Annotated in this window: 46 protein-coding genes and 2 pseudogenes (1 of these 48 running past the window's edge); 15 read left to right on the forward strand and 33 right to left on the reverse strand. The window is 71.1% G+C overall.

Translation table 11 applies throughout. The annotated features are described in order from the left end of the window. Positions 1–210 (reverse strand): Zn-ribbon domain-containing OB-fold protein (locus CC117_RS19410; protein WP_241830245.1); only part of this gene is annotated, 210 nt, incomplete at its 3' end. Between the two features lie 473 nt (positions 211–683). Here CC117_RS19410 and CC117_RS19415 point away from each other — a divergent pair. The 4 genes from CC117_RS19415 (at position 684) to CC117_RS19430 (ending at position 4,838) form a co-directional block, all read left to right on the forward strand. Continuing rightward, positions 684–1,106, forward strand: a complete 423-nt coding sequence (locus CC117_RS19415) for a TOBE domain-containing protein (RefSeq protein WP_071086333.1) — start codon at positions 684–686, stop codon at positions 1,104–1,106. Between the two features lie 150 nt (positions 1,107–1,256). Beyond that, positions 1,257–1,829, forward strand: coding sequence for a heme-binding beta-barrel domain-containing protein (locus CC117_RS19420; RefSeq protein ID WP_071086194.1), 573 nt, complete (start codon positions 1,257–1,259; stop codon positions 1,827–1,829). Positions 1,830–2,398: 569 nt separating this feature from the next. After that, positions 2,399–4,045 carry a GMC oxidoreductase gene (locus tag CC117_RS19425; RefSeq protein ID WP_071086196.1) on the forward strand — a complete coding sequence of 549 codons (1,647 nt, stop codon included), beginning with the start codon at positions 2,399–2,401 and terminating at the stop codon, positions 4,043–4,045. 229 nt (positions 4,046–4,274) lie between these two features. Further along, positions 4,275–4,838, forward strand: a complete 564-nt coding sequence (locus CC117_RS19430) for a mycothiol transferase (RefSeq protein ID WP_071086198.1) — start codon at positions 4,275–4,277, stop codon at positions 4,836–4,838. A gap of 43 nt (positions 4,839–4,881) precedes the next feature. Here the strand turns inward: CC117_RS19430 and CC117_RS19435 are convergent, their stop codons facing one another. From CC117_RS19435 to CC117_RS19450, 4 genes are all read right to left on the reverse strand, one after another. Continuing rightward, complete coding sequence (locus CC117_RS19435) at positions 4,882–6,273, reverse strand: LmeA family phospholipid-binding protein (RefSeq protein WP_241830246.1); 1,392 nt, start codon at positions 6,271–6,273, stop codon at positions 4,882–4,884. A 258-nt stretch (positions 6,274–6,531) separates the two neighbouring features. Further along, positions 6,532–7,203, reverse strand: a complete 672-nt coding sequence (locus CC117_RS19440) for a TetR/AcrR family transcriptional regulator (protein WP_071086200.1) — start codon at positions 7,201–7,203, stop codon at positions 6,532–6,534. 84 nt (positions 7,204–7,287) lie between these two features. Next, positions 7,288–8,127 carry an SAM-dependent methyltransferase gene (locus tag CC117_RS19445; RefSeq protein ID WP_071086202.1) on the reverse strand — a complete coding sequence of 280 codons (840 nt, stop codon included), beginning with the start codon at positions 8,125–8,127 and terminating at the stop codon, positions 7,288–7,290. Positions 8,128–8,234: 107 nt separating this feature from the next. Continuing rightward, positions 8,235–9,395, reverse strand: a complete 1,161-nt coding sequence (locus CC117_RS19450; protein ID WP_071086204.1) for a substrate-binding domain-containing protein — start codon at positions 9,393–9,395, stop codon at positions 8,235–8,237. A 578-nt stretch (positions 9,396–9,973) separates the two neighbouring features. On the opposite strand from CC117_RS19450, the pseudogene CC117_RS40600 reads away from it, so the two are divergent. Then, positions 9,974–10,402, forward strand: a pseudogene (locus tag CC117_RS40600) (ABC transporter permease); the annotation flags it as partial. Here CC117_RS40600 and CC117_RS19460 read toward each other — a convergent pair. After that, the gene (locus CC117_RS19460; protein ID WP_084132420.1) at positions 10,363–12,504 is read right to left on the reverse strand and encodes an anthranilate synthase family protein; all 2,142 of its coding nucleotides are present in this window, start codon (positions 12,502–12,504) and stop codon (positions 10,363–10,365) included. The pseudogene CC117_RS40600 and the gene CC117_RS19460 sit on opposite strands and share 40 nt — an antisense overlap. A gap of 335 nt (positions 12,505–12,839) precedes the next feature. Here CC117_RS19460 and CC117_RS19465 point away from each other — a divergent pair, with 335 nt between their 5' ends. Then, on the forward strand, positions 12,840–13,229 hold the full coding sequence (locus CC117_RS19465) for a BlaI/MecI/CopY family transcriptional regulator (protein ID WP_071086339.1): 390 nt from the start codon (positions 12,840–12,842) through the stop codon (positions 13,227–13,229). Positions 13,230–13,310: 81 nt separating this feature from the next. Here CC117_RS19465 and CC117_RS19470 read toward each other — a convergent pair whose 3' ends face one another. The 6 genes from CC117_RS19470 to CC117_RS19495 form a co-directional block, all read right to left on the reverse strand. Then, complete coding sequence (locus CC117_RS19470) at positions 13,311–13,844, reverse strand: M48 family metalloprotease (RefSeq protein ID WP_256385397.1); 534 nt, start codon at positions 13,842–13,844, stop codon at positions 13,311–13,313. A 134-nt stretch (positions 13,845–13,978) separates the two neighbouring features. Then, on the reverse strand, positions 13,979–14,449 hold the full coding sequence (locus CC117_RS19475) for a hypothetical protein (protein ID WP_071086207.1): 471 nt from the start codon (positions 14,447–14,449) through the stop codon (positions 13,979–13,981). After that, complete coding sequence (locus tag CC117_RS19480; RefSeq protein WP_071086209.1) at positions 14,446–15,153, reverse strand: ABC transporter ATP-binding protein; 708 nt, start codon at positions 15,151–15,153, stop codon at positions 14,446–14,448. The genes CC117_RS19475 and CC117_RS19480 overlap by 4 nt, the downstream gene beginning before the upstream one ends. Continuing rightward, positions 15,150–15,839, reverse strand: coding sequence for an ABC transporter ATP-binding protein (locus tag CC117_RS19485; RefSeq protein WP_407673557.1), 690 nt, complete (start codon positions 15,837–15,839; stop codon positions 15,150–15,152). Before CC117_RS19485 ends, CC117_RS19480 begins: the two co-directional genes overlap by 4 nt. 4 nt (positions 15,840–15,843) lie before the next feature. After that, the gene (locus CC117_RS19490) at positions 15,844–17,970 is read right to left on the reverse strand and encodes a branched-chain amino acid ABC transporter permease (protein ID WP_071086212.1); all 2,127 of its coding nucleotides are present in this window, start codon (positions 17,968–17,970) and stop codon (positions 15,844–15,846) included. 2 nt (positions 17,971–17,972) lie between these two features. Further along, the gene (locus tag CC117_RS19495; protein ID WP_071086213.1) at positions 17,973–19,364 is read right to left on the reverse strand and encodes an ABC transporter substrate-binding protein; all 1,392 of its coding nucleotides are present in this window, start codon (positions 19,362–19,364) and stop codon (positions 17,973–17,975) included. A 1,117-nt stretch (positions 19,365–20,481) separates the two neighbouring features. On the opposite strand from CC117_RS19495, the gene CC117_RS19500 reads away from it, so the two are divergent. Then, positions 20,482–21,696, forward strand: coding sequence for a cytochrome P450 (locus CC117_RS19500; RefSeq protein ID WP_071086216.1), 1,215 nt, complete (start codon positions 20,482–20,484; stop codon positions 21,694–21,696). Between the two features lie 42 nt (positions 21,697–21,738). Here CC117_RS19500 and CC117_RS19505 read toward each other — a convergent pair whose 3' ends face one another. Further along, positions 21,739–22,725, reverse strand: a complete 987-nt coding sequence (locus tag CC117_RS19505) for a TIGR03560 family F420-dependent LLM class oxidoreductase (RefSeq protein WP_241830248.1) — start codon at positions 22,723–22,725, stop codon at positions 21,739–21,741. 128 nt (positions 22,726–22,853) lie between these two features. On the opposite strand from CC117_RS19505, the gene CC117_RS19510 reads away from it, so the two are divergent. The 3 genes from CC117_RS19510 (at position 22,854) to CC117_RS19520 (ending at position 25,396) form a co-directional block, all read left to right on the forward strand. Then, positions 22,854–23,810 carry a phospholipid scramblase-related protein gene (locus tag CC117_RS19510; RefSeq protein WP_071086220.1) on the forward strand — a complete coding sequence of 319 codons (957 nt, stop codon included), beginning with the start codon at positions 22,854–22,856 and terminating at the stop codon, positions 23,808–23,810. A 397-nt stretch (positions 23,811–24,207) separates the two neighbouring features. Further along, positions 24,208–24,627, forward strand: coding sequence for a hypothetical protein (locus CC117_RS19515; protein ID WP_071086222.1), 420 nt, complete (start codon positions 24,208–24,210; stop codon positions 24,625–24,627). An 85-nt stretch (positions 24,628–24,712) separates the two neighbouring features. Further along, complete coding sequence (locus CC117_RS19520) at positions 24,713–25,396, forward strand: alpha-ketoglutarate-dependent dioxygenase AlkB (protein ID WP_071086224.1); 684 nt, start codon at positions 24,713–24,715, stop codon at positions 25,394–25,396. 594 nt (positions 25,397–25,990) lie between these two features. Here CC117_RS19520 and CC117_RS40905 read toward each other — a convergent pair. The 5 genes and pseudogenes from CC117_RS40905 to CC117_RS19540 all read right to left on the reverse strand — a co-directional run. Next, positions 25,991–26,160 (reverse strand): annotated as a pseudogene (locus CC117_RS40905) (ISL3 family transposase); the annotation flags it as partial. Between the two features lie 11 nt (positions 26,161–26,171). Further along, positions 26,172–26,660 carry an NUDIX hydrolase gene (locus tag CC117_RS19525; RefSeq protein ID WP_241830249.1) on the reverse strand — a complete coding sequence of 163 codons (489 nt, stop codon included), beginning with the start codon at positions 26,658–26,660 and terminating at the stop codon, positions 26,172–26,174. 99 nt (positions 26,661–26,759) lie between these two features. Then, positions 26,760–28,136, reverse strand: coding sequence for an NADP-dependent succinic semialdehyde dehydrogenase (locus tag CC117_RS19530; RefSeq protein ID WP_071086226.1), 1,377 nt, complete (start codon positions 28,134–28,136; stop codon positions 26,760–26,762). Between the two features lie 225 nt (positions 28,137–28,361). Further along, on the reverse strand, positions 28,362–31,139 hold the full coding sequence (locus CC117_RS19535; protein WP_071086228.1) for a diguanylate cyclase domain-containing protein: 2,778 nt from the start codon (positions 31,137–31,139) through the stop codon (positions 28,362–28,364). A gap of 73 nt (positions 31,140–31,212) precedes the next feature. Further along, positions 31,213–32,154 carry an SDR family NAD(P)-dependent oxidoreductase gene (locus CC117_RS19540; RefSeq protein ID WP_071086231.1) on the reverse strand — a complete coding sequence of 314 codons (942 nt, stop codon included), beginning with the start codon at positions 32,152–32,154 and terminating at the stop codon, positions 31,213–31,215. A gap of 367 nt (positions 32,155–32,521) precedes the next feature. On the opposite strand from CC117_RS19540, the gene CC117_RS19545 reads away from it, so the two are divergent. Then, the gene (locus tag CC117_RS19545) at positions 32,522–32,875 is read left to right on the forward strand and encodes a group I truncated hemoglobin (RefSeq protein ID WP_071086232.1); all 354 of its coding nucleotides are present in this window, start codon (positions 32,522–32,524) and stop codon (positions 32,873–32,875) included. Between the two features lie 164 nt (positions 32,876–33,039). On the opposite strand, the gene CC117_RS19550 is transcribed toward CC117_RS19545, so the two are convergent. Next, complete coding sequence (locus CC117_RS19550; protein WP_071086234.1) at positions 33,040–34,557, reverse strand: AMP-binding protein; 1,518 nt, start codon at positions 34,555–34,557, stop codon at positions 33,040–33,042. A gap of 2 nt (positions 34,558–34,559) precedes the next feature. Further along, positions 34,560–35,765 (reverse strand): CaiB/BaiF CoA transferase family protein, encoded by a 1,206-nt coding sequence (locus CC117_RS19555; protein ID WP_071086236.1) that lies wholly within the window; start codon positions 35,763–35,765, stop codon positions 34,560–34,562. 506 nt (positions 35,766–36,271) lie between these two features. Between CC117_RS19555 and CC117_RS19565 the strand changes: the two genes are divergently transcribed. From CC117_RS19565 to CC117_RS19575, 3 genes are all read left to right on the forward strand, one after another. Beyond that, positions 36,272–37,762, forward strand: a complete 1,491-nt coding sequence (locus CC117_RS19565) for a class I adenylate-forming enzyme family protein (RefSeq protein WP_071086342.1) — start codon at positions 36,272–36,274, stop codon at positions 37,760–37,762. 4 nt (positions 37,763–37,766) lie between these two features. Beyond that, positions 37,767–38,255, forward strand: coding sequence for a pyridoxamine 5'-phosphate oxidase family protein (locus tag CC117_RS19570; RefSeq protein WP_071086240.1), 489 nt, complete (start codon positions 37,767–37,769; stop codon positions 38,253–38,255). A 118-nt stretch (positions 38,256–38,373) separates the two neighbouring features. Then, on the forward strand, positions 38,374–39,120 hold the full coding sequence (locus CC117_RS19575) for an SDR family NAD(P)-dependent oxidoreductase (protein ID WP_071086344.1): 747 nt from the start codon (positions 38,374–38,376) through the stop codon (positions 39,118–39,120). A gap of 52 nt (positions 39,121–39,172) precedes the next feature. Here the strand turns inward: CC117_RS19575 and CC117_RS19580 are convergent, their stop codons facing one another. The 13 genes from CC117_RS19580 to CC117_RS19640 all read right to left on the reverse strand — a co-directional run bounded on the left by CC117_RS19580 (position 39,173) and on the right by CC117_RS19640 (position 57,060). Next, positions 39,173–39,808 carry a carboxymuconolactone decarboxylase family protein gene (locus CC117_RS19580; RefSeq protein ID WP_241830251.1) on the reverse strand — a complete coding sequence of 212 codons (636 nt, stop codon included), beginning with the start codon at positions 39,806–39,808 and terminating at the stop codon, positions 39,173–39,175. 36 nt (positions 39,809–39,844) lie between these two features. After that, entirely contained in the window at positions 39,845–40,591 is a 747-nt protein-coding gene (locus CC117_RS19585) for an SDR family NAD(P)-dependent oxidoreductase (protein WP_071086242.1), read from the reverse strand. Positions 40,592–41,287: 696 nt separating this feature from the next. Next, a complete protein-coding gene (locus tag CC117_RS19590) occupies positions 41,288–42,961 on the reverse strand; it encodes a class I adenylate-forming enzyme family protein (protein ID WP_407673558.1) in 1,674 nt (557 codons plus the stop codon). A gap of 179 nt (positions 42,962–43,140) precedes the next feature. After that, positions 43,141–44,364 (reverse strand): FAS1-like dehydratase domain-containing protein, encoded by a 1,224-nt coding sequence (locus CC117_RS19595; RefSeq protein ID WP_071086244.1) that lies wholly within the window; start codon positions 44,362–44,364, stop codon positions 43,141–43,143. Between the two features lie 15 nt (positions 44,365–44,379). Further along, the gene (gene acuI / locus CC117_RS19600; RefSeq protein WP_071086246.1) at positions 44,380–45,363 is read right to left on the reverse strand and encodes an acrylyl-CoA reductase (NADPH); all 984 of its coding nucleotides are present in this window, start codon (positions 45,361–45,363) and stop codon (positions 44,380–44,382) included. Between the two features lie 63 nt (positions 45,364–45,426). Beyond that, positions 45,427–46,845 (reverse strand): aldehyde dehydrogenase family protein, encoded by a 1,419-nt coding sequence (locus tag CC117_RS19605; RefSeq protein ID WP_071086248.1) that lies wholly within the window; start codon positions 46,843–46,845, stop codon positions 45,427–45,429. Between the two features lie 64 nt (positions 46,846–46,909). After that, on the reverse strand, positions 46,910–48,616 hold the full coding sequence (locus tag CC117_RS19610) for a thiamine pyrophosphate-binding protein (RefSeq protein WP_071086250.1): 1,707 nt from the start codon (positions 48,614–48,616) through the stop codon (positions 46,910–46,912). A gap of 175 nt (positions 48,617–48,791) precedes the next feature. Next, positions 48,792–49,736, reverse strand: a complete 945-nt coding sequence (locus CC117_RS19615) for an SDR family NAD(P)-dependent oxidoreductase (protein WP_071086253.1) — start codon at positions 49,734–49,736, stop codon at positions 48,792–48,794. A gap of 38 nt (positions 49,737–49,774) precedes the next feature. Beyond that, positions 49,775–51,601 carry a flavin-containing monooxygenase gene (locus CC117_RS19620; RefSeq protein ID WP_071086255.1) on the reverse strand — a complete coding sequence of 609 codons (1,827 nt, stop codon included), beginning with the start codon at positions 51,599–51,601 and terminating at the stop codon, positions 49,775–49,777. A 93-nt stretch (positions 51,602–51,694) separates the two neighbouring features. Beyond that, positions 51,695–53,080: an aromatic ring-hydroxylating oxygenase subunit alpha gene (locus CC117_RS19625; RefSeq protein ID WP_071086257.1), complete on the reverse strand. Its 1,386-nt coding sequence runs from the start codon at positions 53,078–53,080 to the stop codon at positions 51,695–51,697. Positions 53,081–53,179: 99 nt separating this feature from the next. Next, a complete protein-coding gene (locus tag CC117_RS19630) occupies positions 53,180–54,031 on the reverse strand; it encodes an SDR family NAD(P)-dependent oxidoreductase (protein ID WP_071086259.1) in 852 nt (283 codons plus the stop codon). Between the two features lie 5 nt (positions 54,032–54,036). After that, positions 54,037–55,638, reverse strand: a complete 1,602-nt coding sequence (locus CC117_RS19635; RefSeq protein ID WP_071086261.1) for an SMP-30/gluconolactonase/LRE family protein — start codon at positions 55,636–55,638, stop codon at positions 54,037–54,039. 123 nt (positions 55,639–55,761) lie between these two features. Beyond that, complete coding sequence (locus tag CC117_RS19640; RefSeq protein WP_084132424.1) at positions 55,762–57,060, reverse strand: cytochrome P450; 1,299 nt, start codon at positions 57,058–57,060, stop codon at positions 55,762–55,764. A gap of 420 nt (positions 57,061–57,480) precedes the next feature. Here CC117_RS19640 and CC117_RS19645 point away from each other — a divergent pair, with 420 nt between their 5' ends. Further along, positions 57,481–57,671, forward strand: partial view of a TetR/AcrR family transcriptional regulator gene (locus CC117_RS19645; RefSeq protein ID WP_071086351.1) — the beginning only. Its footprint extends 421 nt past the window's final position; the window shows 191 of its 612 coding nt (coding positions 1–191); the start codon lies at positions 57,481–57,483; its stop codon lies beyond the right edge, outside the window.

Here is a 57,671-nt window from a genome sequence, read left to right on the forward strand (position 1 = left end):
CGCCTTCGGCAGGAACTCCTGCGTCGTCCACGTCCACAACGTCCCCTCACGGGGCAGCAGGTGCCGCGCCATCTCCAGCTTCCCGCACCGCGGACACGCATCCTGCGCGGGGAACGTCACCGCCGCGCAGCTCCCACACCGCGCACCGATGAGCTGTGGACTCTCCGCCGGCCACGTGAACACCTCGGGAGCAAARGGAACCTGAGCCATCAGAACACTCCTAGCATCACGACCGGCCCACAAACCGTCTCCGGCTTCACCCAGGAAGAGGACAAAGGAGCAAACCCGAGGGCGTGCCAGGCGCACCGACGACGGCGTCGTGCCGGTGCCGCGCCGGCGCTGGAGGGACGAGCACCGGGTTCCAACCCTCCACGTCATTCGGATCGCCCGCCTGGCAGTCTCGCCGGGCCGGGACGATCAGCGGGYAGCCGAGAGCAGCTGACTCTCAGATGCAGCATATGCCCTTCTCGCCCACACTCGCACGGGAACGATCCCGGCTGCGGGCACCGCGACGTACACAGGCAGTCACCGGCGACCCCTGTCACCCGGTCGACACCAGTCGACACCAGATGACGGCAGCCCCGCTGGTGTGGAGACGCACCCGGGGGTAGGGAAGGCAGGGTCGCCAACGACGCCGACATGACGACGCCTCGACCGGTAGGGAGCCGACGATGCAGCCGACCATGAACCTCAGCGTGCGCAACCAACTCACCGGGACCGTCAGCGAGATCACCCGCGGAGCCGTGATGAGCACCGTGTCGATCACGCTGGCCGGAGGCCAGGAGCTGACCGCCGCAGTCACCCTCGACGCCGTCGAGGACCTGAAGCTCACCGTGGGCGGCGAGGTCGCCGTGCTCATCAAGTCCACCGAGGTCTCGCTGGCCACGGGCAGCGTGGCGGGCCTCAGCATCCGCAACCAGCTCCGCGGCACCGTCGCCTCCGTCGACACCGGCGGCGCCATGGCCGTGGCGCACGTCGAGCTCGACAACGGTGGGCAGCTCACCGCGGCGATCACCCTCGACGCGGTGAAGGACCTCGGCCTGGTGGCTGGTTCGCAGGTGACCGCGCTGGTCAAGTCGACGGAGGTCGCCCTCGCCGCCGCATGACCGCCGCATGACCAAGGCCCCGTGACCAAAGTCGCGGGAGCGTGCTCCTTGCGGCCTACCAGCGCCAGCGGCTCCATATCACCACGTATCTTCGGCGATATGTCCGCCCCGCACCGGTTGCGGGCGGTTTGTCCCGAGGAGGGCTTGGCGGTGGCGGAACAGGTTGGCCCGGAGTTCGGCCCGTTGGCGGCTCTCGCCGGCGAGTGGGAGGGGGACCAGGGCGTGGACGTCGCCTTCGGCAACTCCGAAGGCTCGATGATCACTACCCCCTACCGCGAGAAGATCACGTTCAAGCCGTTCGGGCCCGTGGACAACGGCGCCCAGCAGCTCTACGGGCTGGACTACCACATGGCCGCGTGGCGGCACGGTGAGGACAAGGCGTTCCACACCGAGATCGGCTACTGGCTGTGGGACGCGGTACTCGGCCACATCATGCGGTGCTTCATGGTCCCCCGCGGCCAGGTGCTCATCGCGGGAGGTGCCGTCGCCTCGGACGCGACGACCTTCACGCTGCGCTCCGAGCTCGGATCGACGACCTACGGGATCCTGTCGAACCCGTACCTGGCCCGGGCGGCGAACACGACGCTGTACGAGGTGACCGTCGCCGTGTCCGCGGACGRCAGCCTCTCCTACGACTCGACCACGACGATCACACACGCCCGGGTCGCCGACCCGGTGGCGCACACCGACCGCAACGTCCTGCGCAGGGTTGCCGGGGCCTGACTGCCCCGGCCACCCAGGCCGCGCCGCAACACCGGGTGCTCTCCGGAGCTCACTCCCCGCACCCTCTCATCTCCACAGCCCGGGTACACAACGTCCCGTCGGTGCCATACATGCACCGGCGGGACGTTCTTTTCTCCGCACACGGATGGACACCGGCGACACCTGGCCTGACCTGCGCGGTCGTACCCACAGGCGACCGGAAACCGGTAAATCCGCGACCTTTACCTGGTGCACAAACGACCAGGAGCGCGGGGCAATCTATTGACACACAGCCGGCCCCTCACGATGCTTGGTGACGCGCGGAGGCAAAAGGCCGGAGGTGTCCCGGGCACTTACTTCGTTCCCTCCTTTTTCCGTCGAAGCGGAAGCCCGGGTGCCGCTGGCACCCGACCGCCGACCGGTTCCAGTAACAGCATTTCCGCTCCGGTGGGCGGCCCGTTGTTCCTGTGTTCTCACCGCGCGAAGCCGGATTCGAGGCGCCGCGATTCATGGCGACCGGATTCCGCGACGGTATTCGTGCGGTGTCCGCGCGTGCCGAAACCCTGCGAACAGCCCAGGAGAAACCTGCCATGCCCGAGAACCCATCCGACACGCCCGTCGAGCGCCCGCTCACCGGCGGTGGTTCCGTCACCCGACGGAAGTTATTCGGCACGGCCGCGCTCGGCGCTGCCGTCGCCGGCGGCCTCGCCGCCGGTTCGGTCGCCTCGCCGGCCCGCGCCGCCGCCCCGGCGTCCGTCCCGACCACCATCCAGCGGGAGCGGGCCGTCGTCATCGGCAGCGGCTTCGGTGGTGGCGTCACCGCGCTGCGGCTGGCCCAGGCCGGCGTCTCCACGCTGGTCCTCGAGCGCGGCATCCGGTGGCCAACCGGCCCGAACGCCAACACCTTCTCCCGGTTCGCGAACATCGACAACCGCTCGTCCTGGCTGACCGACCACGCCGTCGTCGGCGGTGTCGTGAAGAACTGGGACCCGTATGTCGGCGTCATCGAGAGTATCCCCGGCAACAACATGACGATCAACTGCGGCGCCGCGTACGGCGGCGGCTCGCTGATGTACCACGGCATGACCCTGCAGCCCACCAAGCAGCACTTCGCCCAGTCGATTCCGGCGGCGGCGGGCCTGTACGACGAACTGAACTTCTGGGCCTATCCGCTGGTCGCCCGGACGCTCGGTATCTCCACCATTCCCGACGACATCCTGAACACGGGCCCGTACAAGTCCTCCCGGCTGTTCCGGGACGTCGCCCCGCAGGCCGGGCTGCAGTCCGTCCCGGTGCCACTGCCGATCGACTGGAACTTCGTCCGCGGCGAGCTGGACGGCCGCTACACGCCCACCTACACCACCAGTGACATCGCCTTCGGTGTCAACAACGGTGGGAAGCGCTCGATCGACGTCACCTACCTGGCGGCCGCCGAGGCCACCGGGCGGGTCCGGGTCGCGACGCTGCACGTCGTCCGCGACATCTCGCTGGACCCGCTGAAGCGCTGGGTGCTCTCCGTGGACCGGATCGACACCGGTGGTGTCGTCCAGGAGCGCAAGACCATCATCGCCAACGCGGTGTTCCTCAACGCCGGCTCGGCGGGCACCACCCGGCTGCTGGTGAAGTCGAAGGCGAAGGGGCTGGTGCCGAACCTGCCCGACTCCATCGGCACCCAGTGGGGCAACAACGGCGACCGGATCTTCGCCTGGATCGGCATGAACGGCGACCCGGGCACCGCGCAGGGCGGACCGGCCTGTGTCGGCGGCCGCGACCCGCAGGCGACGATCCCCTACACGGTCATCCACGCGGGATCACCGGTGCCGACCAACGGTCAGAAGGTGCTGACGGTCGTCGGCCTCGGCATCGTGAACCCCGTCGGCACCTGGGCGTACGACAGCGCCAAGGACGACGCCGTCCTGACCTGGCCGACCGGCGCCGACGCCGCCCTGCAGCAGCAGATCGCCGGAAAGATGCAGCAGCTCGCCCAGGTCGGCGGCGGCATGATGATCGACACCAACGCCCAGGCGCAGTCCACCTGGCACCCGCTCGGCGGGGTGCCGATGGGGTCGGCGGTCGACCTCTACGGCCGGGTGGCGGGGCATCGCGGCCTCTACGTCCTCGACGGCTCGCGGATCCCCGGCTCGACCGGCGCCTGCAACCCGTCCATGACGATCGCGGCGCTCGCCGAGCACAGCCTGGCCACCATCGTGCGCCAGGACATCAACCGCATCTTCTGACGCCGGACCGACACCGCGGCAGCACCGTCCGCCGACCTCGCCAGCTGACACCATCGCCAGCTGACACCATCGCCAGCTGACACCGTCGCCAGCTGAAACCGTCGGCTGGCGCTGCTCGCGGTCACCACCTCCTGGCCGCCGCCCCGCGGCGCCGTACCCGGTCGATGCGGTGGCGGGGCCTCGTGCCGGGCATGGTTTCCCGAGAGGTTCCCGCGGCCAGGAGGTGGACATGACAGACGATTCCAGTGCCGGTCTCCCCGGCGCCCCCGCCAGCGTCACCCTGCTCCTCGACGCGTTCGGTCGCATCCGGAACGTCGTCCACGAGGTGGTGGACGGGTTGGGTCCGGCCGAGCTCAACCGTCGCCTCGACGGGCGGGCCAACTCGATCGCCTGGCTCGTCTGGCACCTGAGCCGGGTCCAGGACGACCACGTCGCCGGCGTCGCCGCGACCCCGCAGGTCTGGCACGCCGACGGGTGGGAGAAGCGGTTCGGACTCGCCCTCGACACGGGCCCGCAGGACGGGTATCGCTCGATCGGCTACGGGCACAGCTCCGCCGACGTGGACGCCGTCCAGGTCGGTGACCCGGCGCTGCTGCTCGGCTACCACGACGCCGTCCACGCGCAGACCGCCCGCTACGTCGCCGGACTGCGCGACGAGGACCTCGCGCGGGTCGTCGACACCGCCTGGGACCCCCCGGTGACCCTCGGGGTGCGGCTCGTCAGCGTGGTCTCCGACGACCTCCAGCACGCCGGCCAGGCCGCCTTCGCCCGCGGACTCATCCGCCCCGCCTGACGCCTCGTGCTGGCGCCTGACGCCTCGTGCCGGACGCCGGACGTCAGCTCGGTCCGGTGGTGCCGGGTGGGCACTGGCGTGGCTCGTCCGCGGCCTTCGGCAGGACGACGTCGTGGGCCGTGGCGGTCAGCGACAGCCCGTCGGGGCCGCTGGACGCTTGCGCGACGATGAGATCCAGCGGCAGCTGGCCGACCGGGATCGGCAGGGACGGCAACAGCGAGCCCCCGGGAATCGGGATGGCGAAGTTGAGCGCCCCGCGCAGGGTGACCTCGCTCGGCACCATCGTGAGCACGTTGTTGCGGACCTCGAAGGTCGTCACGCCGCCGACCTCCTGCGCGCCGAGCAGCGGGATGTCGATCCGCCCGGAGATCTCGATCCGCCGCCCGCCCTCGACCGGGTTGACCTGGATCTCGCCGGGCAGGGTGGCCAGGTAGGCGTTCAGGTCGGCGTAGTCGACGCGCACCGTCGCACGGATGTCGTCGACCGGCACCGCACCGATGCTCCCGGAGAGCATGTCACCGAACGGCACGTGGATGCCGGTGAGTCTGGCCTGGACCTCGGAGATCCGCGGCCCCGGGGTGGCGATCCCCTCGATGGTGAGGCCGATGTCCTCGAGCTTGCCGAGCAGGATCTGGGTGAGGAACGGGAAGCCCCCGATGCTGACATCACGCACCGTCGGCGGGGGCGCACCGCATTCCAGCGCTTCCACGACACTCGTGCGGACCTGTTTGGCCATCTGGTCCTCGGCCGCGGCGACGGCGAGCCGGTCGCCGACGACGAGCAGCACCAGCAGAACGACCAGCGCGACCAGGGCGGCGATCCACCGCCTGCGCCGCCGCCGGCCGGCGGAAGGCGCACCCGCGGCGTCGGGAGCACCCGGACCACCGGGACCGCCCGGGCCGCCGTCCGGTGCGACGCCCGCGCCCGGCGCCGGGCCCGCTCCCGGCGGCGCCCACCGCGGGTCCCCGGGCGGCGGCCCCCACTGGCTGCCGGCAGCCGACCAGGGCGTGCCGCCATCCCCGTGCGACTCGTCGTCATAGCCGTCCGCTCTGCGGGTCGGCGGCACCTCGGCCCATGGCCGGGTGCCGGGAACGTCCCCCGCGACCGGGCGGGCCCACTCCGAACGGTGGGTGTCCCCCGGACCGGCGACGGGCAGCGGTCCTGCGGAGCCGGGGATCTGCTGGTGACCTGTCTCCGACTGGGTCCGGGCCTCCGGGTGGGCCTGGGCCTCCGACTGGGGCTGTGTCTCAGACTGGGGCTGTGTCTCAGGCCGGGCCTGCGCCTCCGGCCGGGGCACGGATGCGCGCGGAAGGTACAGCGTCGGCTCGTCGCCGGCCGGGCGTTGGCCTTCGCCCGCGTCCGCGGCCGCCGCTCGGCCCCGGTCGGCCGACGTCGGGGACCCTGCTTCGCCGCCGCCCTGATCCACCAAGACCATCTCCCGTTCCGTGCCGGTCCTGGTGACCCGGTGGCCGCCCGAGCTTTGTCCGCCCCGAGCCTACTGCCGGGCCGGGCCGCTCCCGAGGAGCCGGGACGGACGTGTGGTCACGCAATGCAGACAATTCCGGTATCCCCCGGTCACGGAACCCAGGGAAACACTGACCGAGACCGGCCCGGTTCGCCCGCCCGGCGCCGGTCACCGAAGGTCCCGGAGGATGCCCCGCCCTTCGCTTCAGGCGGGAAGGGCGTCACGGCACTAGATGAAGCTCGCCCAGGAGAGCGGGGCCGGTGTGGTGTGGGCGAGCGCGTCGAGGGTCTGCGTGGACACCGTGGCCGCCATGAATCCGATGATGGCGTCGAGAAGGTCCATCAGGTGCACCTCGAAAGGCAGCACCGGCTGCTCGGCCGCATGTGCACGCTGGCGTTCGGCGGTCGCCTCGACGACGAGGGACATCGCCTGCGCGATCCGGTTCGTGCGCAGCGGCTCGGCGATGTAGGGGAGGTACAGCGCGAGCTGTTCCTGGAATTCTCGCGACGAGGTGCGCATCGGCTCCGGTATGCACGCGAAGATGTCACGGCGACCGTACTGCTTCAGCATGGCCACGAAAGTCAGGTAGTAACTGTCCGCTACCTCACTGTGCTCCATCAGGGGCCGCACCTGGCATTCGACCAGGCCGCGCAGGTCGCTCGTGCCGCGTTCGGCCATCAGATCCAGCCGACGCTGATGGAGCCACGGCAGCCGATATTCGAAGATCGCCTGGATCAGCCGGTCCTTGGAGCCGAAGTGGTACTGCACCGCCGAGTTGTTCCCGTTGCCGGCAGCGGCACCTATCTGCCGCAGCGAGATCCCCTCAATACCGTGTACCGCGAACAGGCGCTCGGCAGCGAGGAGGATCTGCTTCTTACTCGACGTGGTCACCACCGGCATGCGCCGGATACAAGCATCATGTCACCATGCCGGTCAAGTGCTCGCGGAGGGCGCCGGCCCCGACACGGAGCCGGCGCGCACCAATTACCGCCGGCGACCGACGCCGCAGGATTCCAACGGCGCGAACGGACCGTCCGGCTCCGGGTTGTTGCGCCAGTAAGGCGGCGAGACGATTCCGGGCTCGACAAGCTCGAGGCCGTCAAAGAAAACCCTGATCTGGTCGACGGTGCGATAGTGGTATCCGTTTCCGTCCGTGGTGACCACGTTGAGGTCTTCGACGCCGAGATCCTGGTCCTTGCTCGCCGCGGGGCCCGGCGCCGGGTCGGACGTCCGGTCGTCCGACCCGTCCTCGAGGACCAGGAAACTGCCGGCGGGCAGTGCGGCTACGAGCCGCCGCGCGATGGAGTAGGCCTCGTCGAGGTCGGCAATGAGACCCATGATCGACATCAGCATCAGGCCGATCGGCCGGGTGAAGTCCAGCGTCTCGGCGGCGAACTCCAGGATGCGATCCGGGTCGCGGGCGTCGGCCTCGAGATAGGTGGTGACACCCTCGGGTGTGCCAGCCAGCAGCGCCCTGGCGTGGATGAGCACCATGGGGTCGTTGTCGACGTAGACGACCCGTGTTTCCGGCGCTATCCGCTGGGCGACCTGGTGGGTGTTGTTCTCGACCGGCAGGCCGGTGCCGACGTCCAGGAACTGGCGCACGCCCTCCTCGGCCACCAGGTAGGTGATGGCCCGCGCGAGAAAGGCCCGCGACGACCGGGCGACGTCCACCATCTGTGGGAAGAGCGCGATGGTCCGGTCACCGTGCGCGCGGTCGACCGGAAAGTTGTCCTTGCCGCCCAGGTAGTAGTTCCAGACCCGGGCCGAGTGCGGCCGGGTGGTGTCGAAGGTCGGGGGCGGGTACGGCTGGTTGTCGGTCACGGCTGTCTGGGCTCCCCTTCGAGGCCGAATCGCCAGAGATCACAGAGCGGGGCGTCCGCCGGCGCGGTGCCCGGACGTCATGCCCGGGCACCGCGCCGGCGGGCCGGTCAGCTCAGCGAGATGGAGCGGTCGATGAACTCGCTGGTGATGATGTCCTGGGGCTTCAGGCCCGGGGCCGGAGGTGTTCCCGCCTCGGTGAGACCCGGGGTGAGCCGCCCGATCAGGCTCTCGACCCGCTCGCTGTCGAAGCTGCCGAAGGTCCCGTCACTGCCGTTCGCGACCAGACCGAGCTCGCGCTGCCTGGTGTTCCCGTCCGCGAGCAGGCCGGTGGACAGCTCGTAGCCGGCGGTGTCCAGCTTCGAGGTGACCTCGATCATCAGTTGGTTGGCCGGTTCCGGGTCGGCGAGGTAGTCGACCATCGCCTGCTGGAACAGCGGGACGAGCTTCGACAGGCACTCCCGGTTCGTCGCCACCTTGTCCTTGCGGACGGCCAGCACGTTGGCGTAGGCCGGGTACTCGTCGCCGACCAGCACGTACTTCACCGGCTTCGCCCACTCCTGGACGTCGTGCTCGAGCCGGTACGGCTCGTCGGTGACGAAGCCGGCCTGCACGATCCCGCCGTCCTCGGCGACGAACCGGCTGATGTCCCCGGTGTAGGAGTTGTCGATCTGGGACCGCTGGAACAGGCCTTCGCCGACCAGCGCGTTCAGGTAGGACTCGTCCCCGACCAGCACCGTCTTCCCGGACCGGCCGATGTCCTCAAGGGTGGTGAAGTCCAGCGCCGGGTCGCCCCAGAAGAACATCAGCGGCGACTTCGCATAAGGGGCGAGCACGCCGACCGACGGGTGCTCGGCGGAGTTGCGGATCACCTCGTCCAGGTCGAGGTAGCCGAGCAGGATGTCGTCGTCCTTCTCGAACAGCGCGGTGACCGGGTCGAAGCCGACGGCCGGCCCCCCGGACCGGATCTCCAGGTCGACGCCGGTGGCACCGAGCGGCCCGGACACCGTGAACGCGCCTGCGTCGATCTTCGGGTCGGGCCCGAGCAGCTGGTAGGTCGAGCCGTAGTCGACCTCCGGCCACCAGCTGGTCTGCACGACGACGGTGTCCGGGCACACCCCTTTCAGCGGGGTGGTGTAGTTCGCCCCGGCGGCGGCCCCGGCGGCGGTGGCGGCCGGTTCCGTACCTGACTCGGAGTCACCGCACCCGGCCAGGCCGAGGGCCAGGCCCGCGGCGCAGGCCCAGGCCGCCACCGAACGAAGTCTCGTCACGTGCTCTGCTCTCCTCGGCACAGGGAAGGACAGGAACGACAGGCAGGAACAGCCGGGCGCGAATCCCGGGGCGGCGGGTCGCCACAGTGACAGGTCCCCCCGTTTTCTGTCACCTGCCAATTCGGGCGCCAGCCTCCCACGCCCGCGGAATTCACCTGCAACCAGGTACCTTCACCGCAATCGGGTGCGGATAGGGTTCCGGCGTGCCCGACGGCGAAGCCCCCGATCCAGCCACGCCGGGAGCCCCTCCCGCTGTCCGTGTCAGCGAGCGCTGGAGCTCACCTGGCGCAGGTGGGACGCGCACCGCGCTTCGGGCGCTCGGAATCCGGGCCGGGCGGACGGTGCTGCCGCCGCTGGGCGTGTTCGCGGTGGTGACCGGCGTCTGGTACGCGGTCAGCTACTGCTTCCTCGCCCCCCGGCGCCGGTTCCTGCTCCCACCACCGCACGAGATCGTGGCCGAGGGTTTCCTGGACCGCCGCACCGCCGACGAGATCCTCACGGCGCTGGCGGGGACGGCCAAGGTCGCCCTGGTCGGGCTCGCGATCGCCGCGGCCATCGGCATCGCCGCGGCGATCCTGATGGCGCAGGCACGCTGGATCGAGAACTCCTTCTACCCGTGGGCCATCCTTCTACAGACCATCCCGGTGCTGGYGATCGTCCCGCTCATCGGTTTCTGGCTCGGATACGGCTTCTGGTCCCGCACCGTGGTCTGTGTCGTGATCTCCATGTTTCCAATGATCACGAACACCCTGTTCGGCATCCAGTCCGTGGACGCCGGCCACCACGACCTGTTCACGCTGCGCCGGGTCGGCCGGTGGCGCCGGCTGGTGCACCTCGAGCTGCCCAGCGCCCTGCCCGCGGTCTTCGCCGGCCTGCGTATCTCGGCCGGGCTCGCGGTCATCGGCGCGATCGTCGGCGACTTCTTCTTCCGCCGTGGGGATGTGGGCATCGGTGCCCTCATCGACAACTACACCCGCGATCTGTCGTCCGCGCCGCTGTTCGCCGCCATCATCTCCTCGGCACTGTTCGGGCTGGTGGTCTTCTGGCTGTTCGGTCTCGCCGCACGGCTGGTCGTCGGTTCCTGGCATGACTCCGCGCGCGGCTGAACCGCCCGCGGCGCCCTGGTCGGCACCAACGCCGACAGCACCTCGTGGAGCAGCTCGAAGCCGTCCTCGCTGAGCACCGACTCGGGGTGGAACTGGAGACCGGCGAAGGTCGGCCCGCGCAGCGCGTGCACCGCGCGGACCGTGTGACCGTCCGGCTGCGGCGCCGGATCGTCGGCGACGTCCCGGCAGACCTCGACGGTGCCGAACGGGGTGCTGAGCTCACGCTGTGCGGAGACGGCGGTGAACGTCGAGTAGAACCCGACCCGGCGCTGGCGGCCGAAGAAGTCGATCTCCCGGGCCAGTCCCTGGGAGGTCTCCTCGCACCGGTGCAGGCGCAGCCCGAGGAGATCGGCGAGCACCTGGTGCCCGAGGCAGACCGCCAGCAGGGGCCGCCGCCGGGTCAGCGTCCCGGCCACGAGCGAACGCAGGGCCGTCATCCGCGGATCGTCGCGCACGGTCGGGTCACCGGGGCCCGGGCCGGCGACCAGCAGGTCGAACCCGGCGGTGTCCCGTGCGTCTCCCGCATCCCGCCAGTCCCGCACCGTCACCGCGAGGCCGAGGCCGCGCAACTGGTGGGCGAGCATGCCGCTGAAGGCGTCCTCGCCGTCCACTATCAGTGCGGACCTGCCGCCGAGCGGGGCGGTCGCGGGTACGCCGGTGTGCCTGTCCAGCAGCCAGAACCGGGCCAGCCGCTCGGTGCGTGCGGCGAGCGCAGCCACGACCGGCGGATCGTCTCCGAACGTGGCCGCCGGGACCGCTCCTGCCAGTTCCCCGCCCACCGAGCCAGTGCCCACCGATCCACCACCACCTGAACCACGGCTCGCCGAACCGTCCGGCGGCGGCAGCAGGCCCAGGGCCGCGAGCATCCCGGCCGCCTTGGTGTGCGTCTCCGCCGTCTCCCCCGCCGGCGTGGAGTGGCGCACCAGGGTGGCACCGACCGCCACCCGCAGCTCGCCGGCTGGTGAGATCTCCGCGGTGCGGATCAGGATCGGCGCGTCCAGCGTCTGCCCGCCGGACTCGTCGGTGCCGAACAGGGCGAGCACTCCGCTGTAGTACCGCCGCCCGCGCCGCTCGTGCCGGGCGATCACCCTGGCCGCGTTCTCCAGCGGGCTGCCCGTGACCGTCGGCGCGAACATCGTCTCCCGCAGGACGTCCCGCACGTCGAGCCGGCCTCGCCCGACCAGCAGGTATTCGGTGTGGACGAGGCTCGACATCTCCTTCAGATACGGGCCGCGCACCTGGCCGCCCTGGTCGGCGACCCGGGCCATCATCTTCAGCTCCTCGTCGAGCACCATGTGCAGCTCGTCGATCTCCTTGCGGTCGGCGAGGAAGGCCAGCAGCTTCTCGCGGTCCGGTCCGGTGGGCGGCAGCCGGTGGGTGCCGGAGATCGGGTTCATCATGACCAGCCCGCCCTCGACGCTGACGTGGCGTTCGGGGGTCGCCCCGACCAGCAGCCGGGTACCCGTGTGGACGACGAACGTCCAGTAGGTGCCGCGCTCGCCGGTGAGCAGCCGGCGCAGCACCGCGAGGGCCGCGGTGACCGGCGGGCCGGCGATCGAGGCCGTGTAGGTGCGGTGGATGACGAAGTTCGACCCCTCGCCCCGCCCGATCTCGTCCCGCAGCACCGCCTCCACCGTGCGCGCGTACTGCTCGTCGCCCGGGTCGAAGGCGCCGCCCTCGCAGGCGACGTCCTGGTCGGGAAGGGCCCGCAACGCGGCGGGCAGGCCGACCCGCTCCCAGGCGTCGACGCGCAGGCACTCCAGCGGGGTGCCGTCGTCGACACAGGTGAAGCCGCGTTCGGCGAGCTGCCGGTAGGGGACGAGCGCCAGCACACGGGGTCCGGCGGGCCCCGGCGGCAGGTCGATGTCGGCGATCCGGCCAGCGGTCTCGACCGTCCCGACGAGCACGTCGAGGTGGTCGGCCTCCTCCCGCCGGATCAGCGCGAACGGGCCGGGATCGGTTCCCGCGGCGAGGGCAGCGAGCAGGTCGTGCAGCAGATTCATGATTGTTTCCTCGGGGCCGGGAGCCGCCGGGACCGGACGGCCCGCCCGAACTGAGGAAACGACGACGGCCGCCGGACGGGGCGGCCGCGTGATGGGTCTACGCGCGAAGGAGGTGGGCCGCCACCGGGGCGGGCCACCAGAGGTTCCTCAACGCGTGCATACGGTCACTGTAGCCGGTCGCGATCGACCACGGCGGCGGGGCCGGCGGGGCCCGGCCGGCGGGTCCCAGCCCCCGGAGGCATGGCCGGCCGGCGCAGCCGTATCAGGCCCGACCGCCCTGGCGCGGACGTGGAAGACTACTGTGATCGGCGCGACCGGCGGAGGGGCTGGCGATGATGGCTGGCAACAGACGGGCGCCGGGCGACCTGGAGCGGACCGTCATGGAGACCCTTCGGAGAGCTGCCCGACCGCTGACGCCGCGTGAGGTACAGAACCTGYTCGGCGACGATCTGGCCTACACGACGGTACTGACCATCCTCACCCGGATGCACGACAAGGGCCTGCTCGGCCGCAGACGGTCGGGACGCGCGCATGCCTACAGCCCGGTCACCGACGAGGCCGGCATGGCCGTACGACGGCTCCACCAGCTCCTGGACGAGGGACCGAGCCGGGAGATCGTCCTGGCCCAGTTCCTCGGGTCCCTCTCCCACCGCGACGGCCAGCTTGTGCGCGACATGCTCCGCGAACTCGACACGCGCCAGCCATCCGACGAGGAGACCTCCTGATTCCTCAGGCCGTCCGGCCTGCAGGACGGTATGCAGCTGGTCGCCGTCCGGCCCACGACCGAACCCGTCTGGGCGGGGCGGCTACATCCCGGCGTGGACGAGCAGCTCGTGCAGGTCGTAGACGCACTCGAACGTCCATACCGCCGTGCCCACCGCGAGCGCGACCGGCAGGGCGAGGAGCCACCTGTGGCAGGCCGCGGGCGCTCCCAGCGCCGCTATCCGGCGCGGCACGACATTCGGCGGGTAGCYCACAGACAACATGACCCGGTGGCGGCGCTGCCCGGCGTGATCCCGCTCGGAATCCAGCACCGCGAGAGCCGCCCGCCCCAGGGCCCGCGCGACATCGTCGCGATCGCCCACCTCACGGGCGGCCACCTCGTCCGCGGCTCGCTCGACCAGGTACTCGACCCTCACAATCATCGGCCACAACAGCGGCTGGGCCAGCGCCGCGACACGCACCATCCAGATCAGCCGGTGATGACCCCCGGTCAGATGGGCCTGCTCATGGGCGATCACCGCCCGAAGCTGGCGGTCATCGACCGCACGCCGCATCCCCGTGGTGACGACGACCCGCCCCGCGCGTGCGGGCCGGGCCGGGCCGGCATACGGACGCAGAGAAAACTCCGGGCCAGCCCATCATGGTGCGGGCTGGCCCGGAGCTGTAAAGCAGGAGCGGATACAGAAGGCTCGGGCACCGGGCCCCGAAGGCACGCCGATCGGCGCTGGAGGTTCGGAACGCGGCCGCGCCGTCAGGTCGAGACGGTCTCCTTCGCCGTGGAGTGCGGCGCAGCCGGATCAGGAGTCTCCTCGGTGGCCCCGACCTCCGCGGCTGCCGGCTTGGCCGCCCCGACCGCGGCGCCCGCCGCCGGGGTCACGGCGCCGCCGGGCTCGGCGAAGCGGTCGCCGAGCAGGGCCAGGTCATAGGACTGGCGGGCCATCCAGAAGCGCAGGAAGCCGGTCAGCGAGTAGCGCAGGAACAGCGCCGCGCCGATGACCGCGGCGGTGATCCCGCCGAGGCCGAGCGCGAGCGCGTCGCGCTGGACGAGCGGGTCGCGGGTGCCGTGCGACGTCGCATACGCGGTGATGGCGAGCGCGGCGCCCGCCGCCATCAGCACCACGCCGAGGCGCACCCACAGGCGCGGCCGGCCGGCCGCCGGATCGGGGATCTTCAACTCCCCGAGCTCGCGGACGAAGCGGTCCGCGCGCGAGTCAGTCGTCATGTGGAACTCCCCAGATAGAGGGCGGATAGTTCGGCGCGCAGCTCGCTGTCGGGGGCGCCCTCTCGTTCGACGCGACCGCGCACCATGACCGCCGCGTGGTCGGCGATACCGAGAACGGCGGCCGCGAACTGTTCCACGACCAGGACGCCGACACCCTGGCGGGCGATCTCGGCGACCTGCTCGTAGAGGCGTCCGACGACCAGGGGGGCCAGCCCCATCGAGAGCTCGTCGAGCAGCAGCACGGCCGGATCGGTCGCGAGGCCGCGGGCCAGCGCGAGCATCTGCTGCTCACCGCCCGACATGCTGCCGGCCGGCTGGTTGGCCCGCTTCGCGAGAATCGGGAACCGCTCGAAGGCGACGGCCTCGATCTCGGCGCGACTGTGACCGGTGAAGGTCATCATCAGCAGGTTGTCGCGGACGGACAGGTTCGGGAACACCCCCCGGCCCTCAGGAATCAGACAGATCCCCGCCCGGGCCAGGTCGCGGGGGTTCGCCCCGGTCATGTCCCGCCCGCCCAGTATCAGCTGGCCGGACTGGACGGGGTGGGTGCCCGCGGCGACGTTGAGCGACGTCGTCTTGCCTGCGCCGTTCGGCCCTAGCAGCGCCACCACCTGGCCGGCGGAGACGCTCACGCTCACACCGTGCAGGACGGTGATCTTGCCGTAGGCGGCACGGACGTCACGCAGCTCCAGGAGAGGTGTCACGCCGCATCCCCCAGATAGGCCGCCAGGACCTGCTCGTTGCGCCGGATCTCCTCCGGCGGACCGGAGGCGATCACCTTGCCGAGGTCGAGCACGTGCAGGTCGTCACACACGCTCATGACCAGGTCCATGTCGTGCTCGACGATGAGCACGGTGGTCCCCTCCGCGGCGAGCGAGCGGAGCAGGTCGGCGAACCGCTCGGTCTCCTCGGGGTCCTGGCCGGCGGCCGGCTCGTCCAGCAGCAGCAGTTTGGGCTGCGCCGCCAGTGCCCGTGCCACCTCGACGAGCCGGGCCGCGCCGGTCGACAGGGTGTCGGACGAGGTGTCCGCGAGCCGGGTCAGCCCGAGCCGGTCGAGGATCTGGTCGACCAGCTCGGCGGCGTGCCGGCGGTTCGAGCCGAGTTCGGCGGCGACCAGCAGGTTGTCCCGGACGGTGAGCCGGCCGAACAGTTCGAGCCGCTGGAACGTCCGGGCCAGCCCGTGGCGGCTTCGCCGCGTCGGGCCGAGGCGGGTGACCTCCCGCCCCTCGATGAACACCTGCCCGGACGACGGCCGCCGCAGGCCGGTGATGACGTCGAACAGGGTGCTCTTGCCGGCCCCGTTCGGTCCGATGAGGCCGGTGATCCTTCCCTGCTCGGCGGAGATGGCGACGTCGCTGAGCGCGCGCACCCCGCCGAAGGCGACGGTCACCTCCCTAACCTCCAGCAATGCCACGGGCCAGCACCTCCTCGTCCTCCCGGCGCCACTCCCGCCGCACGCCCCACCATTCGACGGGGACGTCGGTGTCGGTGGACCTGGCCGCCCGGGCCTGCTCCAGCGCGGTCGCCGCGGCCTGCGCGGCGACGATCAGGAACAGGGCCAGACCGAATGTCAGCCAGCCGTCCAGGACGTCCTGCAACTGCAGGACCCACAGTCCCGCGAGGGCGACGACGAGGCCGCCCAGCACGGGCTTGTTCCGGCCCAGCGGCTCGTACCCGGAACGGATCTCGGGGACGGCGCCGTCCGGGTTCCTGGCCAGCCCCAGCCCGGCAAGCGCCGGCAGCACCGAGGTGATGTTCTGCGCGAAGGCCCCCGCGGCGGAGATCACCGGGAAGGACCCACCGACGGCCACACCGGTGAACAGGCCGTTGCCGACGGCGGTGAGCCCGCCGACGACGGCGACGAGGAACAGCGGCAACCCGGCGACGAGGCCGAACTGCTCGGCGGTGACCGAGCGCTGCTGCATGCCGTACAACGCCCCGCCCAGGCCCGCGATGCCCGCGGACAGCGCGAAGACCGCCACCTTCGACAGCAGCAGGTTGCCGCCGAGGGTCGCGTAGGCCGCCTCGCTGTCGCGCAGCGCGATGAGCTGACGGCCGAACCGGCCGCGCCGCAGCACCGCGATCGCCAGCGAGGCGAGCGCCAGCCAGACAGCGGCGAACACCATCAGCTCGGAGCCGTCGTCGAGGCGCCATCCGAACAGCGACGGCCCGGCGACGTCGACGGTGCCGCCGTCGAACAGCGAGATGTTCAGGCCCAGCACCTCGAAGGAGGGCAGGGTGAAGATCCACCGGTCGAGGATGACCGCGAAGGCGGTGGTGCCCAGCGCGAGGTACACGCCGGACAGGCGCAGCGCGGGCAGCGCGATCAGCGCCCCCGCCGCGCCGGCGATCACGACCGCGAGCGGCAGCGCCCACAGCTGGCCGTCGGCACCCGCGTGCGCCCACACGGCCGCACCGATCCCGGCCATGCTCAGCTGGCACAGCGAGATCTGCCCCGCGTAGCCCGCGAGCGGGACGTAGGACAGCGCGATCACACCGAACGAGAAGATCTGCCCGTAGGTGATCAGATCGCCCTCGCCGAGCAGCGAGGCGAGCACCAGCCCGAAGAGCACGACGGCACCGGCGAACAGCAGCGTCCCCTGCAGTGACGGGGAGGGCACGGGACGTGCCTTCGTGTCCCGCCCGCGCAGCCGCCGGTGCGGGAACACCAGCAGCGACAGGAACAGCAGCAGCGCCGGCGCTGCGAGGCGCAGGCCGGGCAGGTAGTCGTTCTGCGGCAGGTACCCGGTCAGGTAGCTCTCCAGGCACCCGACGACCACCGCACCGAGGAAGGTCAGCGGCAGGCTGCGCAGCCGCCCGAAGATCGCCGCCGTGTAGGCGCTCACGATCAGCAGCGAGAGCTGGGAGGCGTCCAGGGAGACGGCCGGCGCGATGAGGATGCCACCGACGGCCGCCAGCTGCGTGCCGAGGATCCAGGCGACCTGGTTGGACCGCACCGGGTTGGCCCCGGTGAGGCCCACCAGGGCCCGGTCGTCGACACTGGCCCGCATCTCGGCGCCGATACGGGTCCCGTACAGCAGGATCCGCAGGCCGATCGCCACGGCCACCGCCACGATCATGGTCAGTGCCTGGTGCCAGGTGACCGTGGCGGGGCCGATGTCGATCGCGTCGGTGTTCTCGAAGAACCTCGGCAGCGACCGGGCCTCGTTCGGGTCCCAGATCCACCGGGCGGCCGCGATGAGACCGCTCAGCATCGCCACGGTCATCACCAGGCGCTCGGCGTCACCCAGGCCCTGGATCGGCCGGAGCACCAGACGTTCGACCAGCAGGCCGAACGCAGGTGCGAGAACCACCAGAACAAGGATCAGCGCGAGCGGTACCGGCAGCCCCCAGCCCTCGGTGAGCTGCCAGTACGCGAACGCCGCCATCATGCCGGCCGCACCGTGCGCGAAGTTGAACACGCCGGTGGTGGTGTAGGTGAGCACCAGGCCACTGCCGATGATGGCGTAGATGGCCGCGGTGCTCAGACCCACGATCCCGAAGGTGAACAGCTGCTCCATGACTACTGGAGATCGCTCAGGCTCTTGCCGACACTGGCCAGGGTGAGCGGGGAACCGTAGTCACCCGTGTACCGGACCTCGGGAGCGTCGCAGCGGAACGCGCCCTCGTCGGGCTCGAAGTTCGCGATCTCCCAGCCGTCCGGCGTCGCCTGCACCACGTTGAAGCACTTCAGCGGCGCGTCGGCCTCGGTGATGTCGACGCTCACCTGAAGCCCGCCGGCCGTCCAGTCGGTCTGCTCCCGGGCGGTCTCGTACAGGCACTTGCGAGTGAGGTCGTCGCCGCACTCGGAGGCCGAGGTGGCGAACAGCAGCCAGGCGGAGAAGGCCCGCAGCGCCGGGAAGGTGATCTCCGCGTCCGGCGCGTACTCCTTGTACAGGTCCTTGACCTGCTCCAGCGCGGGGATGTCGTCGGCGGCCTCGAGCGGGGCGACGCCGCTGAGGTCGGCGTAGTTGGGCTGGAAGTCGACGGCGTCGCCGACCAGCTCACCGAACCCCGTGCCGTAGGCGTTGCTGTTCGCGTCGATCCAGTCGAGCTTGTAGTCGATCGACTTCAGCACCTGCTCCAGCTTCGCCAGGCTGCGGAAGTCGCCCTGGAACACCAGCCCCTTGACGCCCTTGCTCTTGAGGGACTGGGCGTAGGGGGTCCAGTCGGACACACCCGCGGCCGGGTAGAGGTCCCGGTAGACGACCGTGCCGCCGGACTTCTCCAGCGCCTCGGCGGTCTGGTCGCCGATGACCTTGGTCACGGGCGAGTCACCGGCGATGACGCCGACCGCGCTCGCGGAGCCCGGGTGGGCCTCCTTGAGCAGCCAGGTGTAGTAGCCGGCGTAGCGGGCGAAGGAGTGCCCGGCGCCGATCGCGTCGATCTGCAGGTCCGAGCCGAGGTTCTCGACCTGGCTGGTCTGCGCGGGGATGTCGGGGAGCAGGCACTTCAGCCGCTCCTCCACGCCGCCGGCGTCGAGGGCGGAGCCGCCGCCGACGATGGCGAAGTCCTCACGGCAGGACTCGATCATCCGCTGCCGGGTCTCGAAGATCTTCGAGTCCCGCAGGTGGTAGGTGATCTCGCGGCCGTTGATGCCGCCCGCGGCGTTGCACCACTCGGTGAACACCTTGGCCGCGTCGTCGAACTCCGAGTTCTTGGTGAAGCCGACGTCGCTGAAGGTGCCGACACTGATCTCGCTCGCGGTCACGCCCTGGGCGGGCGCGCCCTTCGGGTCGCCGGGACCGCAGACGTCCTTCAGGGTCCCGAAGTCGCCGGCCGCCGCTTCCGCCGCCGCTGTCGCCGGGGTGTCCTCAGCTCCTAATTCGCCGCCGCCGCTCCTGCCGCACCCAGCAGCGAACACGGTCACCGCTGCGACAGCAGCGACGGCCGCGACAGTTCTACGCGGTCTCACGCATTTCCTCCTTGTTGCTGTCCCGACCCTGCCTCCGCCGGACGCGGGGGACGCGAGGGACGCGGTCCGGGCTGCCGGGCACGGCCCCACCGGGGCCGCACCGCGCGCCCGGACGAAGGTCTGGTCGGGCTGGGCGTGCTGGAGCAACCGAGCGGCTGCCGGCGACGGACAAGTGGGCACCACGGCCACAACGCGCCGCGCCCCGGTGGCCGACGGCACAGCTCGGCCCGGAGACAGACAGGTTGTGACACCCGGCCGGGGAGGTTCAGTGCCGGCAGGGCAGGTGATCAGCCGACTGTGCCGGCGTTTCAGGCGCCCTTGCCCGAGAACGTCCGCCGTGCCATCAGCACCAACCTCGGCCGATCATTTCGTAAGTGCCACTTGCAGTTTCCGGAAGGGATCTTCTCGGCGTGAGGAAACTATCGACTCTTCCGGCGAGAATCAAACGCCGTTCAGATCGCCGGAACGCGGGTCGACACACTCCAGCCGCTACCGCACACAAGGAACAGACAACGCAGCGTGACCGGCCGGCCGGCCGGTCAGTTCTGCTCGGACGACCGCCGGGGAACGCCGTACAACCGGGCCGCCACGCAAGCCGATCGGCAAGCTACCGGACGCATCCGCGACGCCGTCGTCCGGGGCCCGTGACCGGCGGCACACCGGTCTACCAAGATCGCGAGATCTTGGCTCACCACGCGGCAGATCTGCCCGTCTGCCCAGGTAGGACGCTGGCCGAGCACCGACGCGAGCCGGCGGCCACTTCCGGCCCGGGTCGCCGCGACTCTTACGGAGAGTGGCCCCGCCGGCCGCCCCGCGCGCGCCGAGGTGATCCACCCCACGCGCCTGGCGCCGAGACCGGCCGGCGCATGCCGATCCGCGGCCCCAGAGAGGCCACCCACCGCAACGTGCCACATTTCACACCCGGCACGCGGGAAGATCCGCTCGTCGCAGCCGGCTCGGCGGGGCTGCCAGCCCGGCCGGACCGGCAGCGCCGTTCTCCACCGGCGGTGAGCGGCCGTTGACGAATGTGGCGGAGGAAGATTCTGTGTGATGGGCACCACTGGCCGCATGGCACCGACCGCCGCGGGCCCACGACGCCGAGGGAGCAGGACAACCGATGACAGCGACCGCGCCGGAGAGCAGTGACGTCTACTACGACCCCTACGACTTCGAGATCGACTCCGACCCGTACCCCGTCTGGAAGGCGTTACGGGACACCGCGCCGCTGTACTACAACGCCAGGTACGACTTCTTCGCGGTGAGTCGCTTCGACGATGTCGAGAAGGCCTTCGGCGACTGGGACACCTACCGCTCCGGCCGCGGGTCGGTCCTGGAACTCATCCGCTCCGGATTCACCTTCCCGCCCGGCAACATCCTGTTCGAGGACCCGCCCGTCCACGACGTCCACCGCGGCATCCTGGCCCGGGTCTTCACCCCGCGGAAGATGCTGGCACTCGAAGCGGATGTCCGTGCCTTCTGCGCCCGTTCCCTGGACCCTCTCGTCGGCTCCGGCGGCTTCGACTTCATCGCCGACCTGGGCGCCCAGATACCGATGCGGACGATCGGCATGCTGCTCGGCATCCCCGAGGAGGACCAGGAGGGCATCCGCGACATCATCGACGCGGGCCTCACCCTCGAGGAGGACGCGCCGAAGCCGCTGGACCAGGACGTGCTGGCGCGCACCGAGGCGATGTTCGCCGAGTACCTCGACTGGCGGGCCCGCAACCCGTCCGACGACCTGATGACGGAGCTGCTCACCGCCGAGTTCACCGACGAGACCGGCACCACCCGGCGGCTGACCCGCACCGAGGTCCTCGTCTACGTCAACATGCTGGCGGCCGCGGGCAACGAGACGACCACCCGGCTCATCGGGTGGACCGGCAAGGTCCTCGCCGAGCATCCCGACCAGCTGCGCCAGGTCGCGCAGGACCGATCCCTCGTCCCCGACGTCATCGAGGAGGTGCTCCGCTTCGAGGCCCCCTCCCCCATCCAGGCCCGCCACGTCGCCCGGGACGTCGAGGTGCACGGCCAGACCGTTCCGGAGGGCAGCGTGATGGTGCTGCTGAACGGCTCCGCCAACCGCGACGAGCGGCAGTTCCCCGACGGCGACAGCTTCGACATCCACCGGTCCTTCAGCCGGCACCTGAGCTTCGGCCGCGGCCTGCACTTCTGCCTGGGCGCCGCCCTCGCCCGCCTGGAGGCGCGGGTCGCCCTGGACGAGGTGCTGCGCCGGTGGCCGCACTGGGAGATCGACTACGACAACGCCGTACAGGCCCGGACGTCCACCGTCCGCGGCTGGGCGAAGCTCCCGGTGCGTACCTCCACCGGCTGACGCCCCGCGCCCCGCCCCGGTCGGGTCAGGTCGCCGCCCCGGTCAGGTCGCCGGCCGACCGGGGCGGGGGAAGCACGGGAGGACCTCTCCGGCGAGGAGCTCCAGCGTCTCGGTACTGGCCCGGTCATGCGTGATGAAGATGAAGGATGTGAAGCCGGCGTCCACGAGCTGGGCGATCCGGTCGGCGACCCGCGCCGGGGTGCCGGCGAAGCCGCCCGCGTCCAGCCCGTAGCCCGGCTGCCCGTACCGGCGCCGGGCCAGCTCGACGACCTCGTCCACCTGCCCCGCCCCGGCGATCGCGAGAACCCCCTCCACCGAGCGACGCAGGGACGCCGGATCGCGGCCGATGCGCTCACACTCGGCGTCCATCGCCCGGTTCAGCTCGTCGAGGCGGTCCAGGGCGTAGGTCGGGACGTTCCAGACGTCGGCGTAACGCGCCACCAGCGGAAGGGTCCGCTTCGGCCCGGCACCGCCGATGTGCACCGGCGGCCGCGGCCGCTGCACCGGCTGCGGGACGTTCGGCAGGTCGTGGACGTCGTAGTACCGGCCGGAATAGGTCGTCACCGGCTGCTCGAACATCTGCGTGATGATGTCGAGTGCCTCCGCGAGCCGGTCGGCGCGCTCCCCCGGGGTTCCCCAGGGCAGGCCGGCCTCGCGGTGTTCCTGTTCGTAGGAACCGCTGCCGATGCCGAACTCCAGCCGCCCGCCGGAGATGACGTCCAGCGTGGTGGCCATCTTCGCGAGCAGCGCCGGATGGCGGAAGGTGTTACAGGTGACCAGATGCCCCAGCCGCAGGCGCGACGTGCGGGCGAGCAGGGCCGTCGCCAGCGTCCAGCCCTCGAACGAGGGCGCCGCCGGCGCACCGGGCGTGTACAGATGATCGAACAGCCAGAACGAGTCCAGCCCCAGGCGCTCGCATTCGAGGGCCCGGTCGACCATGGACTCGAACTCCAGCGCGACCTGCGGCAGATAGATCCCGAACTCGACACCGGCCTCGCCCCGGGGGCCCGTCCCCACTGATTCGCCCACGGAAGCAGTCATGGCCGCGAGCCTATTTTCCGGGCCGCCCAGGCGGGCCAGGATCAGCCCGGAGCAGGTCAGAATCGGGACAGTGGCACATGTCCTCCACATCGGGCACAGGTGGCAAAGTGGGTGCTATGTCAACGCCACCAGGCTGGTACGACGATCCATCAGGCAGACCCGGCTCGCGCTGGTGGGACGGCAACCAGTGGACGGACCACACGCAGCCCGGCTCCCCGCCGCCCCCGCCGCAGCACCAGAACCAGCAGTACCAGCCGCATCAGCAGCAGGCCGCCGCGCCCGGAGCGGCTGCGCAGGCGCCAGGCCAGCACGCCACGCAGCAGTACGGCCAGCCACAGCACGGGCAGCCGCCGGGCGGCTGGGGCGGCCCGCAGGGCTACCAGCCACCGCCGGTCCAGACCAGCCACACGCCGGACCGGATCCAGCGCCAGGTCCAGGAGCGCGCCGGCGTGCACGTGCCGGTGCAGGGCGGCGGCTCGCTGTTCAGCGAGCCGGTTCTGGTGGTGAACCAGAAGACGAAGCTGATCGAGCTGACGAACGAGTACGCGGTCTTCAACCAGCAGGGCACCCAGATCGGCTCGGTCGTCCAGGTCGGCCAGAGCGCGCTGAAGAAGGTCGCCCGGTTCCTCTGGTCACTCGACCAGTTCTTCACCCATCGGCTGGAGGTGCGGGACGCTGCCGGGGTTCCGCAGCTGCTGTTGACCAGGCCGAGGAAGTTGTTCAAGTCGAAGGTGATCGTGACGCTGCCGGACGGTCGGGAGGTCGGCCGCATCGTCCAGCAGAACGTCTTCGGCAAGATCAGTTTCAGTATCGAAGCGGACGGCAACCGCCTCGGCATGCTCAAGGCCGAGAACTGGCGGGCGTGGAACTTCTCGATCGTCGACCACACCGACGCCGAGGTCGCCCGGGTGACCAAGACCTGGGAAGGTCTCGCCCGGACCCTGTTCACCACCGCGGACAACTACGTGGTTCAGCTGCACCGGCCACTGCCCCAGCCAATGCTCAGCCTCGTCGTCGCCTCGGCACTCACCATCGACACCGCGCTGAAGCAGGACTCCCGGGGCTTCGGATAGTGCAGTAGCCCACGACTCGGGCGGGAGTCCGTCATTCCGGCGGCGCTCCCATGCCCCTGGAACTGACGGCCACCGACCTGGCGAACGGGGCGTCCCCGTTCGCCGGAGCGGTCGTCTGCGTGCGGTGGAGCCGCACGCGCGGCGGGTACGACACAGCGCCGCCGGACCGCGGCCCGCGGAACGACACAAAAGCGGTACCCTTTTTGCTGTTCTCAGTCCGGCTACATCCCTCCGCCCTACCCGGCACCCGATCTGGCGAATGCGACGGGCCGGCTCCGACCGCCGCGCGAAAGAACGCCCTGGCGCGGACAGCGATGTTCGGTACGCTTTCCCGTGGCCGTGCACCCTGGTGAGTCGCGGTTTCGGTTCGTGTCCGCTCAGGAAAGGCAGTCTTCTCATGCGCACATCACGCCTGGCAGGACTCGGGCTTGCGTTCGCGCTCACTGCGGGAACCGTCGGGATCGCCGCGGCACCGGCGAACGCGGCGCTGCCGCCCGAGGACAGGGCCGGTGACGCATCGCTTGCCGCACTGGTCGAATGGCTGGAAACCCACGAGCTGCAGGACTGGCTCAACTTCCTCGCGCTGACCAACCCACCCGCGCCGACCGGCGCCAGCCACAACCCGCCGCCGAAGCCGACGAACAGCGGCACGCGCGAGACGGGCGCCACCCACGCCCCGCCACCGAAGCCGACCAACCAGGGCGCCTCGCAGACCGGCGCCACCCATGCTCCGCCGTCAAAGCCCTCCAACCAGGGCAGCGCCCCGAACGGCGCCAGCCACAACCCGCCGCCGAGGCTCCTGAACAGAGGGTGGTAGTCGTCGTCGGCATGTCCGCGGTCCCGAGCCCGACACCGATGGCGACGCCGGCCTCGATCGAACATATGTTTGCTATCGTCGGCTGGTGGGCGTAGCACCGTTCCAGGCCTCGCTGCTCGACACGCTGTCCGAACCGCAGGCTGGCAGGCACGCGGGCGTCGAGCTCGGGCCACTGCACGCCGGCCTGCACCGCCGCATACTGGCCGGCGGCGCCTGGGTCGACGTGCGGCGCAGCTGGGTGGCCGGGGCGGACACGCTGTTCGAACGGCTGTGCGCGCAGGTCCCCTGGCGCGCCGAACGGCGTCCGATGTACGACCGGACGGTCGATGTGCCCCGGCTGCTGTCCTTCTACGCGCGGGGCGAGCCGTTGCCCGACCCGGCGCTCGATGCCGCCAGGCAGGCGCTCGACGCGCACTACGCCGCCGAGCTGGGCGAGCCGTTCGCCACCGTCGGCCTGGCGCTGTACCGGGACGGCCGCGACAGTGTCGCCTGGCACGGCGATCGGATCGGCCGCGGCGCCACCCACGACACAATGGTCGCGATCCTCGTCCTCGGCGCTCCCCGGGCGCTGCTGCTGCGGCCTCGCGCTGGCGGGCCCGCGGAGAGCGGAGGTGGGCGCCCAGTCACGATCCGCCACGAACTCGGTCACGGCGATCTGTTCGTCATGGGCGGTAGCTGCCAGCGCACCTGGGAGCATGCGGTGCCGAAGACCGCCCGCCCGGTCGGCCCCCGCCTCAGCGTTCAGTTCCGCCCCCACAACGTCCTCTGATGGGACGGGCCGGATCGCCATCGCGGATATCGATGGTGCGGGTGGCTCGCGGTCGGGGACCAGGCCGGTGRCCACAGCCGGGAAGCCGCCGCCATGGAACCCATCCCGATGACCTTATGGATATCAAGTCGTGATTCGACGAATTTAGCGCAGTGTCGTCAACGGATATGCATCCAGGATCAGAGCTATTGCACGCTCAAGCTGCTCTACGGCGTGYGCCCTGTCTAGCGAGAGAAGCTTCTCACTGGACACATCTATCACCGAGGAGAGCCCTTCGCCCRTTGCCCGGCCAAAGAACCAGAAGCGACATCGGCAGGATTTTCTGCCTGAAGTTCTTCCACCGCTCCGGAACAAGGGACTTAGGAGGATCGAAGACGCATCAGACGCTTGCTCGTCCAGCGCCTCGCCAGATGTCCAGCGTGCCGTCCACCCTTCCCACAACGCCTCGTCGTTTATCTCTCGCAGATCTGCAGCGGATTCTCGATGGATACTGAAGTCGTCATCCCGGAGAGTCACCCGACTTTCTCTGCGGACAGGATCACTCATTTAGTCTCCACGAGAATCCCAGAAATCCATGTCACCTCTCGTAACGCCGATCTCGGCGAACAGGCGGAATACGGGCACGGCCGGGTGCTGTTCAGCCGCGGGCGCAGGTGATCGCAGCAGGGATCGACCAGGGCCGGGCGGTACTGCGGAGCCCGGCTGAGACGCGCGGGCTCGCTGATACGCGCGTAGCGTTTGACCGTGTTCAGGGCGAGGCGGACAGCCGCCCCGGCTAGCTGTCCTGGACGCCGTCGAGGATGCCGGGGCCGAGGCGGCGGAAACGGTCGATCACGTCGCGGTCCAGGTCGTAGCTGACCTGCTCGGTCGCTGCATCGAGCGACATCCAGCGCAGCTCGTCGACCTCGTCGTTCGGGACGAACGCCCCGCCGGTCGCCCGCAGGGCCCAGTAGCGCACGACCTTGGTGCGTGCGACGCCGTGCCGCTCCACCTCGTAGGTCACATCGCCGAGCGGCTCGCCGACCTCGACGGCGAGCCCGGTCTCCTCCGCCACCTCGCGGACGGCGGCGTCCAGCCAGGTCTCGCCGTCGTCGAGTTTGCCTTTCGGCAGGGACCAGTCGGCGTGCCGCGGCCGGTGGACCAGGACGATCTCGACCCCGCCGCCGGCGGGACGCCACACCACGCCGCCGGCCGCGCGCTCCTGCACCTCGCTGCCGTCGGGCTCACTGGCCACTGTCAACGCCGCGCCTCCGGTCCGGGTCACCGCCGCCGTCCGGCCGCGTCCGATCGTGCCTGCCGCCTGATCCTGCCACGGGCCGGGGCGCACCGGCCGCGAGGAGAACGTGAGGGGAAGGAGTGGGCCTCAGCCGGCCCAGACGGTCTTGAGGTTGCAGAACTCGCGGATGCCGACGGCGCTCAGCTCCCGCCCGTAGCCGGAGCGGCGGATGCCGCCGAACGGGAGCTCCGGGTGCGAGGTGACCATCCCGTTCAGGAACACCGCTCCGGCCTCGAGCTCGTTGATGAACTGCTCCTGCTCGGCCGGGTCGGCCGTCCAGGCGTTGGAGCCGAGGCCGAACGAGGTGACGTTGGCGAGGCTGATCGCGGCGTCGATGTCCGGCACCCGGTAGAGGGTGGCCAGCGGTCCGAACGCCTCCTCGGTGTGCAGGCGCATCTGGGTGGTGATGTCGCCGACGACGGTGGGCGGGAAGAACCAGCCCGGGCCGTCCGGCGTGGCGCCGCCGCACAGGACGCTGGCGCCCTGCTTCACGGCGTCGGCGAGGAGCTCCTCGATGTCCTGGCGACCGCCCTCGGTGGCGAGCGGCCCGACGTCGGTGCCGGAGTCGAGCGGGTCGCCGACCCGCAGGGCGGCCATGCCGGCGACGAACAGCTCGGCGAACCGGTCGTACACCGCGTCGTGGACGATGAACCGCTTGGCGGCGATGCAGGACTGGCCGTTGTTCTGGCAGCGGGCGGTGACCGCCACCTCGGCGGCGCGCTCCACGTCGGCCGACGGCATGACGACGTAGGCGTCGCTGCCACCGAGCTCCAGCACCGTCTTCTTGATCTCCTGCCCGCAGACGGAGGCGACCGCCTGACCGGCGGGCTCGCTGCCGGTGACCGTCGCGGCAGCCACCCGGGGGTCGCGCAGCACCCCTTCCACCTGGCCGGCCCCGATCAGCAGGGTCTGGAAGCACCCGGCCGGGAACCCGGCGCGCAGGAACAGGTCCTCCAGGTACAGCGCGCACTGCGGGACGTTCGACGCATGCTTGAGCAGGCCGACGTTGCCCGCCATCAGCGCCGGGGCGGCGAAGCGGACGACCTGCCAGAGCGGGAAGTTCCACGGCATGACCGCGAGGACGACACCCAGCGGCAGGTAGCGACCGAAGGCACGGCTCGCGCCGACGGTGCCCGGGTCGGCCAGCGGCTCGTCGGCGAGGAACGCCGGGGCGTGCTCGGCGTAGAAGCGCATCCCCTTCGCGCACTTCGCCGCCTCCGCCTCCGCCGAGCGCAGCGTCTTGCCCATCTCCGTGGTCATGATCACGGCGATCTCGTGCCGCTCGGCGTCGAGCAGGTCGGCCGCGCGGCGCAGCCACCCGGCCCGCTCGGCGAACGTCGTCCGGCGGTAGGTGGCGAAGGTGGCGCTGGCGCGGGCCAGCCGCTCCTCGATCTCGGTGTCGCCGAGCGCGTCGAACGCCGCGACAACCGCGCCTGTTGCCGGATTGACCGACCGGATCGCCATGTCACTCCTTCTGGGGGTCTGACCGCCTGGTCGCCGGGACATTCACCGGACGCACCGAAATGCGGCCGGCGGCCTACTGGTGAACGGGCGGCAACCCGGGAACGTGGGCCGAAAACAACGTCGCAGAACAACAACGTCGCAGAACGGCGCTGCGCACCGTCCTGGCACAGGTCGAACACTAGCAGAGTGGGCGTTTACCTGGCTCGTTTCAGGACCGGGGTGAGGTCATTGCGACCCGGACCTGACGGGGTATCCCGTGTGGCTCGAAATATCCCCCGACGGGGCTGCCGGGGCGGCACCGGGGGGATCGCGGCCCAGGTCCGGTTCCCAGAGCCGGGACGGGATCACCCGGGTCACGGCACGGCCCACGGCGAGGCGGCAGCCGTGCGCCCGGAGGCGTCCGACGACCCCGGGATCACCGACGGTGCCGTCGGCGGCGACGTGCACGACGACCTCCGCGATGACTGCGATACCCAGATCGCCGAGCACGGACAGCACGCCTCGGACGAGCTTCCCGACGACGTGGTCCTGGTACGGAGACCGGTGCGTCCCGGTGTGGAGCAGGTCGGTGTGGAGCAGGTCGGGGTGCAGCGACACCGCCGCCACCGGAACCCGCCGGAGGATGTCGGCAGCGGTGTCCAGTGTCGTGTCGGGAGCGCCGACCTCGGCGAGCCCGATCCGCACCCCGCTGGCGTGGATGCGGGTGAGGACCTCACCCACGACCGCCGGGTCGGCGCCCGGCCGACTGGCGCGGATCTGGAGCACGAGGCCACTGGGTGGGATGTCCGCCGCGCGCAGCGCCGCGGTGACGTCGTCCACCAGACCCGGCTGCCCCGCGCGTCCCGCCGACACCGTGATGTGGACCGGCAGCCGGCCGCCGGCCCCGGTCGAGGCGCCCGCCGCTGTCGGGACGCCCGCCGCTGTCGGGACGCCCGCCGCGGTCGGGTCGTGCGGGCTCCGAAGCAGGATCCGGTCGAGAGCGGGCACGACGCCGAGGGTGTCGGCCGCGAGCAGCATCTGCCCGGCCACGGCGTCGTCGGGGATCCAACAGAGCCGGGCCTCGTGCGCGACAGTGTCGGATGTCGCCAGATCGATGACGGGCCGCCGAGCGACGGCGAGCCGGCCCCGGGCGGAGCCTCCGTCGGCGCCGACACCTGCGCCGACGTCCGCGGCGCCTATGCTGTCGGCGGCGGCGCTGCCTGGCGCACTGCCGCTGCCTGGCGCACTGCGGCCGACTCCCGCACCGCCGCCGACTCCCGCACTGTCGCCGCCCGCCGCGGCGGCGAAGGCGGCCCGGAGGTCCGGGCCGGTCGGCAGCGCGGCCAGGTGTGGGCCGAAGGAGGCCAGCGCTCCGCTGCCCCGCACCTTCGCGGCGTACATGGCCAGGTCGGCGCGGTGCAGCAGGGTCTCGGAGTCGACTGGTCCACTGCCAGGCCCGACGACGACCATCCCGATGCTGGCGGCGATGCTGTAGGTGGAGCCGCCCAGGCGGATCGGTGCCTGTAGCGCTGCGGTGATGCGACGCCCGACCGTCTCGGCCGCGGGCGGCGCCGGCTCGGACGCCAGCAGAATCGCGAACTCGTCGCCGCCGAGGCGCGCGACCGTGTCCGCCGGGCGCACGCATCCGGCCAGCCGGTGGGCCGCGACCCGGAGCAGATCATCGCCGGCGGCGTGCCCGAAGGCGTCGTTGACGTGTTTGAAGTCGTCCAGGTCGCAGAACAGGACAGCGAGCTGCCAGCCGCCGGGCCCGCGGGCGGCCAGCGCGCGGTCGAGACGGCTGAGGAACAGCGACCGGTTCGCCAGCCCGGTGAGCGGGTCATGGAAGGCCTGGTAGCGCAGCTCCCGCTGTTTCTCCTCGATCCGGCCGATCAGCCGGACGTTCTCCGAGAGCGTGGTCATCTGCCGGACCATCGCCACCAGGACGATCCCGACCAAGAACCAGAGCTCCTCCTCGTGTCCCAGGTTCCCCCCGGAGATCTCGACCAGGGTCGCGATCCCGGCGACGGCCAGTGGCAGATAGGGCAGCATCGCGTGCCAGACGCGGCGCCGCGGTGACAGGAACGGGCCCGGTTGCGCGCCGGGCCACCCGGTCTCGTCCTCGCCCGCCGGGGGGATCGCCGTCGGCGCCCGGGCGGCGCCGGCTGCCCGCGAACCGTCGGGTGTCAGCGCCGCGAGCCCGATCAGCAGCGGCGCGGCGACCAGGAACGTGTCGACGATCCGTGGGACGTCGGTCAGCCCGCGCACGACCGCGGACGCATACCAGGTGAAGGTGACCGTCATGGCGAGCAGTCCCGCCACCAGCAGGCCCAGCCCCTTCTCGGCACGCCCCTGCCGGAACGCCGCAACGAGGATGACCACGACCGTCAGCACCAGGTTGGCGGCGACGATGACGATCGTGAAGATGGGGCCCTCGGTGAGGGGGCCTGCGCCGATGGCCTCCTCGAGAACGAAGATCCAGGCCAGCAGGGTGACGGCCCCGGTGACGACCAGGCCGTCCAGGACCATCACCATCGGCCACCGTGGCAGGCGGCCCCGGCCGGTGCCGTTCTCCCGGGGCACCACGGGGTGTGTCGGGTACAGCAGGACGCCCGCGAGCCCGAAGGCCTGCGGCACCAGATAGATCAGGTAGGCGGGTGTCGCCCGGGGAACAGCCGGTCCGCCGCCGACGAAACCGGCGAGGACCTGGGTCATCCCTCCGCCGACGCCCACCAGGAGCATGCCGACGAGTAATCGCCAGGCGCGCTCGACACCCCGCCGGCGCAGGCCCGTCACCAGGCAGGCCCCGCCGCCGAGGAACAGGGCGGCCAGCATGATCCCCCGAACGGCGATCAACGCGGCCCGCCCGGGAAGGACCAGCCCGGCGATCACCGTGGCGACCACGAGCACCGCTGCGACCACGAGCAGCGCGGCCGTCGCCGCCGCCCCGGTGAGGCGGCGCCGGGCGGCCTCGGGTGTCGGCCGGGCAGCGCACATCACGGTGTGACCGTGCCCGCCCCTGGCCATCGACAATCAGTTCGATACCGAGGGTGAGGTCTGCGGGGCGCGCTGGACGGCGAGTGCGGTCAGGCGAGTGCGGTTACCCGAGGGTGTGCAGGCTGACGTCCCAGAGGCGTTCGGCGGCGGCCGGGTCCAGCGCGTAGGGTGCGACTCCGCTGACGCTGCCGGGAGTGTGCAGGGGGGCCTCGGCACAGTCCTCGAAGTACCGCCCGCCGACGCCGTCGAGCAGCGGCGAGGCGGCGAGCAGTACCGAGGTGGCCGCGCCCTGCTCCACCGTCTTCCAGGCCCGCGCCGGGACACCGCTGCGGGCCCGTACCCGCTCGGCCTCGCCGGAGTCGATGTGCCGCTGCAGGTTCGTCATGATGGCGCCGGGCATCAGTGCGTTGGCGCTGATGCCGTCCGCCGCCCACCGTCGGGTGGCCTCGACCGCGAACAGGACGTTGGCGGTCTTCGACTGGCCGTAGGCCGCCCACGGGTGGTAGGGGCGCCGCTCGAAGTGGATGTCGTCGAACTCCACCGCGGACCGCAGGTGCGCCGCCGAGCTCACCGCCACCACCCGGGCCCCACCCGCCGCGGCCAGTGCGGGCCGCAGCCCGTCGGCCAGGGCGAAGTGGCCGAGATGGTTGGTGCCGAACTGCAGTTCCCAGCCCTGCGGGGTGCGCAGCTCCGGCGTCGCCATGATCCCGGCGTTGTTGACCAGGGCGTGCAGCGGGCCCGACCAGCCGGCCACGAACGCCGCGATCGAGGCGAGGTCCGCGAGGTCGAGCCGGGCGACGCGGAGGGCGGTGTTGCCGGTGGTGGCGGTGATGTCCGCGGCCACCCGCCGGCCGACCTCGACGTCGCGCACCGCGAGGGTCACCTCGCTGCCCGCGCCGGCGAGTGCCCGGGCTGTCTCGACACCGATACCGGACGACGCTCCGGTCACCACCGACCGGTGGCCGCTCAGGTCGACGTCCGCCAGCACCTCCGCCGCCGTCGACTCGGCCGTGAACCTCGTGGTGACCCGTTCCGTCGCACCCATCTCCGCACGCTCCCGTCCGTCGCCTCGGCGCCGCCATCGGCCGCCGGTCGCCCGCCGGCAGCTACCCGCCGCCGGCAGCTGTCCGCGCGACGCCAGCCGCGCGTGCCCCTCACAGTCATATCCGGTGGTGCGCCCACGCCGCGATCCGTCACAGGCCGGCAACCTGCGCTCACGGGGTGAACTAAGGGGCCGGATGGCCCGGCCGCATCGGCCGTCCGACTGCCCGGAGCCGACAATGGCCCCTTTCTGCGGGCATTGCCGCCGCGGTTCAGTGAAAGCGTCGGGCACACACCTGTCACGACCCTGCCGGGAAGCGCGCGCGGTCCGGCGCGGCCTGGCCGGGTCATTCTGCGAAAGCGAGTCTCTGGTGAGCATCTACGACGCGATCGGCGGCGCGAAGGCCGTGGAGGCAGCGGTCGACGAGTTCTACGTTCGCGTGACCGCGGACCCGGATCTTGCGCCCTTTTTCGCCGGCCGTGACATTCCGAGCCTCAAGGCACACCAGCGGGATTTCATCGCCGCGGCGATCGGCGGACCGGAGATCTACCAGGGCCGGGACCTTCCCCGCGTCCACCGTCCGCTCAACATCTCCGACGCCCACTTCGACGCGGTCGTCGACCACCTGGTGGCGGCCCTGCGTGGCCTCGGCGTACCGCCCGAGACCACCGGCCAGATCGGGGCCACGCTCGCCCCGCTGCGCAAGGACATCGTCTCCGTCTGACCTCTGACGGTCCGGGCGCAGCCCCGCGCCCCGCACCCCGGGCCGGGACCGGACCACCCGACATGGTCCGGTCCCGGCCCGACTCGAACGACGGCCGGGCTCGAACGACGGCCGGGCTCGGCTGCCGGCCGGGCTCGGCTGCGCCCGGTCCGGCCGGCGCCCTGTCAGTCGTCGGCCAGGACGAGTCTGCGGGCCTCGCGCCGCAGAACCTTGCCGTAGGCGCTCTTCGGCAGCGCCTCCAGATAGATGATCTTCTTCGGCTTCTTGAAGCTTGCGATGTGGGTGGTGCTGAAGCTGATCAGCTCGCCCTCGGGCGGGGGCGGGGTCGTGGCGGGCACCACCGCGGCGACGACGTTCTCGCCCCAGGTCTCGTCCGGCACCCCGAAGACCACGACCTCGGCCACGGCCGGATGCTGGACGAGCGCCTCCTCGACCTCACGCGGGTAGATGTTGGCCCCGCCGGAGATGATCACGTCGCTGCTGCGGTCGAGCAGGAAGAGGACCCCGTGCTCGTCGATCCGGCCGATGTCGCCGGTGTGCAGCCAGCCGCCGCGCAGTGCACGCGCCGTCGCGTCCGGGTTGTTCCAGTATCCGCGCATCACGACGTCCCCGCGGACGCAGACCTCGCCCTCCTCGCCCGCCGGCACCAGGCGGTCGTCGGCGTCGAGGATGCTGACCTCGATCCCCGGGTGCGCGACGCCGGCCGAGTCGAGCGGGGCGTCCGGCGCGGTCGCGTGGTTGAGGTAGGTGACGGTCATCGGCGACTCGCCCTGGCCGTAGATCTGGACGAACACCGGCCCGAACCGCTCGATCATCGCCCGGGAGTGCTCGACGTGGATCGGCGCACCCCCGTAGACGGCGCAGCGCAGGGAGCTGGTGTCCGGCTGCCCCGCCACCCCGAGCATGCGGACGATCATCGTCGGGACGAGGAACRCCAGAACGGTGACCCGCTCCCGCGCGATCAGGTCGAGCACCGCGGCGGGGTCGAACCCGCCTCCGTCGTAGATGAGGTTGTCGGTACCGCGGGCGATCGCACCCAGCGCGTACAGCCCGCTGCCGTGCGACAGCGGGGCGATGTGCAGGGCGATGTCGTCCGGCGTGTAGGCGCAGACGTCGGCGAGCAGCGTCCAGGTCATGACCGTGAGGTTGCGGTGGGTCAGCTGGGCGCCCTTGGGCCGCCCGGTCGTCCCGGACGTGTAGAACAGCCAGGCGAGATCGTCCGCGGCCACCTCGGCCGGGGCGAGGCCGGGGTCACCCTCCGCGAGCAGGCGGCCGAAGTCGTCCCCGCCGGGAGCAGCGGCGTCCACCTGCACGGTGTGCAGGTCGGCCAGGCCGAGTCCGGCGATCATCGGGGCGGACGGGGCGCCGTGGACGAGCGCGCGGGCACCGCTGTCACCCAGGATCACCGCGACCTCCGGGCCGGCGAGCTTGGCGTTCATCGGTACGGCCACCAGCCCGGCGTACCAGGCACCGAAGAGGGCGGTCAGGTACTGCCCGCAGTTCGGCAGGAACAGCGCCACCCGGTCGCCGGGTTCCAGGCCGCGCCGCAGCAGCGCCGAGCCGAACCGCGCCGCCTGCTCCCGCAGCTCCCGGTAGGACGTCCGGCGCCCGGCGTGGCGGACGGCGGTGCGGTCCGGGTACCGCTGCGCCGAGGTCGTCAGCACGTGCACGATGTTGGCCATCGTCAACCTCCGTCTGCTCGGGCGACGCGGGTGGCACGGGTGGCACGGGTGACCGGACGTTCCTCGGCCGTGCCGGGACGGCCGTCGAGGACCTCGCGGGTGTGGGCGCCGAGCCGCGGGGCGGGGCCGGCGACCCGGCCGGGGGTACGCGAGAACCAGGCGGGAGTACCGGGGAACCGCACCGGGCCGTCGTCGGTGTCGACCGTCTCGAAGAAGCCGACGCTGTTCAGGTGCGGGTTGTCGAACAGGTCGTCGAGGGAGCGCACCGGCGCGGCGGGGACGTCCAGCGACCGCAGCAGGTCGAGCCAGTACTGCGTGGTGTGCTCCCGGAAGGTCTCCCCGAGCAGCGCGTAGACGGTGTCGATCTGACGCGCGCGCTGTTCCAGGGTGGCGAGGTGCTCCCCCGCCCAGGGCGGCTTCACCGCGTTGACGAAGGCGGACCACTGCTTGTCGTTGTAGACGAGCACGGAGATGTAGCCGTCGCTGGTGCGGTGCGGACGCCGGTTCGGCGCGACGGCCCGCGGGTAGACGGCGGGCCCGAGGGCGGGGCTGAACATGGCCCCGTTGGCGTGTTCGACAAGCATGAACGCGGCCATGGTCTCGAACATCGCGACCTCGACCTCCTGCCCCTCGCCGGTGCGCTCCCGGTGGAACAGCGCCATCATCGTGGCGTACAGCGCGGTCAGGCCGGCGACCTTGTCGGCCATGATGGTGCCGACATAACTGGCCTCACCGGTGAGCTGCTCCTGGGCATAGGGAATCCCGCACTCGGCCTGGATGGTGTCGTCGTAGGCGGTGAGGTCCGCATCCGGCCCCCGGCGGCTGTAGCCGTAGCAGTTGGTGTAGACGACGGACGGGTTGAGCGCGGCGACCGCCTCGTAGCCGAATCCGAGCCGGTCGATCGCCTTCCCCCGCATCGAGTGGATGAAGACGTCCGCGTCGACGACGAGCTCGCGCAGCGCCGCCGCGCCCGCTGGGCTGCGCAGATCCAGCACGACGCTGCGCTTGCCCCGGTTGACGTTGACGAAGACGCCGGCCATGCCCGGCCGCGGGCCGACCGAGATGTAGCGTGTGTTGTCTCCGGCCGGCGGCTCGATCTTGATCACGTCCGCGCCCATGTCGGCCATGATCTGGGTACAGTACGGTCCCATCACCATTGCGGTGAGATCGATGACGCGGACGCCGGAAAGCGGGCCGGAATGCGTCATTCCTTGGTACCAGATTCGGCGGTACCGGTCACAGCCTTCACGTATCGACCACCCCTACCGTCCATGAGGCCCGGGCCGCCGCTGCCGCGGAGGCCGGGTACTGGCTGCTGGCGGATCGCCGGCGCCCAGGGCGTGCGGCGGCACGCCGCGCGTCCGGAACTCCCCCACCGRCCGGGCCGCGGCGCGGTCCGGCCGTGCGAGGAGCCGGAAGCCCGACGTCCCGCAGGCCGGTGCCTGGAGGGTGGCGCGCGGCGGGCGGTGCATGGCCTCGATCCCAGCGTTGCCCGTCTCCGGTGCTGCGACGTCCGGAGCGGTGCCCATCGACAGTAGAGGATGAATCCTTGCAAGGATAGTGCTATCAAGATGTCGTGAGCAGCTCCGGCGACGCGCCACAGCCCCCTGACCAGTCCACCGATCAGACCGCGCCCCGGTCCGGTGGGCCGGCCCCCGAACCGGCCTCCGAACCGGGAGCCGGACCGGGCGCCGGCGGGGCGCGGCCGCCGGGGATACCCGCGCTGCGGCCGATCGCCCGGGTTCTGGACGACGCCCTGGCCACCCGCCCCGAGGCGATCGCGGTCGAGGCCGCCTCCGGCTCGTGGACGTACGCCGACCTCGACGAGCAGGCCTCACGCGCGGCCGGCGCGCTGTGGTCGCTGGGCGTGCGCCCCGGCGACCGGGTCGCCGCCTGCCTGCCCAACGACCTCGACATCGTCGCCGCCTTCCACGGCGCGCAGCGGATCGGCGCCGTCTGGGCCGGCATCGGCGAGGCGCTGACCGCCGCCGAGCAGCAGGACCTGCACGAGGTCTGCGGCCCCGCCGTCGTGCTCGCCGGGCCGCGCTGCCTGCTGGAGACCCCCGGCCGGGTCGACCCCGACCGCTGGGCGGACCTGCTCGCCCGTGGGAGGACGACCCCGCCCGCCGGCCTCGCCCTCGACCTCGACGCGCCCGCGGGCATCGGGTTCACCAGCGGGACGTCGGGACGTCCCAAGGCGGTCGTGCACAGCCAGCGCAACCTGCTGCTGCCCGGCGCCGTCCTCGTCGCGACCCGCGGCTGGGGGCCGGAGCTGCGCAAGGGCGACAGCTTCCCGATGACGATCCTCAACATGCTGGTCCTGTCGACACTGCTCACGGCCCAGGCCGGCGGCTGCGCGGTGGTGATGAACCGCCGTGACGTCAGCGGCGTCGTCGACTGGATCTCCTCCCGGAAGGTCACAGTGTGGAACGGGGCGCCGGCCCAGCTCCACGACCTCGCCGCCCGCCCGGAGGCAGACCTGCGCTCGCTGCGGGAGGTCTGGAGCGGCGGCAGCGACACCCCGGAGGCGCTGCGCACCGCGTTCGCCGCCGCACACGGCCTGGTGCCGCGGGTCACCTACGGCCTGAGCGAGGCGCCGACGGTGGTCGCGATCGACCCGCCGGACGGCGCGTGGCGCGCGGGCAGCAGCGGCCAGGTGCTGCCGCACTACGACGTCGCCGCCTACGACGACGCCGGCAACCGGCTGCCGGCGGGTGAGCTCGGCGAGCTCCGGCTCGCCGGGGCGACCAGCGGGCCCTGGGCGGGCCTGTGGCGTCCGCTGCTCGGCTACTGGGAGCAGGGCCGGGTCCGCCCACCGGAGCCCGGCCCCTTCGCCACCGGCGATGTGGGCACCGTGGACGGCGACGGCTGGCTCTCCGTCCTGGACCGCAAGAAACTCGTCATCATCCGCGGCGGCGCCAACGTCTACCCGCTGGAGGTCGAGCGGGTCATCGCCACCCATCCGGACGTCGTGCGGGTCGCGGTGTGCCCGGTGCCCGACGACCGGCTCGGCCAGCGCGTCGCCGCCGTCGTCGAGAGCGCCGGCCCGCCGCTGGACATGGCCGCGCTCGCGGAGCTGTGCCGCCGCGAGCTCTCCCCGTACAAGGTGCCCGAGTTCTGGTCGCAGGTGGACGCGCTGCCGGTGAACGCGATGGGCAAGGTCCAGCGCGCCGGCCTGTCCGATCTCGTCGACACCCGTCGTTGAGCCGGTGACCGAGGACGAGGCCTGGGAGTTCGTGGCCCGGGCGCACACCGGGATCCTCACGACGCTGCGCGCGGACGGCGCGCCGGTCACACTGCCGATGTGGTTCGTCGTCCTCGGCCGCGCCGTGTACCTGTCGACGCCGCCGCGGGCGGCCAAGCTGGCGCGGGTGCGCCGCGACCCGCGCGCGGCGTTCCTCGTGGAGGCCGGCCGGGCCTGGGTGGACCTGCGCGCGGTACACGTCAGCGGCCGGCTGCAGGTGGTGGACGACGATGCTGCGCGCCAGCAGGTCCGCGACCTGCTCGACACGAAGTACGCCGGGTTCCGGCTCCCGCCGGAACGGCTGCCGGCCGCCGTCCGTGCCGCCTACGCCGAGCGCACCGTGCTCCGGCTGGACCCGCAGGGACGGCTGCTGCGTTGGGACAACAGCCGCATCCGACTCGCCGAACCGCCAGCCGCCCCGGGACCCGGCTCCCACTCTCCGACCGAGCACTAATCCTTGCAAGGATAGCGAGGTCATCGTTAGGGTCGGAGCGGGTCGGAGCCGGTCAGGACTGACCGGAGGACCCCGGAGGGGAGACCACGTGACGCCGGCCGCCGAAGCCGCAGCCCGGATGTTCGATCTCGACGGCCGGGTGGCGATCGTCACCGGCGCCTCCTCCGGCCTCGGTGTCGCGGTCGCGCGGGCGCTCGCCGGGTTCGGGGCGCGGGTCGCCGTCGTGGCCCGCCGGCTCGACCGGCTCACCGAGCTCGCCAAGGAGATCGACGGCGCGGCGGTCACCTGTGACCTGTCGGATCTCGACCAGGTGCGCACGGTCGTGCCGGCCGTGGCCGAGCAGCTGGGCCGGCCCGAGATCCTCGTGAACGGCGCCGGCTCCATGTTCACCTACGAGCGCGCCGAGTCGGAGCCGCTGGACGCCAGCCGGCGCACGGTCGACCTCAACCTGCTGGCCCCGTTCCTGCTCGCCCAGGACGTCCAGCCGCACATGCTGGCGGTCGGGCGGGGCACGATCATCAACATCTCGTCGATCAGCGGGCGGGTCGGCATCCCGGGGATCCCGCAGGCGTCCTACGCGGCCAGCAAGGCCGGGCTGTCCGGGCTGACGTCCGAGCTGGCGGTGCAGTGGGCGCGGCACTCGATCCGGGTGAACACGGTGGCGCCCGGGTTCTTCCGCAGCGAGATCACCGGGCCGCTCTACGACAGCGAGCGCTCCACCGAGTACCTGCGCCGCAACACTCCGCTGCCGATGGAGGGCAGCGCCGAGGACATCACCGGCGCGGTGGTGTGGCTGGCCAGCGACGCGGGGCGTTACGTCACCGGGCAGACGATCGTGGTGGACGGCGGCTGGACCGCCCGCTGAGCCGGCCCCGCTGGACCGGCCCCGCCGCGCGGACGCGGTGGGCCGCTCCGGCTCACCAGCCTTCGGGCAGGTACGGCACGATGTCCGGGTCGGGCTCGACGCCGAAGGACAGGAACATCATCGCCACCAGGTCGTAGGCACCCACTGTGACGACCACGTCCATGAGCTGCCGTTCGTCGAGGAACCCGGCGAGCGCGGCCCAGGTCGTGGCGCCCACCGCCGCCCCGTCGAGCAGTTCGTCGGCCGCCGTGAGCAAGGTGCGGTCGGTGGCCGACCAGCCGGCCGCGGCCGGGCCCTCGGCGACCCGCGCGATCTCCTCGGCGGTGATCCCGACCTCCTGCCCCCGCAGGGCGTGCTGGGCCCACTCGTAGCCGCACCGGCGCAGCGCCGCGACTCGCAGGATCAGCAGCTCGCTGACCCGCGGCGGCAGCGACGACCCGTAGAGGACGTGGCCGTTGAACGCGAGGAACGCCTCGGCGAGGGCGGGGTGGCGGGCCAGCGTGCCGAAGACGTTGGCCCCGCTCGGGCCGTCGTCGTCGGTGCCCGCCGCGGCTGCGCCGGCCGGTGAGGCCGCTGCGCCCCCGGGCACGGCGGGGACGCCGCTGCGCGCGGCGTCCCGGAAGGAGTCGAACACGGCCCTCGCCTCCGGCGACCAGTCGGTGGCCGGCTGCGGTGATATCCGCGGCATCTCGGTGACTCCCCGCCTTCCTGCCCGCGCCGACCGTCAGGTGTTGCGGCCGCCGTTGACGCCGATGACCTGGCCGGTGATGTAGCCGGCCTCCTCCCTGATGAGGAAGGCGCAGGCGGCCGCGATGTCCTCAGGCTGGCCGATGCGGCCGACCGGGGTCCTCGCGATCTGCTCCTCGGTCTTCATCAGGCCTTCCTTCTCGGAGGCCCGCAGCATCGGTGTGTCGATGAATCCCGGCGGGATGGTGTTGACCGTGATGCCCCGCGGCCCGAACTCCAGCGCGAGCACCTTGGTCAGACCCACCACGCCGGATTTCGAGGTGACATAGGAACTGAGTCGGGGAACACCGCTGTGCATGCTGGACGAGGAGATGTTCACGATTCTCCCCCAGCCCTCGGCGACCATTTCCGGAAGCACCGACTGGCAGCAGTGGAAAGTGCCGTCGAGATTCACCGAGATCGTGCGCCGCCACAGCTCGAATGTCGTGTCGAGGAACGGGGTCGGCGGTGGGGTCATGCCCGCGGAGTTCACCAGGACCGTGGGGCGGCCGAGATCGCCGCGGGTCTGCTCCACCCCGGCGTCGACGGCGGCCCGGTCGGTCACGTCCACGGTGTACCCGCGTGCCGTGCCGCCCACCGCCTCGAGTGCGGCGGCCGCCGCCCGGGCGGCCCCGCCGTCCAGGTCGAAGATCGCGACGGCGGCCCCGTCGGCGGCCAGCCGGCGGGCGATGGCCCCCCCGATGCCCGAGGCACCCCCGGTGACGATGGCGACGCGGCGGGTCACAGGCCCTGCTCCGGCGCGCCGAGAGTGGTGCAGTGCGTGCGGCGCGAGGCGGTCCGCTCAGCCGGGAGGACCCGGTGGAGCGGGCCTCCCTGACCGGCCTGCCCACGGTTCCTTCGGGCCGCCATGTCCCGGACGACCATGTCTCCGGCCGACCAGCCACGTCGTAACGCCCGGTCCGGCAACGCTCGGTCCGGTGCGGTGGCACGCCGCTCCAGCTCGTCAGGCAAGGCCCAGCCCTCCTCGTTGTCCGCGGGTCGGCACACCCGCTCACCCGGCTCACCCGCACACCCGGGACGGCGGCCGCCGGACCCTGTCCGCACACATCCGGACACGACGGGTTTCCCGGTACGGGCCGTCAGTCGAGAAATTCCGGGCCAGGGCGCAGCACCATCGTCTCACCCAGCGCGGAAAACCAGAGGCAGATCACAGGAACCGCGGGGCGGAATAAGGTGGATTCAGGCTACGACTTTGTCAAACAACCGTCAACCACATCACCGGGCGAGCAACCCGTTTATGGCATGCCGATGAGCCGGAACGCGATTCTGGATCACGTCCGGCGGAATGTTTTGTCGTCGCGATCCCGGCCATTTCGGGACAACAGGCCGGGAACTGCCGTGGAGAGGGCGCGGAGGACACCCCGGAGGGTGTCCTGGAGGGGTTTCCGCGCCCCCTCCCGGTGCCGGCCGGGGAGCGCCGTCAGAGCACCCCGGCGCGCTCCAGGCGGCCCGCCGCGAGGGTGCGCAACTCGGCCGTCTTCACCTTCGCGGAGCCGGTGAGCTCGATGTCGTCCTCGTCGAAGAAGAGGACCTGACGCGGGATCTTGTAGCTGGCCAGCCGCTCCCGCAGGTAGCCACGGATCTCCTCCGCCTGGGCCTGCACACCCTCGTGGAGCACGACACAGGCCACGACGAGCTCACCGAGCGTGTCGTGGGGCACCCCGACGGTCTGGGTGACCTTGACCCCGGGGAACGTCCCGATGGCCTCGTCCACCTCGCGCGGCGAGACGTTCGCGCCGCCCGTCTTGATGATGTCGTTCAGCCTGCCCTTCCAGAAGAGCAGACCGTCCTCGCCGACGTGGCCGCCGTCGCCGGTCCGGAAGAAGCCCTCGGCRTCGAGGGTCTCGTCCAGTGGGGTGCCGAGGTAGCCGAGCATCAGGGTGGGGCCCTTGACGCAGATCTCGCCATGCTCGCCGCGCGGCACCACCGCCCCGGTCAGCGGATCGACGATCTTGATCGTGACCCCCGGCAGCGCCTCGCCGCTGCTGCCCCGGTGCACTTCCTGCGGGGAGTTCGCCGGCAGGCAGGTGGTCAGGGTGAACGTCTCGGTGTTGCCGTAGGCGTGCCCCGGTTCCTCCCACTCGGTGCTCACCGTGGGATGCCGCGCGATCGGGGTGCTGACGTCGACGTACCGCAGGCTGCGCAGGTCGACGTCGTCCCAGTTCGGCGCTGCCACCAGCTGGGCCCACTGGTGCGGCCAGGCGAACGGGAAGGTGACCCGCTCGGCCTCCAGCAGCCGCAGTGCCTCGTCGGGGACCATCGTCGCCTGCAGCACCACCGATCCGCCGCAGGCGAAGGTGTTCCCGAGCACCATGCAGAAGTTGCCGGACCAGAAGAAGCCGTTCGCGGCCCAGCTGCGGATGTCGTCCTGTGGGGTGAACCCGTACAGACGGGGGAAGCGCCACAGCTGGATGGCGATGCCCCGGTGCGAGTTGAGAATGCCCTTCGGCCGGCTGGTGGAGCCGGAGGAGAAGAACAGCGCCGCCAGGTCGGCCGGCTGCACCGAGGCGGCCGTCGCCTCGACCAGCTCCCGTGGTTCGGAGCGGCCGGCCGCCAGGAAGTCCTCCCAGGACTCGATGGCACCGCCCGCCGCCCCCGGCCCGATGACGGCGAGCCGCCGCAGGAACGGGAACCGCGAGGACTGCAGCTGCCCGGGCTCCGCCCGGCTGATGCCCGGGTCCAGCTCGGTCAGCAGGGCCGCGAAGTCCTTCTTCACGACCATCCGCTCGAACAGCAGTACCGACACCCCGGACACCTGCAGCAGGTGGTCGAGTTCCGGTGCCGTCGAGAAGGTGCTGAGCACGACCGCGACACCGCCGGCGAGACCGACCCCGAACACGGCTGAGATCCACTCGGGGCGGTTCGTCATCAGGACGCCGACCCGGGCGTCCTTGCCGACGCCGGCGGCACGCAGCGCGCTGGCGACCTCGACCGTGCGCTCCCACAGCTCGGTGTAGGTCCACCGCACGACGCCGTCGGCGGTGTGCCAGACCAGCGCCTCGCGGTCACCGAAGGCCTCGGTGACCTCCCGGAGGAAGCCGGGCAGGGTCAGCGACCCCAGGCCTGGCTCCGAGCTCAGCGGCGGCCCCGACACGACCGACGGTTCCGGGACGTCCGCCGGGCCCGCCACGACCGACGGGTCCAGGACGACCGCCGCGGCACCCGAGGCGGCACCCGAGACCGCCGCGGCACCCGAAGCTGCCGCAGCGGCCTCCGGGCCCGACACGGTTTGCTGGGACGGCACGGAGCCGTTCACGTTCGCCGCAGTCACGGTCAGTCCCCGGTGACTTCGCGTTCGCTGCCGTACGGGAGCTCGACCTCCGCGGTGCAGTCCACCAGCACGCCGCCGTCCTGGTTGGTGAGCTTCAGCTTCACCTGCACCAGGGGCACGCCCCAGACGGACTGCTCCTCCTTGCCGACGATCTCGGCGTCGAAGTAGGTGACGTCGCCCTCGAAGGCCGGGAGCCGGAAGCTCGCCTTGTTGTGGCGCACCATGCCGTCGTGACCCGCCCAGTACGCCAGGTAGTCGGTGCACCAGGCACCCATCGTGGCGCCGTAGCCGTAGGCGCGGGCCATGCCGACCTCGCTGGCCTTGTCGGCGTCGATGTGCCCGCGCGACGGGCCCACGTAGAGGCCGTCCCGCAGCCGCGGGTCGATCTTCGCGCCCTCCTCGTCGAACCCGAAGCCCTCGACCCAGCCCGGGTCCTGGTAGACCCACGGGTCCTTGATGCCCTTGGGGGCGTCCCAGAAGAAGGTGCCCCAGATGTTGAACAGGAACGCCCGGTACTCGGTGGTGAAGCTGGCGATGGTGTGCGGGCCGATCACCCGTCGGGGCAGCGTGTCGCCGACCTTGACGTCCTCGAACGCCGGGGAGACGCCGGCCCGGTTCGACAGCAGCCATTCGGTGCGGAGCTTGTCGATCTCGGCGAGCTCGGTCTGCGTCCAGCGCTTCTTCTCGCCGAGCTGGTTCTCGTACATACCCCGCTTCTCCGCCTCGGAGGCGAGGTAGCGGATGGCGGTCGAGCGCTCGCGGGCGACGAGGTCACCGTGCTGGTTGCGGTGGACGGTGTCGCCGCGGGAGAACATGGTGGGGCCGGCGAACTTGGTGTCCGCCACCTTGTAGTCGTGGAACCGGCGCTTCTGGAACAGCTGGTCGCCGACCCGCACGCGGGTGCCGTAGAACCACCACTCCTCGCCACCGAAGATCAGGTGGCTGCCGGGGATGTAGCCGACACAGGCCGGCGCAGCGCCGTGCCCGTAGTCCAGCCCGACGGCGATGGACTGCGGTGCGATCAGGCCGCCGAACTTGGACTTCTTCGCGAACTCCTGATCCCAGTGCAGCGGGTTCGGGTAGTCCATCGCCATCACCCAGCGGCGGATGTCGGACGGTGCGCACGGCTCCCACAGCTGCCCGCCACCGATGGGCTTGCCCACCCGGTGGTCGACATCCGTGAGGTCGAGGGTGGGGGTGCCGTCTTCTGCTGACGTCTCGCTCATGCTGTGCCCTCCCGACTAACGGTTGACGTCGACGACGATGCGGCCGCGAACCTTGCCGTCCAGCAGCCGCCCGGCCGCCTCGATTGCCTCACCGAGGGCGATCTCCTCGGCGATCAGGCCCAGGACCTGCGGGTCGAGGTCGGCTGCCAGCCGTGCCCAGGCCGCCAGCCGCGGGGCGGACGGCGCCTGCACGCTGTCGATGCCGAGCAGCGAGACCCCGCGCAGGATGAAGGGCGCCACCGACGCCGGGAAGTCCATCCCCTGGGCCAGCCCGCAGGCGGTGACCGCCCCGCGGTAGCGGGTCTGCGCGGTCGCGTTGGCGAGCGTGTGGCTGCCGACCGAGTCGATGACGCCGGCCCACCGCTCCTTCTGCAGCGGCTTGCCGGATCCGGAGAGCTCGGCGCGGTCGATCACCGTCGACGCGCCGAGCTCCTTGAGGTAGTCCGCCTCCGATGCCTTCCCCGTCGAGGCCGCGACCGTGAACCCGGCCTTCGTCAGGAGCGCGACGGCCACACTGCCCACGCCCCCGGTGGCGCCGGTGACCAGGATCTCGCCCTGGTCCGGACGGACACCGAAGTTGACCAGCGCGTCGACCGACAGGGCCGCGGTGTAGCCCGCGGTGCCGATGGCCGCCGCCTGGCTCGGCGTGAAGGCCGAGGGCAGCGGCACCAGCCAGTCGCCCTTCAGCCGGGCGCGCTGCGCCAGGCCGCCCCAGTGCGTCTCACCGACACCCCAGCCGTTGAGCACGACCCGGTCGCCCTGCTTCCAGTCGCTGTGCGTGCTCTCGGTGACCACACCGACCAGGTCGATGCCGGGCACCATCGGGAACCGGCGCACCACCGGCCCGCGGCCGGTGATGGCGAGCGCGTCCTTGTAGTTCAGCGTCGAGTACTCCACGTCGACGGTGACGTCGCCTTCCGGCAGCGCCGACTCGTCCAGGCTGGCGACACTGACGGACTGACCCGACTCGCCTTTTTCGATGAGAATCGCAGAAGACATCGGAGAATCCAGACCTTTCGACACGAACAGACGGCCGCCTGAACGAACAGGCGGCCGGCCGCCCTACTGATAACCGAGAATTGCCTTGGTCTCCAGGTACTCGTGGAAACCGAACTCGCCCCACTCACGGCCGTTGCCGCTCTTCTTCGTGCCACCGAACGGGGCGTTGAAGTCGAAACCGTCGTTGACGGTGACCCACCCGACGCGCAGGCGGCGGGCGACCGCGCGGGCCTGCTCCAGGTCCGCCCCCGCCACGGCGCCGGCCAGGCCGTAGTCGGTGTCGTTCGCGATCTCGACCGCCTCGTCCAGGCTGTCGTAGCTGTGGATCGTCAGGACCGGCCCGAAGATCTCCTCACGGGCGATGGTCTGGTCGCCCCGCACGTTCGCGAAGACGGTCGGGCGCACGTAGAAGCCCCGGGTCAGGCCCTCGGGACGCCCGACGCCGCCGGCGACGAGGGTGGCGCCCTCGTCGATGCCCTTCTGGATCAGGGCCTGGATCTTGTCGAACTGGGCGCCGGAGACCACCGGGCCGATGGTGACGTCGGTGGTGGGGTCGCCGACGGTCGTCGCCTCCGCGGCGGCGCGGGCGGCCTCGATCACCTCGTCGATCCGGCCGGCCGGGACGAGCATCCGCGTCGCGGCGCTGCAGGTCTGGCCCGAGTTGAGCATCACCCCGGCGACGCCCTTGGCGACGTTCACGACGAGGTCGGCGTCGTCGAGGAGGATGTTCGGGTTCTTGCCGCCCAGCTCCTGGGTGACCCGCTTGACGGTGGCGGCGGCGTTGCGGGCGATCTCGATGCCGGCGCGGGTCGAGCCGGTGAAGGAGATCAGGTCGACGTCCGGGTGCGAGGACAGCGGCACGCCGACACCGAGCCCGTCCCCCTGGACCAGGTTGAACACACCGGCCGGCACGCCGGCGGCGTCGAAGATCTCGGCCAGGATCTGCGCGGTGAACGGGGAGTTCTCCGACGGCTTGAGCACCACCGTGCAGCCGGTGGCCAGGGCCGGGACGACCTTCACCACGATCTGGTTGATCGGCCAGTTCCACGGCGTGATCAGGCCGGCGACGCCGATCGGCTCCTGCACGACCAGCGAGCCGCCGCGCAGCTCCTCGAAGGAGAAGGTCTTCAGGTTCTCGATGGCGCTGCTCAGGTGGCCGGCACCCAGGCCCACCTGGAAGCCGTTGGCCAGCGCCGTCGGGGCACCGATCTCCTCGGTCAGCGCGGCGCCCAGGTCACCCGAGCGCTTCTGGTAGACGTCCAGGATGTTCTGGAGCAGCTCGACGCGCTCCTCCCGGGTGGTCGCCGAGTAGCTCGGGAACGCGGCCTTCGCCGCGGCCACGGCCCGGTCGACGTCGGCGGCCGAGCCGGCGGAGACGCGGCCGACCACCTCCTCGGTCGCCGGGTTCACGACGTCGAACGTCCGTGGCTCGGCCGGGTCGACCCACTTGCCGCCGATGTAGAACTTCAGATAGTCAGGCATAATCCCGGGAGGTCCTCTCCTAAGGCGCGCGGGCGGATATCAGCCGTGCGGTTCACACGGATTGTCACTGAGTTCCCTCCGCATACCAGGTGCGGAACTCGTCGTAGTTCGGCATTTCTTCCGAGTTCGCCTTCGGGTCGACCGGCACGTGGATGACGGCGGTCTTCCCGCTGGCGTAGGCGCGCTTGATGGCCGGCGCGATGTCCTCCTCGCGCTCGACGTACTCGCCGTAGCAGCCGAAGCCCTCGGCGATCTTGTCGAAGCGGGTCTCCTTGCTCCAGTGCACGCCGGTCTCCAGCGAGCCCTGGCCGAACGTCCGCTTGTAGACGCCGACCTCCAGGCCCCAGGCGTAGTCGACGCTGACCACGACGACCAGCGGCAGGTTGAGCCGGGCCGCGGTCTCCAGTTCGGCGATGTGGAACTGGAACGACGAGTCACCGGTGATGAGCATCAGCGGCCGGCGGCCACCGTCGGCGACACCGGCGCCGACCGCGTAGGGCAGGCCGGTGCCCAGGTGGCCGAAGTTCTGGTTCCAGATGACGTCGTGCGGCTTGGCCTGCGAGTAGGTCCAACCGAAGATCGTGATGGCGCCACCGTCGCGGACCATGATGCCGTCCGGCGGGAACGCCTTCGTCGCCTCGACGATCAGCCGGGCCGGGTGCACCAGGGCGCGGCCCGTCGGCGCGGTCTCGGCGAGCTCGGCGAGCTGGTCGGCATCCTGCTTGATCCACGCCGCGAGCTCCGGGGTGGCGGTGCGCGGCGAGTCCTTGAGGGCCTCGACCAGCTGCGGGACGACCGCGCGCAGGTCACCCACCAGCGGCACGTCGATGGAGCGGTTGACCCCGATGGCCTGCGGGTCCTGCTCGATGAGGATCCAGGTGCGGTTCGCCTCGTTGGCGACCCAGTGCCGRCCCCGGCCGTAGTGGACGGGCTCGCCGAGCTCGGTGCCGATCGCCACGACCAGGTCGGACTTCACCACGGCGTCGATCGAGGCGGCCGAGAAGCCGTAGGGGAAGGTGCGGTCCTCCAGGCCCTTGATGAACGAGGTGCCGCCCGAGGTCTGGATGGCCGGCGCGGCGATCAGGTCGGCCAGCTCCTTCACCGACTCGCCCGCGCGGGCGGTGTGGACACCGTGGCCGACGAGCAGGATCGGCTGCTTCGCGGCCTTGATGGCGGCCACGGCCTCGGCGATCTTGTCCGGCCCGGCGGTCTGGTTGACCAGACGGTAGGCCGACGGCGCCACCGGCTCCGGGACGTCGAGCTCTTCCTGGATGATGTGCGAGGGGTACTCGATGTAGACCGGCCCGGGGGTGCCGCCGAGCGCCTTGCGCAGGGCCTCCCGGATCACCTCGTCGGTCTGGTCGGCGTACTCGATGCTGGCGTTGTACTTGACCGACGGCTCGAACAGCTCCGCCTGCTTCACGAACTGGATCCGGCCGCGGCGGACCCGCTGCTCGGTGATCCGCGCCCGCTGCCCGCCGAGGAAGATCACCGGCGAGTTCTCGACCTTGGCGCACATCATCGCACCGGCGAGGTTCGCGACACCCGGGCCGAGGGTGCCGATGCACACCGCCGCCTTGCCGGTCATCCGCGACACGGCCTCCGCCATGAAGCCGGCGGACTCCTCATGGTGCGGCGCGACGACGGTCCAGCCGCGCTCCTCGGCGCGGTGGAACATGTGGACGAAGTTCGGGTCAGGAATGCCGAAGATGGTGTTGATGCCCTCGGCCTCGAACAGCTGCAGAATGCGCTCGTAGACTTTCACACCCATTGGTAGTCAGGGGACGGGCCGCTCGGGCCCGATACCCCATCCCCCTTTCAGTCCGCACATGCGGTCCGCCCGCATACGGCTTGGCGATGGTCGGTGTGTGCGCGATGGTGCGGAGCGGCCCGGCGAACCGGCCCGCGCGGTCTCCGTCGAGCCTGGAGTCCGGTCGGGCCTGGAGTCAGGCGGAACCCCTGGTCTGCCCGGTGATACCGGCCCCGCCCGTCGCCATCCCGAAGCTGCGCGTGATGTGGTCGACGTGGGCCGACGGGACGATGGGCAGGATCCACGGGTCGCTGGTGTCGCGGATCGCGTCGATCCGCTCGGCGACCTGGTCGACCGTCCAGGACGGCTGGTACACCCCGGGAACCTCGCCGATGAACATGCGCGCGATCCGGCCCGCGATCGCCGCGTACATCTCACCGGTGACCGAGCACGACTCGTGGGCGAGCCAGCCCACCACCGGGGCGACGAGCTCCGGCCCCATGGGCGGGTAGGCCGAGGTGTCGATGCCCTCCGCCATCCGGGTCAGCGCGCCGGGCACGATGGCATTGCAGGTCACGCCGTGTTCCGCGCCCTCGAGCGCGACCACGTGGGACAGGCCGACCACGCCCGCCTTGGCCGAGGCGTAGTTGGCCACAGCCTGGTTGCCGTACAGCCCGCCGATCGAGGAGGTCAGCACGATCCGCCCGTACCCGGCGTCCTTCATCAGCGGGAACGCCGCCCGTACGAGGTGGAAGGCACCCCGCAGGTGGACGTCGAGGACGRCGTCGAAGTCCTCGTAGGACATCTCGGTGAGCAACCCGTACCGAACGTTCCCGGCATTGTGGATCAGGATGTCGATCCGGCCGTAGTGGTCGAGCGCCGTCCGGACGATCGCCTGCCCGCCCTCGGCCGTCGTCACGGAGTCGGTGGCGGCCACCGCCTCGCCGCCGGCCGCGACGATCTCCTTGACGACGTCCTCGGCGGGCCCGGCGTCGACCCCCTCGCCGCGCATGGTCCCACCGAGATCGTTGACGACGACCTTGGCACCCAGGGAGCCGAGCAGTAAGGCATAGGCCCGGCCCAGCCCGCGACCGGCACCGGTGATCACCGCCACCCGGCCGTCAAACCGCAGTTCCGACATCAGTGCTCCTCTTCGACGCACATCTCGAGATGAACCGGTCAGCGGTTCAGGGAAAGGCCTTCGAGCTCACCGGTTCCGCGCCAGGCCTGGAACAGCTCCTCCAGCGCGTAGAAACCGGGCCAGTAGGGGTCGCCGAGATGGGACCGGCGCTTCTTCTCGCCCTCGCTGTTGTAATAGCCGGGGGTGCACTCACGCTCGAAGTTGCTGTTGTCGAACGCCGTCTCGCGCACGGTGGTGCACCAGGCCTCCACGGCCTCGGCCGTGGGCTCGACAGCGGTGGCCCCGCGGGCGAGGGTCTCCTTGATGACGTAGGCGATCTGATCGGCCTGCTGCTCGAACATCGAGGTGGTGCTGGCGGTCACGCCACCCTGGATGAAGCCGGTGAAGAACTGGTTCGGGAAGCCGTCGCTCATGATGCCGTGCTGCGTGCGGTAGCCGTCGCGCCAGTGGTCGTAGAGCGAGCGGCCGTCACGGCCGGCGAACGGGGCGATGCCGAGCTTGCGGTCGAGATCGGTGGTGATCTCGAAGCCGCTGGCGAAGACGATGCAGTCGACCTCGTACTCGACGCCGTGCGCGACGAACCCCTTCTCGGTGATCCGTTCGACACCCTGCGTCTTCGCGACGTCGATGAGGGTCACGTTCGGCCGGTTGAAGGTCGGCAGGTACAGGTCGTTGAAGCAGGGCCGCTTGCACAGGAACCGGTAGTACGGCTTCAGCACCTCCGCCGTCGCCGGGTCCGTCACGATCTCGTCGACGCGCTGACGCAGCCGTTCCATCACCTGGTAGTCGACGGTCTCGCGAAGCTCCATGAACTTCGCCGGGTCCGCCAGTGCCGCCCAGCCGTCGGTCGCGTCCAGGTGCGCCTGCAGGTTGCGGCTGATCTCCGTCCAGCCGTCGCAGACCAGGTCCGGCTGGCCGGGGCCGAAGGCCTCGAACGCCGCGGTGTGGAAGTTACGCTGCCGCTCCAGCTGCCAGCCGGGCTGCAGCGACGCGGCCCACTCCGGGTCCGTCGGGCTGTCGCCGCGGTGGTCGATGGACGACGGGGTGCGCTGCAGCACGTACAGGTGCTCCGCCGTCTGCGCGATGTGCGGGATGACCTGCACGCCGCTGGCGCCGGTGCCGACCACCGCGACCTTCTTGCCGGCGAGCTTGTCCAGCCCGCCGGTCGAGCTGCCGCCGGTGTACTCGTAGTCCCAGCGGGCGGTGTGGATCGTGTGGCCTGCGAAGTCCTTCAGCCCGGGGATGYCCGGCAGCTTCGGCCGGTTGAAGGGCCCCTGGCACATGACCACGAAACGCGCCCGGATCTCGTCGTTCCGGTTGGTGCCGATGCGCCAGCGCCCGATCTCCGGGTCCCATTCCTGGGAACGGACGAGGGTGTGGAAGATGGCCTTGTCGTAGAGCCCGAAATGCCGACCTATGCGCTGGCAGTGCTCGAAGACCTCGTCGCCGTAGGCGTACTTCCGCGTCGGTATGTAGCCGACCTCCTCCAGCAACGGCAGGTAGCAGTAGCTGTCGGAGTCGACCTGGATGCCGGGGTAGCGGTTCCAGTACCAGGCGCCGCCGAAGTCGCCGGCGTGCTCGATGATGCGGACGTCCTCGACGCCCGCCTGCTGGATCCGGGCCGCGGCGATGAGACCGGCGAAGCCGCCGCCGAGCACGACGACCTCGATGTCCTCCTGGATCGGCAGGCGTGGGGTCACCGGCAGGTAGGGGTCGGCCTCGTGGAACTCCTCCAGGTCACCCTCGGCCACCAGGTACTGCTTCTGGCCGTCCTCCCGAAGGCGCTTGTCGCGCTCGTTCAGGTACCGGGCGCGCAGGGCGTCGTGGTCGATCTCGGGTGTCTGCGTCGGGGCGCACTGCGACATGCAAGGTCCTCGGTTCTTCACAGCGCCCTGACCGGTCCGGGGGTGAGCCGGACCGGTCAGCGGCGGGCGGTTGCGCGATGCGGCGATGCGGCGTCAGGGCTCGAGCGGGCGAGGCTCACCGGTGCCCATGTACCGGGCCAGGTTGTGGTGCAGGTTCACCACGGTGCGCTCCCGGTAGGGGTTCGGCTTCGGCCCGGTGAAGCCGGCCGTCTTCATGCCCTTCTGGATGGCGGCCATGTTGGCGAAGTCCTGCGGCAGGACGGTGCGCCACCCCGGGTCGTCGGGGGGAGAGAACTCCCACTCGGTCGCCGGCTCCTCGCCTTCCGGGAACAGTTCGTAGACGGCCGCCTCGAAGATGCACTTGTCCGGGTCGTAGCCGTAGGGCCGGGCGCTGTAGCAGAGCATGTTGTTCAGCGCGTGGCCGATCTGGAAGTTCGGGAAGATCTGCCAGGCCGTCCCGCTCTTCCCCACCAGCGCCGGCTCTACGGTCGGCCAGACCACGCCGCGGGCCGCGTCCTCGCTACGGGCGGTCGCCAGCCAGTGCTGGAGCACCTCGGCGGACGAGGTGCCCTCCGGAAGCTCCTCCACCAGCCGGTTCGCCACGTCGACGAGCGTCCGCGTCGTGTTGGTGTTGGCGTTCTCCCAGGTGAAGTTCTGCAGTTCGGCGGTGGAGATCCGCGCGTCGGCGCCGCCACCCACCCGCAGCTTCGCCTGGTTCTCGTCCATGCCCTTGGGCGCGTCGTAGCCGATGTTGCTGTGCTGGCCCTGGGCCCGGGACCAGCCGAGGAAGGCGCCGAAGCTCATGAACTCCGGATGGGTGTACGGCACGTGGTAGGTCTCCATGAACGCCTCGAGGGCGACCTTCCAGTTGCAGTCGAAGACCAGCCACCTGCGCCACCGGTATCGCATGTTCTGCAGCTGGAAGGGGTCGAGCAGGGTGGCCGCGGGCTCGAGGTACTCCCGCAACGGGCCGCTGTCGGGGTCCAGGTTGATCCACAGCCAGCCGCCCCAGGTGTCGACCTTCACCTCGGGCAGCCGGGTGTTCTGCTCGGTCAGGGCGCACTTCCAGTCTTCACGCTCGGCGATGAACGTGTTCTCGCCGTCCAGGTCGTACCGCCACCCGTGGAACCCGCACACCCACTGCCGCCTGCGGCCGCGGGCGTCGTGGGCGCCCGGCGGGACGTCCACCAGCGGCCGGCCCCGGTGCGAGCAGACGTTGTGGTACGCGCGGATCCGGTCCGGCGCCGAGCRCACCACGATGACCGAGTCGTCGAGGATCTCGTAGGTGAGGAAGTCCCCGACCTTGGGAATCTCCTCGACCCGGCCGACCTGCTGCCACACCTTGCGCCACAACTTGTCACGCTCGGCCCGGGCGTACTCGGGCGAGAGGTACGCCTCCAGCCCGATGGTGAACGGCTCCGAAAGCGGTTCGGTCGGCGGGGCCACTGATCCCTGAATGTTTTCGACAGTCTCTGTCATGACGTTTCTCCAACCCGCGTGAGGAGATAGTCGGTATTGGCGGTTGCAGCTTCTGCCAGTTATCCGGTGAGGCCGCGGGGGTTGCTGATGGGACCGGTGCTATGGGCGCGTGATCTCGGCGCGGAAGTTCTCGTCCTTGAGGAACAGGGACGTGTTGTCGGACCCGAGGTGGGTCCACCGGAGATTGAGGCCGCCGTCGACGAGAATCGTCTGGCCGGTGATGTAGGACGAAAGCTCGGAGAGCAGGAAGAGGATCGCCGAGGCCTGCTCGTGCGGCTGGGCGCGCCGCCCCATCGCGATGGCCCGGTGGTCGCGCTCGACGTCGGTGTCGACATAGGCGCCGGACCCCGGCGTCTCCGTCACCCCTGGCGCGACCGCGTTCACCCGGATGTTCTCGGCGGCCAGTTCGACGGCCAGCGAGCGGGTGGCCGCGACCACCGCCGCCTTGGCGCTGCCGTAGGCGATGTGCAGCGGCGCGGTGTTCATGCCGCTGATCGAGGAGAGCGAGACGATCGAGCCCGGGCGGCCCTGCGAGCGCAGCCGGGCCGCGACGGCCTGGCTCAGGAAGAACATCGTCTCCAGGTTCCAGGCGAACAGCTCGCGCCAGTCCGACCTGGTCACCCGGGTCGACGCCATCCAGGTCGAGGGGGCCGCGCCGCCGGCGATGTTGACCAGCCCGTACAGGTCGCCGCTGGCGTTCTCGGCCGCCTCCAGCGCCTTCGCGATGCCCTCGTCGGTGCCGGAGTCGGCCGCGACGGGGATGACCGCGAGGCCCTCCTCGGCCAGCGGCGCGACGTGGGTGTCGAGGTTGTCCTGGCGGCGGCTGACCGCGATGACGGTCGCGCCGGCCTGGGCGATCAGCCGGGTGGTGGCCGTGCCGATGYCACCGCCGCCGGCGCCGGAAACGATGACGACGCGCCCGTCGAGGCCGAAGAAGTCCTTGCCGGTCATCGCGATCAGCTCCCCTGAGTGAGGGCGAGCACGCTGCCCTCGGCGTCGGCGGAGACGTACAGGGTGCCGTCGGGCCCGACGGCGATGCCCGCGAACGGCCCCTGCGGGCCGGAGAACGGCTGCATGCCGCGCAGCGGTTTCGGCACGACCCCGGGAGGGGCGCCGAGCGGGAGGTTGCGGGCGATGACCTGGCGGTCGCCGCCGGCCAGGTCGGTGCTGACGAGTTCCTTCGACCCGGAGTCGACGATGTAGATCCGGCCGCCGTGCACCAGGATGCCCTGCGGGTCGGACAGGTTGTCGACCACCGTGTCGACCTTCGGGCCGGTGATCCCGACGACGCGCCCGGCGCCGGACTCGGAGACCAGCAGCGTGCCGTCGGGGGCGAACGCCACGCCGAGCGGCTTGGCCAGCCCGGACGCCACGACCTCCGTCTGGCCGCCGGAGCGGACGAGCAGCACCTGACCGGTGCCGAAGTCGGCGACGGCCACCGCTCCGGTCGGGGCGGCCGCGACCCCGTAGACCTGGTCGAGCCCCTCGGCGAGGATCTCGGACTCCTGGGCGGCGGGCCGGTAGCGCACCACGGTGCCGCTGGCGGTGCCCACAAGGAACTCGCCCGGGCCGACGGCCTGCACGCTGCGGACGAAGCCCGGGTAGTTCGGGCTGAACAGCATGCCCAGCGTCTGCGGGGTGCCGCCCGGGGTCAGCGCGTAGAAGAAGGTGCCGTCGGCGATGAACAGGGTGCCCTCGGCGTCGACGGTCAGGCCCAACGGCCAGGTCAGCCCGCCGGGCAGGGTCTCCTCGGTCTTGCCGTCCCCGAGGATCTCGGTGATCGCGCCGGTGAAGCTCGAGACGAACAGCCGGTCACCGACGAAGGTGCAGTTGTCCAGACCCGGGCCCAGCTGGGCCAGCACGGTCCTGTCGCCGTTGCGCGGGTTGATCCGCAGCACCTGGCCGCTGTGCACCTGGGTGGAGACGATGAAGCCCTCGGCGTCGAACTTGACCGAGTCCGGAACACCGAGGTCGCCGGCGACCCGCTCAGGCTCGCCGCCGTCGGGGTGGATCCGCCAGATGTCGTTGGTGCCCATCACCGGGTAGTACAGGAGGCCGTCCGGCCCGACCTCCATAGCGTTCGGCATCGCCACGTTCTCGGCGAGGATGCGGGGCTCGCCGCCGTCCAGGTCGAGCTCCATCAGGCGCCCGCCGATGCGGCACTCGCCGATGAACAGCCGGCCCTGGTGGACGGTGATGCCGTTGGCGCTGGGGAGGTCGTCACGCAGCACGCGGGTCCGGCCGTCGGCGCCGAGGACGCTGACGCGGCCGTCCATGACCTCGGTGGCATAGAGGTTGCCCGCCGGGTCGAAGGCCACATCGTCGGGACCGATGATGTCGCCGCCCTTGGCGCTGATGGTCTCCAGCGCCCCGGTCTCGACGTCGAGAGCGCTGATCTGGCTGCCCGTCACCTGCGCCACGTAGACACGGCCGTCGGGGCCCGTCCGCAGACCGTTGGCGCCGAACAGCCGGCTCGGCGGAGTGAGCCGTTCCAGGCTCCACCCGTCGGCGACGCTGATGGATGTGGCACTGGCGTAACGCGCGCCTTGTAACGACATTGGTGACGTACTCCCGGAAACCTCGTTGTTAGGGTAAGCACTCGCGGTGGGTCACAGAGAAGCGGATTCCGGGCCCCGGCGCGGGTGCCGGCAGCACTGCCGGCACCCGCGCCGAATCCGGAGTCAACTGCCGTTCTCCACCGGCGTGAACTCCAGGTTCAGATGGGTCAGGCCGCGGAGAATGAAGGTCGGAAGGTAGCGGTAGTTGCGGGCGTCGGCCGGGCCGTGCACGCGCTCGGAGATCCTGATGTCCGAGGTCCGCTGCAGCAGCCGCTCGAGGCCCGCGCGGGCCTCGGCACGGGCCAGCGGCGCGCCCGGGCAGGAGTGGATGCCGCGGCCGAAGGCGATGTGCTGGCGGGCGTTCGGCCGCCCGGCGTCGAAGGTGTCCGGGTTGGCGAAGCGGCTCGGGTCGCGGTTGGCCGCACCGTTGACCACCATGACCGTCGTGCCCGCCGGAATCTCCACGCCGCCCACTGTCGTGGCGACCCGGGAGAGCCGGAAGTCGCCCTTCACCGGGCTCTCCAGCCGCAGCGTCTCCTCGATGAAGTTCGGGATGCGGTCGCTTTCCCGGCGCAGCAGGGCCTGCAGGTCGGGGCGTTCGGCGAGCACCTTGGCCGCGGTGCTGACCAGCCGGACGGTGGTCTCCTGGCCGGCCGAGAACAGGTTGGCCGCCACCCGCACCACGTCGATGACCTCGGGCGTCGAGCCGTCCGGGAACGTCGCGGTCGCAAGGCCGGTGAGGACGTCGTCGCGCGGCTCGCGGCGGCGGTCCTCGACGTAGGTGCTGAACTTGTCGTAGAGGAACTGCAGCGGCGAGTGCGCCATGTGGTCGTCACCGGTGCTGCCCACCCCGGCGTCGCCGTGGCCGCGGCCCTGCAGCCTGGCCGCGAACTCCTCGTGGTCGGACTCGGGCACCCCGAGCAGGTCCGCGATGACCAGCAGGGCGAACGGGCCGGCGAAGCCGCTGATGAACTCGCCCTCGCCGTCGGCGAGATAGGTGTCCAGCAGGCGGTCGGCGAGCCGCCAGATGAACTCCTCGTTCTCCTTCAGCCGCTTGGGGGTGATCAGCCGCATGAGCAGCGCGCGGTGGTCGGTGTGTACCGGCGGGTCGAAGGTCGGGAGCTGGTCGCTCATCGGCAGCTCGGCCCGGTGCCGCTCGATCAGCTCCGAGATGTCGTCGCCCTCCAGGGGCACCGGGAAGCCCGGGAACGGGCCGGTCACCGAGATACAGGACGAGAAGTGCTCGGAGTCGTGGAAGACCGAGACGGCCTCGTCGTACCCGGTCACCATCACCACGTTGTGGTGCGGTTCCTTCTGCACCGGGCACTTCGCCCGCAGGGCGTGGAAGTAGGAGTACGGGTCCTCGATGAGCTCGTCGCCCCGAAAGAAGTCGACCGCATCAATGTCTGTCACCGTCTGCACCGGATCCCTTCACCGCCGACTGTCGGCGCTTCGCGCTGGTCATACCGCGGCCGTGGGGCGCTCGTGCCGGGGCAGGCCGGACCAGGTACCGCGCGAGGCAGGATGAGCCGTGACGGGCCGGTGCCGGACCGCCGGATCCGTGGCACGATCCCCCGGCGGCGCAGCGGCCGCGCGGATGAGGACCCGCTGGCCAGCGCCTGTCCCAGGCAGCGCGATCGGTCACCTTGCGTCATCCGGCTCCCTTGCCCGACGCCCCTGTCAGCCAGGACTTTCACCGCGTCTCCACCCCGGTCCACCCTCGGTTTGTGGGATGTAGCCCCGCGATCGGCCCGGCCATACGAACTAGGGCGTCACAATACGGACCGACGGTCCACATCGGCAAGGGGATCGTCCACGTCAACAGCTGAGGAGACACGAGTGGTGACCGGATCGGAGCGAGCAGATGCGGCCCGCAACAGGGCCGCCATCCTCGCGGCCGCGGCGGAGCTGTTCGACCGTGACGGAGTCGAACAGGTCTCGATGAACGACATCGCCCGCGCCGCCGGGGTCGGCAAGGGCACGATCTTCCGCCGCTTCGGCGACCGGACAGCACTGATCGAGGCGGTGCTGCT

The organism is Parafrankia colletiae (assembly GCF_001854655.1).
GTDB lineage: Bacteria > Actinomycetota > Actinomycetes > Frankiales > Frankiaceae > Parafrankia > Parafrankia colletiae.

Coding starts and splice junctions, on each gene's coding strand:
- CC117_RS19415 (WP_071086333.1), top strand. CDS start 684: ATGAACCTCAGCGTGCGCAACCAACTCACCGGGACCGTCAGCGAGATC.
- CC117_RS19425 (WP_071086196.1), top strand. CDS start 2,399: ATGCCCGAGAACCCATCCGACACGCCCGTCGAGCGCCCGCTCACCGGC.
- CC117_RS19430 (WP_071086198.1), top strand. CDS start 4,275: ATGACAGACGATTCCAGTGCCGGTCTCCCCGGCGCCCCCGCCAGCGTC.
- CC117_RS19435 (WP_241830246.1), bottom strand. CDS start 6,273: ATGGTCTTGGTGGATCAGGGCGGCGGCGAAGCAGGGTCCCCGACGTCG.
- CC117_RS19440 (WP_071086200.1), bottom strand. CDS start 7,203: ATGCCGGTGGTGACCACGTCGAGTAAGAAGCAGATCCTCCTCGCTGCC.
- CC117_RS19460 (WP_084132420.1), bottom strand. CDS start 12,504: ATGAATCTGCTGCACGACCTGCTCGCTGCCCTCGCCGCGGGAACCGAT.
- CC117_RS19475 (WP_071086207.1), bottom strand. CDS start 14,449: ATGACGACTGACTCGCGCGCGGACCGCTTCGTCCGCGAGCTCGGGGAG.
- CC117_RS19490 (WP_071086212.1), bottom strand. CDS start 17,970: ATGGAGCAGCTGTTCACCTTCGGGATCGTGGGTCTGAGCACCGCGGCC.
- CC117_RS19500 (WP_071086216.1), top strand. CDS start 20,482: ATGACAGCGACCGCGCCGGAGAGCAGTGACGTCTACTACGACCCCTAC.
- CC117_RS19510 (WP_071086220.1), top strand. CDS start 22,854: ATGTCAACGCCACCAGGCTGGTACGACGATCCATCAGGCAGACCCGGC.
- CC117_RS19515 (WP_071086222.1), top strand. CDS start 24,208: ATGCGCACATCACGCCTGGCAGGACTCGGGCTTGCGTTCGCGCTCACT.
- CC117_RS19530 (WP_071086226.1), bottom strand. CDS start 28,136: ATGGCGATCCGGTCGGTCAATCCGGCAACAGGCGCGGTTGTCGCGGCG.
- CC117_RS19535 (WP_071086228.1), bottom strand. CDS start 31,139: ATGGCCAGGGGCGGGCACGGTCACACCGTGATGTGCGCTGCCCGGCCG.
- CC117_RS19540 (WP_071086231.1), bottom strand. CDS start 32,154: ATGGGTGCGACGGAACGGGTCACCACGAGGTTCACGGCCGAGTCGACG.
- CC117_RS19555 (WP_071086236.1), bottom strand. CDS start 35,765: ATGACGCATTCCGGCCCGCTTTCCGGCGTCCGCGTCATCGATCTCACC.
- CC117_RS19575 (WP_071086344.1), top strand. CDS start 38,374: ATGTTCGATCTCGACGGCCGGGTGGCGATCGTCACCGGCGCCTCCTCC.
- CC117_RS19580 (WP_241830251.1), bottom strand. CDS start 39,808: ATGCCGCGGATATCACCGCAGCCGGCCACCGACTGGTCGCCGGAGGCG.
- CC117_RS19595 (WP_071086244.1), bottom strand. CDS start 44,364: ATGAGCGAGACGTCAGCAGAAGACGGCACCCCCACCCTCGACCTCACG.
- acuI (WP_071086246.1), bottom strand. CDS start 45,363: ATGTCTTCTGCGATTCTCATCGAAAAAGGCGAGTCGGGTCAGTCCGTC.
- CC117_RS19605 (WP_071086248.1), bottom strand. CDS start 46,845: ATGCCTGACTATCTGAAGTTCTACATCGGCGGCAAGTGGGTCGACCCG.
- CC117_RS19635 (WP_071086261.1), bottom strand. CDS start 55,638: ATGTCGTTACAAGGCGCGCGTTACGCCAGTGCCACATCCATCAGCGTC.